Below are 48,727 nucleotides of genomic sequence, written 5' to 3'. Positions count from 1 at the left end.
ATCCAGCGTTTGCCTGGTTATCTTTTAAAGGTCAAAAGATCGCGAGGCAAGCTCGCTCCTACAAGAGATCAACGGGGCTCGCTACGCCCGATACGGCGGGTTTCGATGATGTTCGGCAGTTGCGATATACGCCCCAGCAAACGCCCCAATGCATCCAGCCCCGGGATCTCGATGGTCAGGGACATCAACGCGGTGTTGTCCTCTTTGTTCGAGCGGGTGTTGACCGCCAGTACGTTGATGCGCTCGTTCAACAGCACTTGCGATACATCGCGCAGCAAGCCCGAACGGTCGTAGGCACGGATTTCGATATCGACCGGGTACGTCGACACCGGAATCGGCCCCCAACTGACCTGGATGATCCGCTCCGGCTCACGGCCGCCCAACTGCAGCACCGAGGCGCAGTCCTGACGGTGAATGCTCACGCCACGCCCCTGAGTGATGTAACCGACAATCGCATCGCCCGGCAGCGGCTGGCAGCAGCCGGCCATTTGGGTCAGCAGGTTGCCCACGCCTTCGATCTGGATGTCGCCGCGCTTACCCGGTTTGTAGCCCTGGGCCTTGCGCGGAATCAGCTCGATCTGTTCGCTGCCGCGTTCAGGCTCGACCAGTTGCTGCGCCAGGTTAATGAGCTGAGCCAAACGCAAATCGCCCGCCCCCAGCGCCGCAAACATGTCCTCGGCGGTTTTCATGTTGGCTTTGTCGGCGAGCTTTTCGTAGTCCACCGCAGGCAAGCCCAGGCGGCCCAGCTCACGTTCAAGCAAGGTTTTACCGGCCGCGACGTTTTGATCACGGGCCTGCAATTTAAACCAGTGAACAATCTTCGCCCGCGCCCGCGAGGTGGTCACGTACCCCAGGTTGGAGTTCAGCCAGTCGCGGCTCGGCGTGCCGTGCTTGCTGGTGATGATCTCGACTTGCTCGCCGGTTTGCAGGCTGTAGTTGAGCGGCACAATGCGCCCGTTGATCTTCGCGCCCCGGCAGTTATGGCCAATTTCGGTGTGCACCCGGTAGGCGAAGTCCAATGGCGTCGCGCCCTTGGGAAGGTCGATGGCATGCCCGTCCGGAGTAAAGATGTAGACCCGATCCGGTTCGATATCGACCCGTAACTGATCGGCCAGGCCGCCGATGTCGCCCAGCTCTTCGTGCCACTCCAGTACCTGGCGCAGCCACGAGATTTTCTCTTCGTACTGGTTGGACCCGGCTTTCACGTCGGTGCCCTTGTAGCGCCAGTGCGCGCACACCCCAAGCTCGGCCTCTTCGTGCATGGCATGGGTACGGATCTGTACTTCCAGCACCTTGCCTTCCGGCCCGATCACCGCCGTGTGCAACGAGCGGTAGCCGTTCTCTTTGGGGTTGGCGATGTAGTCGTCAAACTCTTTGGGGATGTGCCGCCACAGCGTGTGGACGATGCCCAACGCGGTGTAGCAATCGCGCATTTCCGGGACCAGCACCCGCACGGCGCGCACGTCATAGATCTGGCTGAAGGCCAGACCCTTGCGCTGCATTTTGCGCCAGATCGAATAGATGTGTTTGGCCCGGCCGCTGATATCGGCGTCAACCACCCCGGTGGCTTCAAGCTCGGTGCGCAACTGGTTCATCACATCGCTGATAAAGCGTTCGCGGTCCAGCCGGCGCTCGTGCAGCAAGGTGGCGATTTGTTTGTACTGCTCAGGCTCCAGATAGCGGAAGGACAAGTCCTCCAGCTCCCACTTGATATGGCCGATGCCTAAACGGTGCGCCAGCGGCGCATAAATATCGAAGACCTCGCGGGCAACGCGGATGCGCTTCTCGTCCGAGGCACTTTTGACTTCGCGGATGGCGCAGGTACGTTCGGCCAGCTTGATGAGTGCTACGCGCACGTCATCAACCATCGCCACAAGCATTTTGCGCAGGTTTTCGACCTGCCCCTGAGAGCCCATCACCATGGATTGGCGGGGGCTGAGGCTGGCGCTGATCGCGGCCATGCGCAGCACGCCATCAATCAGCTTGGCGACCACCGGGCCGAAACGCTGGCTGACCGCAGGCAGTTGAATCTGCCCTTCGCGTACGCCGCGATACAAAATCGCCGCGACCAGCGAGTCTTGATCGAGCTTGAGATCGGCGAGGATTTCAGCAATTTCCAACCCGGTTCGAAAGCTCGACGCGCCTTCAGTCCACAGGTTTTTTGCTGCATTGGCTTGCTGTTCCGCCTCACGTGCGTACTCACACGCTTCTTTCAAGGCTTCACGGTCCAGCGCCACATCGACACTCACCGCATGATCAAGCCATGCCTCGAGGTTGAGACTGCCGTCAGTGTTGATCGGCTGGTGTGCTCTGACCTGTACCATCTTGCTTACCTTCCCTACGGCGCAGGTTTGATGCGCCGATATACCGACCCGAATCCCAACCCCATGCTCCAGGGTCTAGCGGCATGGGGTTGCGGGCCCGTCGAAATAGACAGACCGTCCTAGTCTGCTTCAAATAACGCCATCGCCTCGACATGCGCGGTTTGCGGGAACATATCGAGGATTCCGGCACGTTTTAACCGATACCCCTGTTTCATCAACTCAACCGTGTCGCGAGCCAGCGTAGCCGGGTTGCACGACACATAGACCAAACGTTTGGCCCCCAGCCCCGACAGCTTGCGCACCACCTCAAAGGCCCCGTCACGCGGCGGATCAAGGAGGACAGCGGCAAAGCCCTGCGAGGCCCATGTTGCATCCACCAAGGGCTGCGACAGGTCGGCCTGAAAAAACGCTGCATTATGCAGCTTGTTACTGACCGCGTTTTGCGCGGCGCGTTCGACCATGGTCGTAACACCCTCGACGGCCACCACTTGGTGTACCTGACGCGCCAAGGGTAATGCGAAATTACCCAGCCCACAGAACAAGTCAAGAACCCGTTCGTCAGCCTGCGGCGCCAGCCACTCCAGCGCTTGCGCAACCATGGCTTCGTTAACCCCGGCATTGACCTGAACAAAGTCACCCGGCCGGTAGGCCAGTTCCAGGTCCCACTGCTGTAAACGGTAGCCCAAGGTCTGCGTCAAATCGACCGGTTGCGGCTCGCCATCGCCATGTAGCCACAACTGGGCATGATGGGTGGCGCAAAAATTCTGTAAAACCTGCAAGTCAGCAGCGCTGAGCGGCGCCATATGGCGCAGCAACACGGCATTCGCCGAACCGCTGAACAACTCGACATGCCCCAGGGCCTTCGGATTGCTCAATTGGCGCAGCATGGCCGGCAGCCCGCTCATGATAGGTTGCAAAGCCTGTACCAGCACCAAACAGTGGTCGATGGCGACGATGTCCTGACTGCCGGCAGCCCGAAAGCCGACGTCCAGCCGCTTGGCCCTTGAGTCCCAGCGCACCGCGATGCGGGCCCGGCGGCGATAGCCAAATTCTGGCCCGGTCAACGGCGCTGCCCATTCGTCGGGCTCAACACCGGCCACGCGGGTCAGTTGCTCGGCGAGCATGCGCTGTTTCAGTGCAAGCTGCTCGTCATGAGGCAGATGTTGCACGCTGCACCCACCGCACTTGCCGGCCAACTTACACGGCGCCTCGCGACGGCTGGCGCTGGCGGTGAAGACCCGCTCAGTGCGCGCCTCGACCACTTTGCCGTGTGCCCCCAGCACCCGGGCTTCGACTTCTTCACCAGCCAAAGCCCCCGAGACAAACCAGGTGCGCCCTTCAATAAAGGCAATACCACGGCCGTCGTTGGCCAGGCGTTCGATACTCAAACGCTGTTTTTTACCCGTAGGCACTTGCGGGGCCTTGGTGCCGCCAGCGGGCTGGAAGCGCAGGCCTCTCTCTTGCTTAGCCATCAGTTGGGCGCATCGTAAAGGCCAGTCGACAGGTAGCGGTCGCCACGGTCGCAGATGATGCCGACAATCACGGCGTTTTCGACTTCTTGCGACAGGCGCAGCATGGCGGCTACCGCACCACCCGAGGACACGCCGCAGAAAATGCCTTCTTCGCGGGCCAGACGACGCATCACGTCTTCGGCTTCGCGCTGGGCCATGTCGACAATCCGGTCAACCCGTTCGGCTTGATAGATTTTCGGCAGGTATTCGGTCGGCCAGCGGCGAATGCCCGGAATGGCCGCGCCTTCCATCGGCTGCAAACCGACGATCTGCACGTTAGGGTTTTGCTCTTTGAGGTAGCGCGAAACACCCATGATGGTGCCCGTGGTGCCCATCGAGCTGACGAAATGGGTGATCGTGCCCTGGGTCTGACGCCAGATCTCAGGGCCCGTGCTGGTGTAGTGCGCCTCAGGGTTGTCACCGTTGGCGAACTGGTCGAGGACCTTGCCACGGCCTTCGGCCTGCAGCTTGTCGGCGAGGTCGCGGGCCCCTTCCATGCCCTCTTCCTGGCTGACCAGAATCAGCTCGGCGCCGTAGGCGGTCATCCCGGCCTTACGCTCGGCACTGGAGTTGTCCGGCATGATCAGGATCATCTTGTAACCCTTGATCGCTGCGGCCATGGCCAAGGCAATCCCGGTATTGCCCGAGGTGGCCTCGATCAAGGTATCGCCAGGCTGGATCTGCCCACGCGTTTCGGCGCGGGTGATCATCGACAGCGCAGGACGGTCCTTGACCGAGCCCGCAGGGTTATTCCCTTCGAGCTTGAGCAATAAAGTATTCGTGGTGTTGCCAGGCAGGCGCTGCAAGCGCACCAGCGGCGTGTTACCGATGCAATCGGCGATAGTTGGGTACTGCAAGGTCATGGCGTATTCGCAATCCAGACTGCGGGGTCGCACATCATACCGACAAACACCGAGAGCCCATATCACGCAAAGTGTGAAGCTTATGGCTAAAGGCTATAAGCAGAAGGAATAAAGTTTGTAGGAGCGAGCTTGCCTCGCGATCTTTTGATCGTGAAAAGTTCGCGAGACAAGCTCGCTCCTACAGGTGGGGCGGGTCTGCGATGGGCAGGCGCAGGTGCACGCGCAGCCCGTGTTCGGTGTTTTGCGCCCATAAGCGGCCGCCCTGCAGGCGCAAGGCGTTGCGTGCGATGCTCAGGCCCAGGCCAAAGCCGCCATCACCAGGGCGTGAACCGTCGAGACGGGTAAACGGGGCAAAGATGCGCTCAAGGGCTTCTGGGGCCACACCGCCGCCCTGGTCGTCGAGCCACAGGTGCCACTCATCGCCTTCACGCTGGCCATTGAGGCTAACGGTGCTTTCTGCCGGGGAATGCCGAATGGCGTTGCGCAGGATGTTTTCCAGCGCCTGCGCCAGGCTGTTGAGGTGGCCTTTGACCCAGCAGTTGGCGTCGAGGTTGCACGGCAGCCGCGCCTGGGGCCAGCCGCTTTCAAAACGCGCGTTTTCGGTGAGCATCTCCCACAACGCCTGGATCTGGATGTCTTCGACCGGCAGCGGCCCGCGCTCGGCATCCAGCCAGGCCAGTTGCAAGGTGTCTTCAACCAGCCGTTGCATGCCGTCCACTTCGCGGCTCAAGCGCTCGCGCAGAGCTTCAACACCCTGTTCGCTGTCGCAGGCCACGCGCAATCGGCTCAACGGTGTACGAAGTTCGTGGGACAAGTCGCGCAGCAACTGTTGCTGCTGGTTGACTGTGGTCTGCAAGCGCTCGGACATTTGGTCAAACGCGCGGCCCAATTCGCCCAGTTCGTCCTGACGGCTGGTGGTCTGGCTCGACAGCCGCACGCCCAACTGATCGGCACGCCAGGCATTGGCCTGCTCACGCAGCTGGTTCAGCGGCACAATCAACAGCCGGTACAGGCCCACGCACAGCAGCAGGGTGAACACTCCGGGGATCACGCCATTAATCAAAAACCGCCAGATCAATTGCGAAAGCCCCGGCATGTAGCGCTGCGGCAGTTCAATCACCAGATATCCGGCAGACGGGTCTTTGGGGAACGGCACTTTGATCCACGGGCGCACGCGGTTGATATGGCTGATGGGCCAGTCCAGCCCGCGCAAAAAAGTCATGCGCTGTGCTTCCTGGTCTCTCAACGGGTAACTGCTCAGCGACTGCAAATCCGGGCCGAGCACGCCGACCCAGCCCCGCTCGGTTTTGCCGAAGGCTTGCAGCCATTGATCGACGCCGGTTTGCTGGCCGCAGTTCCAGGCCTGTTCGGCTTCACCGGCATAACCTATCAGCGTGCTCTTGGCCTCATCGGTTAAATAGCCGGTGCGTTTGTCCATGTAGCGGCCCCAGGACCAACTGAGCCAGATCATCAACAAGCAGAAAGCCACCAGCAAACACGCCAGCTTCCAGAATAACGAGTGTTTACCGGGCAACTTAGAGCGCATCGCTGGCGCTCAACACATAGCCTTTGCCCCACACCGTGCGCACTTCCCGCTCGTGATAGCCGATGGCCTTGAGCTTGCGACGGATTTGGCTGATGTGCATGTCCAGGCTGCGGTCATGGGCTGAATAGCCACGCTGCAACACTTGCTGATAAAGGAACGGCTTGCTCAACACCTCGTCAGCGTTGCGTTGCAGGGTGTCGAGCAAGCGGTATTCACTGCGGGTCAACCCGGCCCACTGCTGACCGTAACGGGCGTCGGCCGCGTCTTCATCGAGCACCAGCGCGCTTTCGGCCAACACCGTCGCTTGGTGCGGCATGCGGTCCAGCGCCACCCGGCGCAAGATCGCCTGAATCCGCACACGCAACTCAGCCATGCTGAACGGCTTGGGCAGGTAGTCATCGGCGCCCAGCTGAAACCCGCTGATGCGGTCGGCCTCCGCCCCCAGCGCCGACATCAAAATCACCGGCAGGGCATGGGTCTGGCGCAACTGCGTGAGCACCTGCAGGCCATTCATGCCCGGCAACAAGATGTCCATCAGCACCACATCAAAGTGTTCATCTCTGGCGCGGTTCAAGCCTTCCTGGCCGTTTTGGCACCACACCACCTCAAACCCGCAGCGCACCAATTGCTCATGCAAATAGGTGCCCAGAACGGGGTCGTCTTCAATGGCCAAAAGGCGCGAGGGCTGAACGGCTACGGGATTCATTAACGTCTGCTAGTCATTCTCAATCGCTGATTATTCAAGATTGAGCCTGCACGAGCAACCGGCATGGCCGTTGCATTGCCTTTAAGGGGGCGCTGTTCGCACTGGATGTAAATTTACAAAGATTTGCCACGTATCAAATGGCTACACTGCGAGCTGATCTATAACGAACGTCATAAGGATGCATTGATCAATGCCGGGCTGGAGAGTGGTGTGCTGAAAAACCTCGGGATAAAAGGCCGCGTATTGCTGCTGACCTTGCTGCCCGTCACCTTGATGGCGGTCGTGCTGGGGAGCTACTTCACGTGGCTGCAGCAATCAGAACTGGAATCACAGTTGCTGCAACGCGGTGAAATGATCGCCGAGCAACTCGCACCGCTGGTTGCGCCCGCCATGGGTCGGCATGACACCGCCCTGCTGCAACGTATCGCCAGCGAGTCCCTTGACCAGCAAGACGTGCGCGCCGTGGGGTTTTTGAGCGCCAATCACGAGCCGCTGGCCCACGCCGGGCCGACCATGCTCAATCAGGCGCCGATGGGCAACAGTTCGCAATTGCTGCAACGCACCGACAGCGATGCCACGCGCTATTTGCTCCCGGTATTTGGCCGCCACCGCAACCTGGCGGGCGACGTCATCCCCAATGAAGCCCACCGTTTGCTGGGCTGGGTCGAACTAGAACTGTCGCACCACAACATGCTGTTGCGCGGCTACCGCAGCCTGTTCGCCAGCCTGCTGTTGATCGCCACCGGTCTGGTGCTGACCACCCTGCTGGCCTTGCGCATGAGCCGCACGATCAATTCACCGCTGGACCAAATCAAGCAAGCCGTGTCCCAACTCAAGGACGGCCAGTTGCAAACCCGCCTGCCAGAACTGGGCAGCCAGGAGCTGAACGAGCTGGCCTCGGGCATCAATCGCATGGCCGAAACCTTGCAGAACGCGCAGGAAGAGCTGCAACACAGCGTCGACCAAGCCACCGAAGACGTACGCCAAAACCTCGAAACCATCGAAATCCAGAACCTGGAACTCGACCTGGCGCGCAAGGAAGCCCTTGAGGCCAGCCGCATCAAGTCAGAATTTTTGGCCAACATGAGCCACGAAATCCGTACACCGCTCAATGGCATTCTGGGCTTCACCCACCTGCTGCAAAAAAGCGAACTCACCCCTCGCCAGTTCGATTACCTGCACACCATCGAAAAGTCGGCCGACAACCTGCTCGGCATCATCAACGAGATTCTCGACTTCTCGAAAATCGAAGCCGGCAAGCTGGTGCTCGACAGCACCCCGTTCAACCTGCGCGATTTGCTCCAGGACACCCTGACCATGCTCGCCCCCTCGGCCCACGAGAAAGGCCTGGAGCTGGTCAGCCTGGTGTACCGCGATACGCCGCTGTCGTTGGTGGGCGACCCGCTGCGGCTCAAGCAGATCCTCACCAACCTGGTTAACAACGCGATCAAGTTCACCCGCGAAGGCACGATCGCCGTGCGGGCCATGCTTGAAGATGACGACGACAACAAAACCAGCGGCGGCGTACAACTGCGCATCAGCGTGCAAGACACCGGCATCGGCCTGACCAATCAGGATGTGCGGGCGCTGTTCCAGGCCTTCAGTCAGGCTGACAATTCGTTGTCGCGCCAAACCGGCGGGACCGGTTTGGGCCTGGTCATTTCCAAGCGTCTGGTGGAGCAAATGGGCGGCGAGATTGGCGTCGAAAGCCAGCCGGGTGAAGGCTCTGTGTTCTGGATCAGCGTCAACCTGCCCAAAGCCCATGATGATATTGAAGACCTGCCCGTTGCGCCGTTGCTCGGCCACCGCGTGGCCTTGCTGGAAAAACACGACCTGGCCCGCCAGGCCATGCTCCACCAGCTTGAAGATTGCGGCTTGAGCGTGACCCCGTACCTGACCCTGGACAACCTCACCAACGGCGTGACCACCGCCCACCAAACCGAAAACACGATTGAGCTGGCGGTGCTGGGGGTGACGGCCCATGACATCCCGCCAGAGCGCCTCAACCAGCACATCTGGGACCTTGAGCACCTGGGCTGCAAGGTCATGGTGCTGTGCCCGACCACGGAGCTGGCGCTGTTCAATACCGCCGTGCCCAACCCCCACAACCAGCTCCAGGCCAAGCCGACCTGCACGCGCAAATTGCGTCGCTCGCTGATTGAACTCATCAACCCGCAGCAAACCCGTCACGAGCCCGGCGAGATACTGGCCAGCCGGGCGCCGCGAATTTTGTGCGTGGATGACAACCCCGCCAACCTGCTGCTGGTACAAACCCTGCTCGAAGACATGGGCGCCAAGGTCACGGCCGTTGACAGCGGTTACGCCGCCGTCGATGCGTTCAAGGCCGAAGACTTCGATCTGGTCCTGATGGACGTGCAAATGCCCGGCATGGATGGCCGCGAAACCACCGAGGTGCTGCGCCAGTGGGAGCAACAGCGCCAATCGACGCCGGTGCCGATTGTCGCGCTGACCGCCCATGCGATGGCCAACGAGAAGCGCGCCTTGCTGCAAAGCGGCATGGACGATTACCTGACCAAACCCATCAGCGAACGCCAACTGGCGCAAGTGGTGCTGAAGTGGACCGGCCTGGCCTTGCGCAATCAAGGCAGCGACGGCCCCCAGGAGCCCGTGCGCCAAGCCAACAAACTGGCGGTGCTCGATGCCGAGGAAGGCTTGCGTCTGGCGGCGGGCAAGGCCGATCTGGCCGCCGACATGCTGTCGATGTTGCTGGCATCGTTGGAAACCGACCGCCTGGCCATCCTTCAGGCCCGCGAAGACAACGACGCCGTGGCCTTGATCGAGCGCGTACACCGCTTGCACGGCGCGACCCGTTACTGCGGCGTGCCGCAATTGCGCGGTGCCTGTCAGCGCAGCGAAACCCTGCTCAAACAAGAAAGCCCGGCCGCCGACGCTGCCCTCGAAGAACTCGACCAGGCAATTTTGCGTCTGGCGCAAGAAGCGCGCAGCTCGGCGTAACCCCTGTTTGCGGTATCACCCATTGCCAAGGAAGCACTGATGCGCACGATTCTTTTCAGCAGCCAGACCTACGATCAGGACAGTTTTACCGCCGCCACACAGCCCGGCGACCTTGAACTGCACTTTCAACCGGCGCGCCTGAGCTTCGACACCGCCGCGCTGGCCCATGGCTATGAAGTGGTCTGCCCGTTTATCAATGACGACTTGAGCGCCCCGGTGCTTGAGCAACTGGCAGTTGGAGGCACGCGCCTGATCGCCCTGCGCTCCGCCGGTTACAACCATGTTGACCTGGCGGCGGCCAAACGCCTGGGGCTGAGCGTGGTGCGGGTACCGGCGTACTCGCCACACGCGGTGGCGGAACACGCCGTGGCGTTGATTCTGGCGCTTAACCGTCGCCTGCACCGCGCCTACAACCGCACCCGCGAAGGCGACTTCACCCTGCACGGCCTGACCGGCTTTGATCTGGTGGGCAAAACCGTCGGTATCGTCGGCACCGGACAGATCGGCGCCACCTTCGGCAAAATCATGGCCGGTTTTGGTTGCAAGCTGCAGTGCTTTGACCCCTACCCCAATGCCGAACTGGTGGCACTGGGCGCCGAATACGTGAGCCTCGCGCAGTTGCTCGCCAGTTCGCACATCATCAGCCTGCATTGCCCGCTGACTGCCGATAACAAGCACCTGATCAACCGCGAGTCACTGGCCACCCTGCAACAGGGCGCCATGCTGATCAACACCGGGCGCGGTGCGCTGGTTGATACGCCGGCCCTGATCGAAGCGCTGAAAAGCGGCCAGTTGGGCTATTTGGGCCTGGACGTGTACGAAGAAGAAGCCCAGTTGTTCTTCGAAGACCGCTCCGACCTGCCCTTGCAAGACGACGTGCTGGCGCGCCTGCTGACCTTCCCGAATGTGATCATCACCGCGCACCAGGCCTTTCTGACCCGCGAGGCGCTGAGCGCGATTGCCAGTACCACGCTGGACAATATCGCCGCCTGGCGTGAAGGCACCCCACAAAACCTGGTCGAAGGTTGATAGCATAGCGGCCTATTTGGAGGACCCATGGTCGAACACGATTTCCGCTACAACCTGCTTAGCCCGCAGCACACCTTGATTGAATGCCGCGCATTGATGCCGGGCCGTTATCAAGTCACCGGCAACGGCGGCTCCATTCAGCACGGCGACGTACTGATCGTGACCCTCAAAGGCAGCAAGGACTTGTCCATGCGCCTGAACGTCGAAAAAGTGCGTCACTTGATCAACCCGCGCGGTCAGTGGGTGGCCGTGGCCAAAGGCCCGGTATTCGGTGAGCTGGCGATTCACGAATGGCAAGTCAACTGTGACGGCTGCGCCAAAGAACTGAAATTCGAGTTCGCGGTCGACGCCAAACTGGGCACCAAGGCCCAAAAGCCTGCGGCCAGCGCGCGGATTGCCGAGCTGGGCTGGAGCACTGAAGGCAGCAAACACCTGTGCCCGCAATGCCAAAAGGCTGCGCTATGAAACGCGGGTTCCTGCTGGCCATGCTGGGCGCCAGCCTGGTGGGCTGCGCAGGGCACTCCGCGCAATTGCAGCGCAACCATGCTTACGTGGTCGAATGGATTGGTGAGCGTCCGTTGATGGACTACAGCCACCTGACCGTGACCTTCGACGAAGGCGGCCGCGCCTATGGCAATGGCGGTTGTAACCACTGGTTTGCGCCGTACACCCTGGACGGTGACAAGCTGACCTTTGGCCCGGTCGGCAGCACCCGCAAAGCCTGCGCCCCGGCGTTGATGGAGCAAGAACAACGGTTCTTCAAGGCCTTGCAGACAGTCGAACGCTGGGACATCTCGCCGATTGAGCAAGTACGTTTCTGGCCGGCTGAAGGCCTGCCGTTGCGGCTGTGGCCTGAAGATAGCTGACCCGTAGGCTGCGATCTTCAACATCAAAAGATCGCAGCCTGCGGCAGCTGTAGCAGTTGACGAGCTTTGCGAGGCTACGTCCGGGCGCGCAAAACCCTATCAACAATCAAGATCAAAAGATCGCGAGGCAAGCTCGCTCCTACAGTTTTATTGCGTACGCATGGCCTAGCCCTTCAATTCCTTCAACTTGGCCAGGATCCCCGCTGCGGTTTGTTCGCCCAGCAACTGGGCGCGGACCTTGCCCTTGTCATCGATGATGTAGGTCACCGGCAAGGCTTCACTGCGCGGCAGGTCAAAGGTGTCGGCCGGGTCTTGGGCCAATACGGTAAAGGTGATGCCCAGCGCGGTGCTGGCATCGTTCAGTTCCTTGCCCTGCAAACCGTCAAAGTTAACCCCGAACAAACCCACCGACTGCCCCTGCAACTGGCCTTCCAGCGCATTCAGCTCAGGGATTTCAACGCGGCACGGCCCGCACCACTCGGCCCAGTAGTTGATCACTTTCCATTGCTTGTCCAGACGTTCGGACGCGACCTTCTCTCCATGTTGATCGACCCCGTAATCATTCCCGCACCCGGCGAGCAATAACGTAGCGGCGACGGCAGTGGCCGCCAACAGTCGCTTGAACATGTGCTGTTCCTTCTCATTTAAGCCAACAAAAGACATTAACAGGCGACCAATGACCGCACACGGTTCAGACACGCCTGTGAGGCGAGTAGAATACCCGCCACCTTACGCAAGAAGCGACCCGCTCATGACTGATCTGACGCTTTATCACAATCCGCGCTGCTCTAAATCACGCGCTGCGCTCGAGATTCTCGAAGCCCGCGGCCTGGCACCGACCGTGGTGCGCTACCTTGACACCCCGCTGGAGGCCACGCAACTGCGCAGCCTGCTGGGCAAACTGGGCCTCAGCGCACGCCAATTGCTGCGCTCAGGCGAGGACGAATACAAAGCCTTGAACCTGGTCGACGCCAGCCTCAGCGAAGAGCAACTGATCGCGGCAATGGCAGCCCACCCCAAGCTCATCGAACGGCCGATTCTGGTTGCCGGTGACAAAGCAGTGATTGGCCGACCACCGGAAAAGGTTCTGGAGATCCTGCCATGAGCGCGCCTTATATCCTGGTGCTGTTTTACAGCCGCCACGGTGCCACTGCCGAAATGGCCCGGCACATTGCTCGCGGCATTGAGCAAGGCGGCATTGAAGCGCGCCTGCGCACCGTACCGGCGATCTCTGCCGAGTGCGAAGCCGTGGCCCCGAGCATTCCTGAGGACGGCGCGCTGTACGCCAGCCTCGATGACCTGAAAAACTGCTCAGGCCTGGCGCTGGGCAGCCCGACCCGCTTCGGCAACATGGCCGCGCCACTCAAGTACTTTCTGGACGGCACCAGCAACCTGTGGCTGACCGGCGCACTGGTGGGTAAACCCGCAGGCGTGTTCACCTCCACCGCCAGCCTGCACGGCGGCCAGGAAACCACCCTGCTGTCGATGATCATGCCGTTACTGCACCACGGCATGCTGATCACCGGTCTGCCTTACAGCGAGTCGGCGCTGCTCAACACCACCGGTGGCGGCACGCCGTACGGCCCGAGCCATCACGCCGGGGCTGACGGCAAACGCAAGCTCGATGAGCACGAAATCGCCCTGTGCCGGGCGCTGGGGCTGCGCTTGGCGGCTACCGCCCAGAAGCTGGAGAGCCCGCGTGGCTAAAAAGCCCAAGGTGTTGCCGCCGATTGAGTGGCTCACGCCCCGCGTGCGGTTGATGCGCGGCGTGAGCCTGGCGTGCTTTTTCGGCCTGATCGGCTTGTTGTGCGTGTATTACCTGGTGTTCGCCAACCTGCACGGCGCACGGCCCTGGGTGATCTTGCTGATTGAACTGGTGCCGCTGCTGATCCTCGTGCCCGGCATGCTCAAGGGCAGCCCGCGCGGGCACTCGTTCACCTGCTACGTGGTGAACTTGTACCTGCTCAAGGGCGCGCTGGCGGCATTCGATCCGAACCGTCAACTGTTCGGCCTGCTGGAAATCGCCGCCAGCGTAGCGGTGTTCGTCAGTGCGCTGCTGTTTGTGCGTTGGCGCTACCAATTGGATCGCCGCCTGGCGGGTGAGTAAGCACCAAACCCTCACCAGCCGTTGTGGCGGGGCCATGGGCGGGCCTCGCCGCTTTCATCCAGCGCCTCGAAGCGACTGGGCGTTCGACACCGCGCCGATTTTGCTGCTTATCCCGCCGCGTAAAAACAGGTCGCGCAAAGTCCAGGCGCTGGCCTCGTTCCTGAATGAGTCATTCAAATCCAAAGGCCCGGAGAAAAGCCGCGCCTAGGCTGTTATCGTCCCCTCATTGAAACCGTTTATTGACGCTGGAAATCTTCAACATGAAGCGCACTACCCCCGAGCAACTGGCGCTCATCAGTCAGATGGAGCACATCGCAGAAGGCTTGAGCCAAACGTTCAGCCCCTTTTGCGAGGTGGTTTTGCATGATCTGCGCGACCCCGAGCATGCCATTCTGGCCATTCACAACAATCTGTCCGGCAGGGCCGTCGGGGACCCGGCAACCGAGCTGGGGCTGGCGCGCATTGCCGACCCGGCCTACCCGCAGGTGATTGCCAACTACCCCAATCAGTTCAAGGACGGTCGCCAGGTCAAGAGCACCTCGATCGGCATCAAGGATTCTTCGGGGCGTTACGTGGCCGCGCTGTGCATGAACATCGACCTGACCCTGTTCAAAGGGCTGCAGGGCATGCTCGAGCAGTTCGGCGCCTTTCACGGCGAACGCCCGCACGAAACCCTTGAGCCCAGCGGCGCAGAGACCATCCGGGCGCGGATCGATCAGTTTGCTGCGCGCCTGGCCACCACGCCCCGCACCCTCAAGGCGGCTGACCGCAGAGTGCTGCTACAGGAACTGAAAGACGCGGGCCTGCTGGACATCAGAAAAGCCATGGAGACCGTGGCCTCACACCTCGGCGTGTCCCGCGCCACTGTGTACAGCGACACGCGCTAACGCCTCAATCTCAACCAGGTAACCATGATGCAACTCCGGCACCGGCACCACGGCACGTGCCGGGCGATGGCTGCCCAACCGCTGCGCGTAAACCTGATCAAAGGCCGGCCAGTGCTGCACACCGGCAACGTAAACCGTCACTTTGAGCAAATCACTCGGCTCGCCGCCCGCCGCCTTGAGAATGGCCAGCAGGTTATTCAGCGCAATCTGTGCCTGCTCAGCAAACGACGCGTCGAGGTTGTGAGCGCCAGAGGGGCTAACCGGCAGTTGCCCCGAGATATACAGCGTGCCTTGGTGGCTTATGGCTTGCGAATAATGGCCAGCCGGGGGCGACGCCGCATCCGTGCTTATGATGTTCATGGATCACCTGCGTGAGAGAGCGTTAGGGGTTCAGGACTGCAGAAGTGTGCCGAGTTTCTCGATGTCGATATTGCCGCCCGTAATCATCACGCCGACACGCTGCCCCTGAAGCTCAGCCTTGTATTTTCTGACGGCCGCCAACCCCAGGCAGCCGGTGGGTTCGACCACCATTTTCATGCGTTCAGCAAAGAACTTCATGGCCCAGACCAGCTCTTCATCGGTCACCGTGACGATCCGGTTAACACCGTTGAGGATAATCGGGAATGTGTACTGCCCCAGGTGCTGGGTTTGCGCACCATCGGCAAGGGTGTCGGGAGTATCAATGTGAACAATCACCCCTGAATTGAACGACTGCTGACCGTCATTACCGGCTTGCGGCTCAACCCCGATCAGGGTGCAATCGGGTGACAGCGCGCGGGTCGACAGCGTGGTGCCCGAGAGCATGCCGCCACCGCCCAGGCCGACAAACAGCGCGTCCAGCGGGCCGACACTGTCGAACAGTTCCTTGGCCGCCGTGCCCTGCCCGGCCAATACGTCCGGGTGATCGTAGGACGGGATCAACGTCATGCCGCGCTCAGCGGCCAACGCCTTGCCGATCGCTTCGCGGTCCTGGGTGTAACGGTCGTAGAAAATCACCTCGGCGCCGTAGCCCTTGGTTGCCGCCACCTTGGCGGCGGGGGCATCCGTGGGCATGACAATGATCGCCGGGATCTTCAGCAACGACGCTGCCAGCGCAATGCCTTGGGCGTGATTGCCCGACGAAAACGCAACCACGCCGCCCTGACGCTGGGCGTCAGTGAATTTAGCCAGCGAGTTGTACGCGCCCCTGAACTTGAAAGAACCGGTGCGCTGGTAGTTTTCACATTTGAAAAACACCTGCGCGCCGATGTCGTTATCAAGCGTGCGTGAGGTCAGAACAGGGGTCACGTTGGCGACCCCTTCGAGCCGCTTCGACGCGTCGACGACCGCTTGATAGGTGGGCAGAGTGATTGGCATGGCAACAGGTCCTCGACGAGTGAGCAGACCCAGACATATTATCCAGAATCAGACAAACCGTAAATAACCTGACAAACCGCCTATCACCGCCCCGCTATCTCGTGATTAGTGATTCACGGTAAACGCCAGCATCTGCGACAACTGGCACATCGGCCGACCGCTTTCAGCGTGCCACTGGTTGAACGCGTCTTGCACAATCGCCAGGTCGCGCAGACTGGTCGGTACTTTGTCTACCAGCTTTTGCGCATTGAGCGCCGCCACAACGTCATAGCTCGGCACAAAAGTGTCTTTGCCAACCATGCGCAAGAAGCGTGGCGCCGACAGGCCGCCCAGCTGGTTACCGTGTTTGGCCAGGTACTTCCACAAGCCGACAATGTCGGTCACCGGCCAGTCGGCGATAAACGCGCCGAAGCTGCCGTGTTCGTGGGCAATGTCGAGGATCAACTGGGCATTGCGCGGCACGCTCTTGAGCTTGCCCAAGTGGCGAATGATCCGCGCGTCCTGCATCAGTCGCTCCAGGTGCTCTGCGCCCATCAGCACGACTTTTTCCGGGTCGAAACCGAAGAACACTTCTTCAAACACCGGCCACTTGGCGTCCACCACGCTGTGCTTGAGCCCGGCACGAAACACCCGCAGCGCCAGGGTCGACAGGTAACGGTCGTCCGGGATCTGGCGCAGTTGCGCAGGCGTGCGAGGAACGGGCAACTCGGCTTCCAGCGCGGCGGACGAACCAAAACGGTTCAAACAATATTCGTGCAGCCATTTATAGTCGCGCATGCCCTCTCCTCCGGGTCAGTGGGGTGTCACATGGGGTTCAGAGCCGTGAGCGGGCTTAGAGGTTCAACAGATTAACGAAACGCGGGGTCGCGGTTTCGTCGATCTTCAGGCTGGCAAAATCAAACAGGTTGCGGTCCGCCAGTTGCGACGGGTTCACGTGTTGCAGGCTGCGGAAGATGCTTTCGGTGCGGCCCGGGTTCTTGCGTTCCCACTCTTGCAGCATGTCTTTGACCACCTGGCGTTGCAGGTTTTCCTGCGAGCCGCAGAGGTTGCACGGAATAATCGGGAACTGCTGCAAATCCGAGTAGGCCTGAATGTCCTTCTCGTTGCAGTACGCCAGCGGGCGAATCACCACGTTACGCCCGTCGTCGGAGCGCAACTTGGGCGGCATCGCCTTGAGGGTGCCGTTGAAGAACATGTTGAGGAAGAACGTCTCGACGATGTCATCACGGTGATGACCCAAGGCCATTTTGGTCGCGCCGATTTCGTCGGCGAAGGTGTACAAGGTGCCACGGCGCAGGCGCGAGCACAGCGAACAGGTGGTCTTGCCTTCCGGAACCAGTTCCTTGACCACCGAGTACGTGTCTTTTTCGACGATGTGGTACTCAACGCCCAGCGACTTGAGGTACGCCGGCAGCACATCTTCCGGGAAGCCCGGCTGTTTCTGGTCCATGTTCACGGCCACGATCGAGAACTGGATCGGCGCGACCTTTTGCAGGTGCAGCAGCACATCCAGCAGCGTGTAACTGTCTTTACCGCCCGACAGGCACACCATCACCTTGTCGCCGTCTTCAATCATGTTGAAGTCAGCCACCGCCTCACCGGTCAATCGGCGCAGGCGTTTCTGGAGTTTAAGTTGAGAGACCGAGAGAGTGCCCATAGCGCTTCAATTCCGCGAGTTAAGACCAAAAGCCGGGCATTTTACTTAAAAAAACCGCGCACACGAACCCCCGCCCCCACTTAGACCACATCGCGATAAGCCTAGACCTAACAAAGTGATTAGCTCTAAAGGACTAGGGCGGTCCGGTACAAGGGTTTCTATACTCAATTCAGGCCCTGCACCTGCACACCAGAGGCGTGTGTGCCCGTGCGCGGCCGCGGGAAACCCTACCAAGGACGATGCGTTTGAAACAGGAGTGAGCGCCATGATCCATCACGTTCTAGGTCTCTTTACCCACCCTGATCAAGAGTGGCGCGAGATCCGTGTCGACGCCGAAAAAAGCGTCAGCCGCATCTACCTCACCCACACCTTGATCCTGGCGGCGATCCCGGTGGTTTGCGCGTTTATCGGTACCACCCAGGTGGGCTGGAAGATCGGCGGTAATCCGCCGGTCATGCTCACCCTCGACAGCGCGCTGTGGATGAGCGCCCTGTCTTACCTGGCGATGCTGGTGGGCGTTGGCGTCATGGCGAGTTTTATCCACTGGATGGCCCGCACCTACGATGCCGTGCCGAGCATGGCCCGCTGCGTGGCGTTTGCCACCTATACGGCAACCCCCTTGTTCATAGCCGGGCTCGCAGCGCTGTACCCACAAATGTGGCTGGCGTTGCTGGTGGGCACGGCGGCCATTTGCTACACGGTGTTCCTGTTGTTCGTGGGCGTACCGACCGTGATGAATATCGACCCGGATGAAGGCTTTTTGTTTTCAAGCTCGATCCTGGCCGTGGGTCTGGTGGTGCTGGTGGCGATTATCGCGTTCAGCGTGATCGTTTGGGGGTTGGGGATTGGTCCGACGTATATCTCCTGAGCCTGCTTTAAAGGTGCTCGCGATCTTTTGAAGATCAAAAGATCGCGAGGCAAGCTCGCTCCTACAGTGAGGGGGGCAGACCATTCAGCGCCAAGCGCTTCGGAACCCTTTCCGCTTGCGGCATAATCGCCGCCTCTGGAGACCCGAACCGCATGCCCGAGTTACTCAACACCCGCGTCGAAGACTGTTTCAAACAGGCCGAAGTGTTTTTCAAGCGGCCTTTCAAGCGCCCTATAGTCAGCTTCAAGCTGCGCGGCCAAAAGGCCGGAGTCGCCCACTTGCATGAGAACCTGCTGCGTTTCAACCCGCAGCTGTACCGTGAAAACAGCGAAGACTTTCTCAAGCAAACTGTCCCCCATGAAGTGGCACACCTGATTGCCCACCAATTGTTTGGCGACCGCATCGCGCCCCATGGCGAGGAATGGCAGTTGATCATGCGCGGGGTTTACGAGTTGCCGCCTAACCGCTGCCACACCTACGCGATCAAGCGACGCACCGCAACGCGCTACATCTACCGCTGCCCATGCCCCGACAGCGACTTCCCCTTCAGCGCCCAGCGCCATAACCTGGTCAAGCAAGGCCGGCGCTACCTGTGCCGCCGCTGCCGCCAGACGCTGGTGTTCAGTGGCGAGGCCCGGGTCGAATAACACCCATAAAAAAACCCATCCGAAGATGGGTTTTTCAGGCGCTTAACGTTACTTCATGACTTGCGACGGCATCTGGCCTTCAGCAACCAGTTGATCGTCTTCAGGCAGGGTGTTGTCCAGCGGGCTACCGCCCGACGCCAGCTCGCGCTGCATCACGTCGACGTCCAGCTCTTTAACCCACTTGGCCACAACCAGAGTCGCTACAGCGTTACCGATCAGGTTGGTCAGGGCGCGGGCTTCGGACATGAAGCGGTCGATACCCAGAATCAGCGCCAGGCCAGCTACCGGCAAGTGGCCTACAGCCGACAAGGTCGCCGCCAGTACGATAAAGCCGCTACCGGTGACACCCGCCGCCCCTTTGGACGACAGCAACAGCACCAGCAACAGGGTGATCTGGTGGGTGATGTCCATGTGGGTGTCAGTGGCCTGAGCAATAAACACGGCCGCCATGGTCAGGTAGATCGAGGTACCGTCGAGGTTGAACGAGTAACCGGTCGGGATCACCAGACCCACTACCGACTTCTTCGCACCCAGACGCTCCATTTTCACCAGCATGCGTGGCAGTGCCGATTCCGACGAAGACGTACCCAGTACGATCAGCAGTTCTTCACGGATGTAGCGGATCAGCTTGACGACGCTGAAGCCGTGAGCGCGTGCGATGCTGCCTAGCACCAGCAGTACGAACAGTACGCAGGTCACGTAGAAGCAGATCATCAGTTGACCCAACTGAACCAGCGAACCCACACCGTAAGCACCGATGGTGAACGCCATGGCGCCCAGTGCACCCAGTGGCGCCAGCTTCATGATCATGTTGATGATGTTGAACATGACGTGAGCGAAGCGGTCGATGAAGTCCAGCACCGGCTTGCCGTAGGCACCCAGGCGGTGCAGGGCAAAACCGAACAGTACCGAGAACATCAGCACTTGCAGGATGTCGCCGTTGGCAAACGCACCGACGATGGTCGACGGGATCACGTTGAGGATGAAGCCAACGATGCTTTGATCGGCGCCTGCTGTAACGTAAGCCGCGACTTTAGAGGCGTCCAGCGTGGACACGTCGATGTGCATGCCAACACCTGGCTGCACCACGTTAACCACCACCAGACCAATGATCAGGGCCAGGGTCGAGACAATTTCGAAGTACAGCAACGCATAACCACCGGTCTTGCCAACCGACTTCATGCTCTGCATGCCGGCGATACCGCTCACAACCGTACAGAAAATAATGGGTGCGATAACCATCTTGATCAGTTTGATAAAGCCATCGCCCAACGGTTTAAGCGCAACACCGGTTTCAGGGTAGTAATGGCCCAGCAAGATACCGATAGCAATCGCTGCGATTACTTGCACATACAGAGATTTGTACAGTGGCTGACGAGTCGTCATTGCAAAGTTCCTCAAGTGCATCACACCGTCGTCATTCCATCCGGGACGGCTGATACCTAAAGCGCGAACCCTCCTGTACTTGGAGGGATTTGTTGTTTCAAGCTGCTCTATCGGCAACTCTCGCAACACTCTTTGCAAGCCACGGGCCACTTTGCACAAAACCGCTGCAATGGCTTATTGCACGGGCGCTTGTAGGAAATAGATGATGCGCTTTGTAGGACAATGCTTGGCGGATTTCCGCCCTTTGGCGGGTTTTCGGCAGGCGAAATGGCGGATACCCGCCTGACGAATTCGAAGCCCATCTCTGTAGCTACAGTGTGGGAGCGGGCTTGCTCGCGATGCAGTCAACCCGGTATGCCTGTTACACGTTGTCGATCCAATCGCGAGCAAGCCCGCTCCCACACAGGTCAAGTGCGCTTAAATTCACACTGTCGAGAAGCGAATCCGGAACGCAGCGCCACCCAGCGGTGAGTCGTCCAGGGTCAGTTGGGCGTCGTAGCTTTCGATGATGTCTTTAACCACCGCCAACCCGATGCCCTGCCCCGGATGCTGTCGGTCCAGCCGTTCGCCACGCTGCAAGATACGCGCGCGCTGGTCGGGGGGCACGCCCGGCCCGTCGTCCTCTACGCACACTTCAATGCCCAAGGCATTTCGATGCAGGCTGACCCGCACTTGGCGCAGGCATAGCCGGTAGGCGTTTTCCAGCAAGTTGCCAAGCAACTCCAACAAGGCGTTCTGTTCGATCGGCACATGGCTGAGCGGAGCAATGTCGTAGCTGACCTTGACCTGCTTGTCGCGATAGACCTTGTCCAGCGTGTTACACAGGCTTTCAACCACCGGCAGCAGTTCTACCTGATGGCGCACCAGACCACTTTTACGCAAGCTGGCCCGCTGCAATTGATAGCTGATCTGCTGGTTCATGCGTTCAATCTGGGTTTGCAGCACTTTGGCCTGTTCACGCTCGGTGGGGCGTTGCGCCATGCTTTCACTCACGCCCTGCAACACCGCCAACGGCGTTTTCAGACTGTGGGCCAGGTCATCCAGAGAATCACGGTAGCGCGAGCGCTGTTCACGTTCGCTTTGCAGCAAACGGTTCAGCGAGCCGGTTAAACGCAGCAATTCGCGAGGGTGCTGCTCGCTCAAGCTCTCGCGTTCGCCGGTTTCGATTTCATCCAGTTCCTGACTTAAGCGCCGCAATGCCTGTAACCCCCACGTCAGACCGATCCACAGCAACGCCAGCAGGACAAATAGCGCTGCACCAAACCCCAGGTAGAGGTTTTCGCGCAGCCCGGCGAGTGTCAGGTTGTATTCACGCATGGGTTGCAACGCCACAAAACTGAACGCCGCCGTTCGTCCCCCCAGCGATTTCACCTCAACGTCGTAGACAAAAAATTCCTGACCGCTGTCTTCCCGGATGCTTGCAAACTCATTACCGCGCCCGTCGTAACGGGGCTTGTAATTGATGTTTTCTTCTTGCGTGGCCCGCGAACGCCACACCAGACGACCGTCGCGGTCATAGATGTAGCCCAGCAAGCGGCTGTCCGGCAGGTTGAGTTCCTCATCCGGCAGCAAGGTCGGCATTTTGAGGTGGTTTTTTTCAACCTTCGCCGCCGAAATCAACGTCGTGACATCCGAGGCCAGGCGCTGCTCGATGGCATCTTTAAGGGCAAGGCTAAACGCGCCTTGCATGGCCGGCAGCAGTGCGAGCATAAAAAGGACGGCCAACAAGGTGGCCGCCAGCATCAACCGAACGCGAAGTGAACGAATCAACGACAGCGCTCAGTAAACAGGTACCCCAAGCCGCGTACCGTGTCGATTGGCTTAAAGCCGCTTTCCCCCTCAAGCTTGCGACGCAGGCGCCCGACCAGAACCTCGATCACATTCGGATCACGTTCCTCGTCATCCGGGTACAGCTGTTCCATCAGTCGGTCCTTGGCCACCACTTGCTGATGATGGCGCATCAGGTATTCCAGAATCCGGTATTCGTAGGCGGTCAGTGGCAGAGGCTTCTCATCCAGCACCGCTTGTTTGCGATTGATGTCGAGCACCAGCCCACCCGCGACGATGGTCGACTGGGTGAAACCGCTGGAACGACGCAACAGCGCATTGAGACGCGCTTCCAGCTCTTCGAACTGGAACGGCTTGACCACGTAATCGTCGGCACCGGCCGCCAGCCCTTCGACTTTGTCTTGCCAGTTACCCCGTGCGGTGAGGATCAGGATCGGGAAGGTCTTGCCCCGCGCCCGCAACTGACGAATCAATTCCAGCCCGCCCATACCCGGCAAACCCAAATCAATCATCGCCAGATCGTGATTGAACTGCTCGGTCTGGTACAACGCCTCATCGGCATTGGCCACCGCCTCGACCACATGGCCGCTTTCAGTCAGACGGGTTTGCAAGTGATGGCGCAACAGCGCCTCATCTTCAACCACCAGCAATTTCATCGCGCTCTCCCAAGCCTGTCGCGTCACTAAGGACGTGAGTCCACCACCTATACATTTACCAGCCTAGCCTTTACAGAATAAGGCGTAGGCCCTGAACACACTCTGAACAATTGCACCGCCAGCACAAGGCCAGCAGAATGCACGCCATGAATAGATCTTCAGACTTGCCAGCCTGTTGCACGCCGCTTGGCTGCGACTGGCCCTTGCCCATTGCGCTGCCCGGTAGCGTATGGCGCAGCACCGCCTTCGACCCGGCGCAACTGACCCCGGACGACTTTACCCGCAGCGGTCTGCACCTGCCTGCGAGTATTCAACGATCAGTGGCAAAACGCCAAGCCGAATTTCTGGCCGGCCGCCTGTGTGCCCGCGATGCGGTGCTGCACCTGGACGGCACCCGGGCAACACCGGCCATCGGTGAAGACCGCGCCCCCGTGTGGCCCCGGCACATCAGTGGCGCCATCACCCACAGCCAGGGCCGTGCGGCGGCACTGGTGGCGTTAAAAAGTGACTGGCTGGGGTTGGGCATCGACCTCGAAAACAGGCTCAGCCTTGATCGCGCTCAACGTTTGGCCAAAGAAATCCTCACGCCGGATGAGCTGCAACGCATGGCCGCAGGCACGGTTGAGGACCAGGCGCTGGTCGTCACGCTGACGTTTTCGATCAAAGAAAGCCTGTTCAAGGCCTTGTACCCGCTGGTGCACAAGCGTTTTTACTTTGAGCACGCCGAAGTGCTGAGCTGGTCAAAAGACGGCCAGGTGCGCTTGCGGCTGCTCACCGACTTGTCTGAAGAGTGGCATCAAGGCAAAGAGCTTGAAGGGCAATTTGCCTTGATGGATGAGCAGTTATTGAGCGTCGTCGCGATCAAAGCGAAGGCTGCACGGTAAACAGGGGGATGGCTCCCCCTGTCACCTGATCAGTTCGGTGAGTTGTAGGCCTGTAACGTCAGTTCTTCAATCAACCGGTTGATCTGTTGATCTCTGGCCAGCGTTAGCTCGCTGCCCCTTTGTAACTCAGTCTCTTCGGACAGCCCGGTCTCTTCTGAGAGTGTGGTGTAGTCGCGCTGGTAGTCGGCCTCGATGGCGGCAAAGCGCTGCGCATAGGTGTTCAGCAAAAAGTTTCGCCAGAATTTTTCCTGCATGATGGCGTGCATAAACGCCGGGCCGCCCTCCATTGCCAGGACAGTGTCTCGTGCTGCTGTTAATTGTTGAGGGGTGACGCCAGCAATGGGCGCATACAGCATCGTCCTCGCCTGGGTCGGTAAATCAAGGGGCTGCGCCAGCTCAACACGGTAGAACAGGATCACTTCAGCGGCATCCGGATTGCCCCCCGCCGCCACGCGCCGGGCCACTTCAGCGGCTGACAGCTGATCAACCTGGCGTAACCGGAACAAGCGCCTTGCCAGGCTGAACAGCTCAGCGCCCCGCTGTGCATCCCCCACACGGTTTAGCGCCTCATGCACCAGGACTTCTACTTCCATGTTTTCCAGAAGCACCATGGCCCCATCCCCGCAGCTTCGCTCTTCACGGAAAACCCTGTTCAACAGGGTTTCGCGCAGCGCGGTATTGGTCAGCATTTGATCAATCAGTGTCCAAACCCGGTGTGTCAGGTTTCCCCACTCCTGAGCACTCCTCAGACTGCGATCATTCACAAACAGCGCAAGGGTCTCGAAAAAGTCCCTGACGCTCCCACCTGCGCCTTGCAACAATTGCCATTGCTGCGTTCTGGCCGAGGTTTGAGCCGGGCTGGCGTTACCTGGCAACCACGGCGAAAGATCACTCGCCACCCTCGGTAGTTGAGCGTTAAGGCCAAGCGGATTAAAGCTGTGCGCAATTGTCGGCCCGTAGCCAAAGTCACTGTGGCCTTGGGCCCAGTAAGCAACAAGGCGAGCACGCGTTGGAGCATCTATCGGGTTTCCGGAAATGGTGGTCGACCGGTTGGCACCTGCTGTCCATTGCGGCTCAAACACAGCGTCAGGGATGGTGGTCATCGCATTGTCTCTCAGGTTCGCCCACTCGATATGAGGCAGCGCCCATAGGCCATTGGGCCACTGGCTAATACCTGTATTGCTCAGATCCAGACTGTGCAATTCAAGCATCTGACTGACGTCTGGGCTTATGCCCAAGGGGTTATTACGCAAGCTCAGTGCTCGCAAGTTCGATAGATTGGCCAGTTGCTGTGCCGTTTCTGCCGTGAGGGCAATGCGGTTGTCCATCAGCTCAAGTGACATCAGTTGCGACATGTCAGCAATCGCGGGAGGTAACCGTTCAAGACGATTGCTGGACATATCCAACAGCCGTAAGTGGGTAAAACTGGTGAGAAATTCATTCGAACCACTGCGCAAGTTCATCCCCTCCATCTGCAATGCGCCAACGTGGCTGAAATCACCGCTGATGGCGGGAAGCTCACCGATATCCAGGCCAGACAAATCGAGTTCAAAGCCTACGATGTCACCGCTGTCCTCCATCACAGAGAGTTCGCTTTCGCGGCGCCAGGCACTCTCGATCCTTGCCCTCGCCTGTGCACGGTGCCCAGGCGCCGCTACGCCCACGTGGCTCGTGCCGTAGGGATACAGCCCGATTTGTTCCCAGGCACTCAGTTCGCCTTGCAGCGTTTGAAATTGAGTACGCCTTTGTACAAGTGCCGCTTCACGCTCGACTGGCGTTGCGCCTAACGTGTCGAGGAAGTCGATCACCTCTGCAGGGTCCATGCTCGGGTATAAGTCCCGCGCCTCGCGGATCAGTGAGAAGGGATGGGTGGCGTTATCCAGCGTTATCGTTAACGGGTAAACCGTAAACTCACGATCAACCTTCATCGGAGGTTTACGCGGCGGTGCGGGCGGCTCCAGCCCCAGCAGTTTTTTCAGATTGGCCCGGTGTGCGATAGCCAGGGCCTGAATCTTTTGGTTCAGAGTGCGCGTGTCAGTGACATCCTTGACACCAATCGCTGCCCGCTCAGTGGGCTCCAGCGCATGCAGAATGGACGACAACAAATTATTGCCATTCACAGACTCCGGGTTAACCGGTTGGCCTTCACGTGACCAGGCGCGGTAACGGCCATCGTGCAGGACCAACACTCGCGGAGCCGGGGCATCGTCGGCGCCCATTCGGTCAAGCACTTGGCCGGTGACACTGGCGTCACGCACTTCGATACTCACGTCACCCGGCCACCCCGGTAGCGACTTCAACAGATGCAGCGTGAGCTTTTCGCTGTCCGGCGTCGCCGTAGCGTTCAAATACAAGCCTTCGTAGGCGCGAGCCAGCCGGACTTCTTTGGCCGTCCATTGAAGCTGCTCGGTGACACGCGGCGGCACCAGCCCTTTGTCCAGGTAATGAATGCGCTCATGTCGCGAGGTATGAAGGAGCACGTGTTCAATAACGCTTTTGGGTAATTGCGGGTGATGCTTTTGCACAAGCTGCACGTGCGGATCTGCACTGTGCTCCTGATTCTCGTAGATCGATCTGAACAGATTGGCTTCACGTTTTAACGCGTGGGTGGCGATTTTCTTTGCCAGTGCGAGTATCCGGTTTTCAATGATCGGATCGTACCCCCCCAATAGCGCACGGGTGTCGGCCTCATTCAGGTTCATCAGCAAGGTGCGCAGAAACCGGCCATTGCGCTGGGCATCTATTGAAATCCGGATACGCGGCAAAGTGCTGTCCAGATCGGCACCGTACTCTTTCAAGAGCGCGCCTTGGGCATCAGTAATGTGCAGGACTTTGTCACGGGGCCAGCCCGGCAGACTTTGAATCAGCAGTAGTTGAAAATCGCCACTCGCCTTAGACAGCGTGTGATGGGCCTGCATGTTTTTAACAAAGTCATTGATGTCATCCTCAATATTGAAACGCTTCCAGGTGTCCATCAATAAAGGCGGCGGCGCCAGGTTGTTCATGTGCACACGGCGTAACACCCCTTCATCCGTGTGGCTCACGGTCATGATCTGGCGCCCTACCTCATCGCTGAAACTGAGCCGCTGGGCACGCAAACGGCGCAATAACTTAAGCCCGTCCCACTGTTGCGGCCGCTCGGTTTGCTGACGCCAGGCGCCTTTGTAGTTGTGCTCCAGAATAGGGGTATTCACGCCCGGCATATCGGGATGCACCATGCGCCATTTGTGAATCACGCGGTCAAACTCAACCTGATAGACCGCGCCATGCAAGGCCACGTAGGTCTTGCCCTGAATCTCGTAAAGCCCCAGCTCACTTGGCGGTTGATTACGGGCCAATGACACGCGGCGCTCATACTGGCCGGTGGTAGTGTCCCACAGGTTCACCTCACCATTGGCCTGGCGATTGGCACGCATGGCATCACCCAGGGTTTGGCGCAAGCCGTCGATACCCGCGTCAGTTCCCCCCACTGTTTGACGCTCTTCATGGCTCAAAAACTGCCTGAGGGCCAGGAAAAAACTGTCAGGGGTCTGGGAATACGTGACTGACTCACCGCTGCGCAAGTCAGTGGCTTGATAAACCCCACGCCCCAGATGGGTCAGCAGCACAGTGGTGTCATTTGGCCCACTGGCCACAGGGGCTGGCAAGGAGGGCGTACGGGTTGCATCCACGACCACCAACCGGCGATCCAGCTTGTCGTGCAATAACCCTCGGGCAAATTCACGCGCCCAAAGATCGCCATCGGGGTTGAAAGCACGACGGTGATAAAGCGTATCCAGCGCCAGATCGACCCGCAGCCTGGTCTTCAAGCGCTCGGCGGCATAGTCAAACGCCAGAGGCTGAGCGTTATGCTCCAGCGCCCGCGTAACGGCGTAAGCATTGAACGGATGATCCACCAGCAACGTTTCCAGACTCTCAATGGACAACGAGGGGTTGAGCTCGTGCAACTTGGCCAACAGTGCCGTGGTCGACTCCGACAGCGGGGGGCAGACTAACGGCAAGTACTGTTTGGCCGGGTCTGAACTGGCCACCGGATCACTGCGCTTGTGCCCCTCCAGTGCCGTAAGCGCTTTGAACAGCAAGCCTTTGTCCTCACGTGCCCTGTTGGCTATTTGTTCACGCACCGAGGCAATTCGGCCGGTTTTGCTGATATCGGGGTTGCCGTTACGCCCAAGGGGGGACGTGGCCGGCAGTTGCTCAAGAATCAAACCGAACATCTGCTCCACTTGGCCGCCGCCCAAGGTGGCATCGTGCCTGGCGACATACGTGCCATGATCCAGACGCTTGAGTTCAACATGGCTCTGAAAGGTTCCGGCCAGAGGGTCCTGGCCATACCTTTCGACCCACTGGCCCTGCTGGTTGAACACATCCAGCACGGTATCGGCCGGCCAGTCAGGCAACTGGGTCAACAGGGCCAGCACGGCACCGTCCGCGTTGGCCGGCATTTCTCCGCGCAGCGGCAACTCGTTGATGATCCTGTCGATCAACTGGTCCGCGTGCAAACGGCGAACGCCTTCGGCCAACGGGCCCGATATCAGCTCGCCTTGCCAGACATTGAGCAACTGTTCGCGGGGGGTGCCGGTAATGTCCAGCATCCGCTCAATACGCCCTTGAGCCACGTCAGCCAGGTCACCGGGCAACATGCGCTGCAACAGCTGTGTGTCGCCCAGCGCTTGAACATCGTCCAGCGCCAGATGCCACACCCGGTGCACGGGGTCGTATTTGACGGCAGGCGTGAAGGTTTGTGCGTTATCCGCTTTCAACGCGTAGTGCCGGGCCTTTTGATCAAAGATGACCTCGACCGCCACCGTCTGATCGCCCTCCTGCACCTTGGCGTAAACCTTGCCATCACGCTCGTAGAGCCCATCGCTGTTGGGTGCCAGGTTATCGAGCGCTGCCAGGTGCGGGTAAGCCGTCAGCTGCGGATTCCACAGCTCTGCCGTACCGTCCGCTTTGGTGACTTTGCGCGGCTGGCCCAAGGTGTTCCACAGCTTGCGCATCCGTTGCCGGTGCACCTTGGCGGCCACCCCGATCAACCGCGCATTGATCAGCAGGTCGGCGGTGTCGGCCATCGCACTGGCAAAGGTCGTGGACTCGCCTTTAACGGCCTCTTTCACACCCTGCACAACGCTGTAGGCCAGTGAACCGAACACAGCGACCTGCATAATCGTATTGAGCCCCAACACACCGCCCGGCAAGGGTGTGGTCAGCAAGCCGAGTACCTCATTGCCGAGATCGCTCAGGGCCTCTTTGAACGCTTGCCAATCGCGCACGGATTTAGGGGTGGCCAGTTGGCTAAGGTTTGAGCGATAACGCTCCAGATGGCGTTGAGTAATGGCCTGGACAATGGGTAACGAGTCGCTCTCGTACACTTCAACATACAGTTGCAGGCTGTCCAGGTTGGGCTCGGGAAATACACCTTTAAAACCGTCATACAGAATACCCGCCAACCATGTGAGGCCTTTGGGTCTGGGCTCCTGACTCAACAATTGGCTGAAATAGCCCAAATCTTTCAACCCAAGCTGGCGCATAAACCAGCCTAACTGGCCTTTACCATAGTCACTTTTGAGCTGGTCACGAAACTGTGTAAACGCGCTGGGTACATCCTGGTGCCAGCGCAGAGCGCCCCCCAAACGCTGCGGAAAATAGCTGAAAACGCCCTTTTCATCCTCCACCTTGATGATGAACAGCGGAAGGGGCACCTCACCTGTACCCACGTAATCGAAAATCTCTACGGTAGGGCCAAACAACAAACTGCGGTTTTCGTTTTCACCTGGTTGCCCATATAAAAGTCTGGATCTCTTGGTCGCACTCATTGATACGGGCCAGATGTGCGGGGCTCTGTCGCCCTTTAACATAGCGGCCAACTTGCCATGCTCACGCTGAAATATTTTTGCATACAAACCGTTTCGTAACGCTTCCAGCAACTCGAATTCAAAACTGGCACGCACCGCCACCTGCGTGCGCAGGGTCAACGACCCATGGGTGCCGACGGCCTCATCCAGTGCGGCATGCAACTGAGTACCTAAATCAAGCTGACGCACAATCGCAATAAACGGCCCCGCCGGTTGCCCTTTTAAATCGCTGTTGTAGTCAATATGGCTCGCCTGTTCATAGCTAAACGGCTTGAGCAGCACGGAATCGGTGCGATAGCTGAAGTTCTCACACGCGGCATCCCACAAAGACACAGACTTCACGTGTTCTTTAAATCTGGACTCGTCCACTGCGCGTTTGGTACGGGGTGGAGTAAAGGTGAATTTGGATTCCTGAGCGGCGCTTTGATGCCCACCGATTCGCGCTAAATACTCTACAAAGTCCTCCTTTACATCTTCACGGTAGCGCGTATAAATCCGCGCCTGTTCGGGGTCGATTTCCGCCCCCAGAAGTGTTTTCAGCTCGCGCTTGAGCTGTGCCAGATGAGTGGCCTTGAACGTATCTTTTAGGCGCGCAAGTTCCTGATCCAGGTCCTTTAGCGACTGTTCGCAGCGCTTGAACAGTTCGGGATAGTGCTTTTTCTGTTCGAGCGTCAGTGAAGCGAAGTTCTCTTCATAAATGGCCGACACATGAGCGAGGGCTTCTTTCTGCGCCCACTGCGTATTGGACAGGAGCAACGGCGCACGTTGGCGAACCGCAGGTGATCGACTGGTCATGGACATGACTCCGTTGGAGGAATGCGCCAACGTAGCAACCCCACCTGCGGGACGTGCTGTACATAAGTAACGGCTTGAAAACGCAGCCTGTAAGAGCGATCAATACTTGGGTTCGGGGATCATTGCGCCTGCAAACGGCGCCCCAGTGCGTCCATCAAATCGCAGCCATCGCGCAATAACAGCGCCGCAGCCTCAGTGATGTGTTTAAGGTCGACGCTGTCCGCGTTAAAGCCCTCAAGGCGGCTCACGCTTTCAAGCAAGTGCGTAACGGCCAAAATCCGCGCGGCGGCGTTGGCGTGAATCACATCGGGCGGGGTTTGGGTGTCGATCAACATGCACGGGATCAAGCAGTCGATGGCGGTCATGGGAATAGTAGTGCTCATAGGATGTAGCCTCATTTGTCGGTAAGGAGAGACCACCACCTGATCGTCGCCAAACGATCAGGTGGCAGCTGTACGCAGGTTGGCGAACCGAGACAAATGAACCGGCAGACCCGAAGATCTCCCACGCACAGCTGCCATAACAGCATGATGCGCACACGAATACTCCTGCAATCAGCAAAGAGCTTTCGCACATTGTCTACGAGTCGCCAAACCCGGTCGCCATGTGGGCGACCGGGGGACTATAGGCTTCACGGTTGCGTGAGGCAAGGTATGAGCCCGAACCGCCGCCATGCTATGGTTTGCGCCCCCCATTCATGCCCCTGCCCCTTATGCCCGTGACTGCTCGCCACCTGCGTCTGGCCCTGTACACCCTGCTGATTGTGGTCGGCGCCGCTCTGGCTGGCGGCTGGGCGATGCATCAGGCCGAGCGCCATGCGCTGGAAGAAAGCGCCAGGCGCGGGCCCGAGCAGTTAAACCTGTATGCCAATTCTCTGCATACCTTGATTGAACGCTACCGCGCCCTGCCCGCAGTGCTGGCGCTGGACACCGAATTGATCACGGCCTTGAGTGGCCCGATGACGCCCGAGCTGCAATGCGCACTCAACCGCAAGCTGGAGCGCATCAACGGCGCAGCGAAATCATCAACCCTTGAGCTCATGGACCATACCGGGCTGGCCGTGGCGGCCAGTAACTGGAACACCGCCAACAGTTACGTCGGGCACAATTACGCGTTCCGCCCCTATTTCAAGCAAACCCAGGTCGAAGGTACCGGCAGCTTTTATGCCGTGGGCGTGACCAGCGGCATCCCCGGTTACTTTTTATCCAGCGCCATTCACGATGCCCAAGGGACGTTTTTGGGCGCGATGGTGGTCAAGCTGGAGTTCCCGGAACTTGAGCGCGAATGGAGCCATGGCAACGACATTTTGCTGGTGAGCGATGCCAAGGGCATTGTCTTTATCGCCAACCAGCCGGGCTGGCGCTATCGCCATTTGCGGCCGTTGTCTGATCAGGACCGCAGCGAAATCACCGTCACCCGCCAGTACCACAAACAGCCGCTGACGCCGCTGAACACCCGCACCTTGCGCAGCTTTGACGACAGCAGCTTCCTGACCCGCACCGATGGCCCGGACGGCTCGCAAGACTATTTGTGGGAGTCGCTGCCGCTCAGCGCCGAAGGCTGGACCCTGCATTTACTGCGGCGCCCGGACATCTCGGCCGAAGACCGCCGCAATGCCGCCCTCGCCGGGGTTGGCCTGTGGCTAACCCTGGTGTTTTTGGGGCTGTTTTTGCTGCAACGCTGGCGCCTGTCGCGGTTACGCCAGCGCAACCGGGCCGAGCTTGAGCAACTGGTCGAAGACCGCACCCGCGACTTGCGCACCGCCCAGGACGGCCTGGTGCAATCGGCCAAGCTCGCGGCGCTGGGGCAGATGTCTGCCGCGCTCGCCCATGAAATCAACCAGCCACTCACTGCCCAGCGCATGCAGTTGGCGACCTTGCGCCTGTTGCTCGATCATGGCCGCATCGACGAGGCTTACAAGGCCCTGGCGCCACTGGACAACATGCTCACGCGCATGGCCGCGCTCACCGGGCACCTTAAGACCTACGCCCGGCAAAGCCCCAGCGGCCTGCGTGAAAAGCTTGATCTGGCGACCGTCGTCGACCATGCCTTGCACCTGCTGGAGCCGCGCTTACAGGAGCAAGCCATTGACCTGCACGTGGACCTCACGCGCCCGGCCTGGGTGCGCGGTGACGCGATTCGCCTGGAGCAAGTGCTGATCAACGTGCTGCGCAATGCGCTGGATGTCCTGCGCGATGCACCGAACAAACGTTTAGAAATCCGTATCGAGGCGGATCAACAAGTCTGGCACTTGACCGTCAGCGACAGTGGCGGCGGGATTCGCGAAGAGCATTTGGGTAAAATCTTCGATCCGTTTTTCACCACCAAGCCGGTAGGCGACGGACTGGGGCTCGGGCTGGCGGTGTCTTACGCCATCGTTCACGAACTCGGCGGCCGCCTGACCGCCAGCAACCAGGGCGAGGGCGCGCTGTTTACGCTGACGCTGCCGATCGCACAGGACTCTTGAAGCATGCTCAATTCAGTGATCGTGGTCGATGATGAGGCCAGTATTCGCAGTGCCGTGGAGCAATGGCTAAGCCTGAGCGGGTTTAAGGTGCAGCTGTTCAGTTGCGCCGAAGACTGCCTGGGCCAACTGCCGCCACACTTTGCCGGGGTGGTGGTCAGTGATGTGCGCATGCCCGGCATGGGGGGCCTGGCCCTGCTCAGCCAGTTGCAGCAACGGGACCCGGACCTGCCGGTGATTCTGCTGACCGGGCATGGCGACGTGCCGATGGCCGTCGAGGCCATGCGCGATGGCGCCTACGACTTTCTGGAAAAACCCTTCAGCCCCGAAGCCCTGCTCAGCAGTCTGCGCCGGGCCCTGGAAAAGCGCCAACTGGTCCTGGAAAACCGCCGCCTGCATGAACAGGCCGACCTGCGTGAACAGATTGACGGGCGCTTGCTCGGCGTGTCACGCAGCGTGCAGACCTTGCGCCGACAAATCATTGATTTGGCGCCATTGCCGGTCAACGTGCTGATCCGTGGCGAAACCGGCAGCGGCAAAGAACTGGTCGCCCGCTGCCTGCATGACTTTGGCCCGCGTGCAGACAAACCCTTTGTGGCGCTGAACTGTGCGGCCATCCCTGAGCAACTGTTTGAGGCCGAGCTGTTTGGCCATGAAAACGGTGCCTTCACCGGCGCTCAGGGCAAACGTATCGGCAAACTGGAATACGCCGACGGCGGTACATTGTTTCTTGATGAGATAGAGAGCATGCCCTTGGCCCAGCAAGCCAAATTGCTGCGGGTGTTGCAGGAGCAAAAACTGGAACGTTTGGGCTCCAACCAAAGCATCCATGTGGACTTGCGCGTGGTGGCCGCGACCAAACCGGACTTGCTCGACGAAGCGCGAGCCGGGCGTTTTCGTGAAGACCTGGCGTATCGCCTGACCGTGGCCGAACTGCGCCTGGCACCGTTGCGTGATCGCCGCGAAGACATTGCCCTGTTGTATGAGGCGTTCGCCCGCCAGGCCGCAGAACGGCTGGGGCGCAGCGCTCCGCCCGTGACCGGGCCGCATCTGGCGCACTTGCTCAGCCATAACTGGCCGGGCAATGTGCGCGAACTGGCGAACACCGCCGAGCGGCACGTGCTGGGGCTGGGCGAGCCGCAGTTCGATGACATTGACGCAAACCAATCGCTGGTCGCGCAGCAAGAAGCCTTTGAAGCGCAATGCTTGCGGGCGGCGTTGACGCGCCACAAAGGCGATATCAAGGCCGTGCTCAACGAACTGCAACTGCCCCGCCGCACCCTGAATGAAAAGATGCAGCGCCATGGCTTGGTGCGCGAAGCGTTTTTGAATGCTGAATAAAACAATTCATTTGTAGGAGCGAGCTTGCTCGCGATCTTTTGATCTTTGAAAAGATCGCGAGGCAAGCTCGCTCCTACAGATTTTTGATCTGTAGGCGGATTTCCGCTTACGCATAACCACCAACCAGCGGATTCCCGCTCATTCCTTGTTTGAAACCCTTGTAAACCGGGCATTCAAGCCTTGGCACAAGTTCTGCTATAGCCCCCGCAAGCTCGCGTTTTGCCGCGCTATAACAAAACCAAGAAAACAAGGATCCATTCAATGGATAACTCAAGCACCCTGCCTGCCGGGTCTGCGTCTGCAGCACCCCAAGCCAAAACCACCTCCAGCCGCATCAAGTCCATTTTCAGTGGCTCGGTCGGCAACATGGTCGAATGGTACGACTGGTACGTGTACGCCGCGTTCTCGCTGTACTTCGCCAAGGCCTTTTTCCCCAAAGGCGACACCACCGCTCAATTGCTCAACACCGCCGCGATTTTCGCCGTGGGCTTTTTGATGCGCCCTATCGGTGGCTGGCTGATGGGTCTGTACGCAGACCGTAAAGGCCGTAAAGCCGCCCTCATGGCGTCGGTCTTGCTGATGTGTTTCGGCTCGCTGGTCATCGCCCTGTCCCCTGGCTACGAGACCATTGGCGTCTGGGCCCCGGTACTGCTGGTGTTCGCCCGTTTGCTGCAAGGTTTGTCGGTGGGTGGCGAATACGGCACCTCGGCCACTTACCTCAGTGAAATGGCCACCAAAGAGCGTCGTGGCTTCTTCTCCAGCTTCCAGTACGTGACTCTGATTTCGGGTCAGCTCATCGCGCTGGGCGTGTTGATCATCCTGCAACAAACCCTGACTGAAGAGCAGCTGTACAGCTGGGGCTGGCGTATTCCGTTTGTGATCGGTGCCCTGTGCGCCGTGGTCGCGTTGTGGTTGCGTCGTGGCATGCAAGAGACCGAGTCGTTCAAGAAGGTCAAGGTCGAGAAAAAAGAAAGCGCCATGCGCGCGCTGATGCGCCACCCCAAAGAGCTGCTGACCGTGGTCGGCCTGACCATGGGCGGGACGCTGGCGTTTTACACCTACACCACGTACATGCAGAAATACCTGGTGAACACGGTCGGGATGAGCATCTCGGACTCCACCACGATTTCCGCCGCCACGCTGTTCTTGTTCATGTGCATTCAGCCGCTGGTGGGCGGGCTGTCTGACAAGATCGGCCGTCGCCCGATCCTGATTGCCTTCGGCGTGCTGGGTACCCTGTTCACGGTGCCGATCCTGACCACCCTGCACACCATCACCACCTGGTGGGGCGCGTTCTTCTTGATCATGGCCGCCTTGATCATCGTCAGCGGTTACACCTCGATCAACGCCGTGGTAAAGGCCGAGTTGTTCCCGACTGAAATCCGCGCACTGGGTGTTGGCTTGCCTTACGCACTGACGGTGTCGATCTTCGGCGGTACCGCTGAATACATCGCGCTGTGGTTCAAGAGCGCAGGCATGGAAACCGGCTACTACTGGTACGTGACAGCGTGCATCGCCTGCTCGCTGCTGGTGTACGCGACCATGAAAGACACGCGCACTCACTCGCGCATCACCACTGACTAAGCCTTGCCTTAGCGTGATGTCCTGGCCTGCAGGAGCCCGATGACGGGTTCTTGCAGGGCATGGATTGCCTCCCTTCCCCCTCCCCCGCAACACCGCTGATTCGATTTTCTTGAATTAATAGTCAGTTAATTTTGTTAGCCCACTATCAATCTCAGCGAAACCTCAAAGACCACTGCCCGGCATAACGCCTGAACGGAACGTAGAGCAGCCTTCTACCTTGTTTTCGCGCGGCGCAATACATCGAATTAATTGATTATTTAAGGCAATTTTTTGCGCTTTTTAATCAAATTAATCGGCGTAATCTTAAACCCATAGCGACACCAACCCGATTACTGCAACAAGGAGCAACATCATGAAAACCCAATTTATCCTCGCCGCTGCCCTCTCGGTTCTGGCTTTCAACACCTTCGCCGCGGATGGCTTTGACCGCACCCAGTCGGCAACTTTTGCTGAAGATGGCTACAGCAGCACCCGCTCTGCCACCTTTGCTGCCGACGGTTACGACCGCACCCACTCTTCGAGCTTTGCTGAAGACGGCTACGACCGCACTCACTCGGCCACCCTGGCAGAAGACGGCTTCGACAACACGCGCTCAGCGACCTTTGCCGAAGACGGTTATGACCGCACAAAAGGTGCCCGCTTCAGCTAACACCTGCGGGTGACTCCACAGCCCGGCTTCGGCCGGGCTTAGTCATTTTTGGGGCTTGCGATTGTCTTCGGGGCAAATGGCTAGCAGACTATGGGCCCTCTATCTCAGCTGTTTGCGGATGCCTGCCATGCATGACGATATTCATTTCTACGAACCATCCAAGGGCCATGGATTGCCCCATGATCCGTTCAACGCCATTGTCGGTCCGCGCCCGATTGGCTGGATTTCGTCGCAAGACGCCCAAGGTCAGTTGAACCTGGCGCCGTACAGCTTTTTTAACGCCTTCAATTACATCCCGCCGATCATCGGGTTTTGCAGCGTGGGCCGCAAAGACAGCCTCAATAACATTGAGCAAACCGGTGAGTTCGTCTGGAACCTGGCCACGCGCCCGTTGGCCGAGGCGATGAACCAAAGCTGCGCGCCGGTCGGGCCAGAGGTCGATGAGTTTGCATTGGCAGGGTTGACGACCGTGGCCTCACGCGTGGTGAGCGTGCCGCGGGTGGCTGAAACGCCCGTGTCGTTTGAATGCAAGGTGACGCAGATCATTCAGCTGCAACGGGCCGATAAAGAGCTGGTGCCGAGCTGGTTGATTCTGGGTGAAGTGGTGGCGGTGCACATCGCCAAGCATTTGCTCAAGGACGGCATTTACGACACAGCCGCCGCTGAGCCTATTTTGCGTGGCGGCGGCCCGACGGATTATTTCCAGCTAGGCCCTGAAGCCTTGTTCAGAATGCACCGCCCTAAATAATTACCAGACCAGCTCGCCGTCTTCGGTGACGTCTTTGAGGTGTTCAAGTTGCTGCTCTGCGGCGGCGTCTGCGGCCGTGGCGGTCTTGAATACCTGATCGGTCAACAGCGTGTGAAAGCGCGGTGCTCCACCTTCGTACAAGGCCTTGACGGCAATGGCCACGTGGTAGGCACCCGCAACCCCCAGTTCAACCGGGACAACCGCTGATACCGCTTCAAAATGCTTGAACTCTTTACGCGCCATGTTTCACATTCCGGCCAGTGAAAAAAGCGCCATTCTACCCGTTTAACTGGCGCGCTTGCGCATCTGCGCCGAGGCCTGTTCGTTGAAGGTCTGAAAATCCAGACTGTCGACCACGTTCTGGTTGAGCAACGTGCTGAACACGTCCATCAACGGTGAGTTGAAGTACGCCTGCATTGCACATTGATCTTGCCAATAGCCCGCGACATGCCACAACAACGGGTCACTGTCACAGTGCTGCAAGGCAAAGTGCAGGCAACCCGGTGTTTTCAGCGTCGGTTCGATCAGTTGTTTCAAGCACGCATGAACCTGGGCCGAACACCCTGCGCGCGCGCGGACCAGAGTCATGTGACTGACGGCATAGGACTGGGGCATGGAGGCCTCCACAAAGGAAAGTGGCGTGAGGGGAAGGTTCAAAGCTTAAGGGCCGGTGCTCAAGCGCCGTTAGTCGATTCCTGCCCCAGACTTGCACGATTCTGCAAAACCAACGCTTACTCCGCCCCGCTGTGCACTTGCGCGCGCCGGGCCGCCGATCGGAATTTCGAGCAATAGGGCCGCGCTGTAGCGGGCCAAATCAGCCTCAATTCGTCAGCGCTGGCAGGATCAGGCAAGTCTGCAGCAGAAATTGGCTACCCCTGCGCCTTGCACAAACTTAAGCTGTGGGCCTTCAACTGCTTGATCGAGGATGCCTCCCATGTCTGTGCCAGAAACACCGCGACCTGCGCTCGACAGCGCGCTTGAAAAACAGCGCGTGGAACTGGCCGACCTGATAACCCGGCACACCCAGCAGGACGGCTCGTTTGAGACCCGCATCAAGGCGCTGTTCGTGTCGCGTTACAGCCTGCCCAGCGACTTTTCACCCAGCCTGCCCAAACCTGCACTGTGCGTGATGGCTCAAGGTAATAAGGAGGTGCGTCTGGGGGATGAGTACTTCGCCTATGACCCGCTCAATTACCTGGTGGTGTCGGTGTCGATGCCCATCAGTGGTCGCGTGCTTGAAGTCTCGGCCGAAAAACCCATTTTGGCCTTGCGCCTGGACATTGACCCGGTAGAAATCACCACCTTGCTCAGCGAAGCTGGCCCCATGGGGGTGCCCTCACGCCCCGCCGGGTGCGGGCTGTACGTTGAACCCCTCGACCCGCCGATGCTCGATGCCCTGCTGCGCCTGACGCGCCTGCTCGACACGCCGAAAGACATCGCCATGCTCGCGCCTCTGATTCGCCGTGAGATTTTGTACCGATTGCTGCGCAGCCCGCAGGGCTACCGTTTGTACGAAATTGCCAGCGAGAACAGCCAGACCCACCGCGTCAGCCGTGCGATTTCCTGGCTCAATGATCATTTCGAGCAACCGTTGCGCATCGACAGCCTGGCCCGTGAGGCCAATTTGAGCGTGTCGACGCTGCACCACCGGTTCAAGGCGATGACCGCCATGAGCCCGTTGCAGTATCAAAAGCAGCTGCGCCTCAACGAAGCGCGGCGGCTGATGCTCAGTGAAGGACTGGACGCCTCGGCGGCCGGGTATCGCGTGGGCTATGAGAGCGCCTCGCAATTCAGCCGCGAATACAGCCGCCAGTTCGGCGCGCCTCCCGCGCGGGATCTGGCGCGCCTGCGCAGAAGTTTATAAGGCCAACGCCTGCTGCCAGAGGTGTTCGTCGATTTCAATCACAGTCGGCCCCTGACGTTCAGCGGCGCTGACCAGCGCAGCGCGCAGTTGCGCCTCGCCCTCAACCGCCAAGGCCGTGCAACCCAGCGCTTTGGCGGCGCCGACCAGGTCCGGGGTGTAGATGTCGACGCCCACTGGTTCGATGTCGCGGTTAAGCATGTACTTTTTAATCTCGCCGTAGCCCTGGTTGTTCCACAGCAAGACGATGATCGGCGTGCGCGCTTCAACGGCGCTGGCCAGTTCTGGCAAGGTGAACTGCAAACCGCCATCACCGATCAGGCAGACCACCGAGCCAGGCTGCTGGCCGTTGGCAGTGCGCCCCAGCCAAGCACCGATGGCGGCTGGCAAGGCATAGCCGAGGGTGCCGTAACCGGTGGATGAGTTAAACCAGCGCCGAGGCTGGTCGGGGTTGAACGTGAGGTTGCCGGTGTACACCGGCTGGGTCGAATCACCCACGCACACGGCATTGGGCAGCACATCAAACACTGTCTGCAAAAAATGCGTTTGGGCACGGGTCGGCTCATCCCAGACAGCCGCCAATTCAGTGTTCAAACGTTTAGCACGTGCGGCCCCCCAATCCGCCTTACGCTCGGGCAATGCTTGCGCGCTGATACGCGCCAGCAAAGCTTCGGCAGCCAGTTGCGCATCGGCCACCAAAGCCAGTGCAGGCGGATAATTGCGCACGGTTTGATCGGGGTCGATATCGATGCGCAACAAGGCACCGGGGATCTCAAAGCCTCCGGCAAAGGTCACGTCGTAATCGGTTTCGGCCAGTTCGGTGCCAATCGCCAGCACTACGTCGGCCTCAGCCACCAATGCCCGGGTGGCCACCAGCGTTTGCGTGGAGCCGATCAACAACGGGTGAGAGGCTGGCAGCATGCCCTTGGCGTTAATGGTCAGCGCCACCGGCGCGCCCAGCCGTTCGGCCAATTGCAGCAGCGCGGGCGCGGCGTCGATCGCCCCGCCACCGGCCAGAATCAGCGGGCGTTTGGCTTCGATCAGGCGCTGGCTCATCTGTTCCACTGCCGCCGGGGCCGCCCCAGGGCGCGCGATGCTGACGGGTTGGCTGGACAGCAAGGCGTCGGCATTTTCTACCAGCACGTCGAGCGGGATCTCAATGTGCACCGGGCGGGGACGACCGGCCTGAAACAACGCAAAGGCACGGGCCAGCACGCCCGGCAACTCGGCCGCCGACATCAGGGTGTGGGAAAACGCGGCAACGCCTGCCACCAATGCGCTTTGGTTGGGTAGTTCATGCAACTTGCCGCGCCCGCCACCCAACTGGCTGCGCGATTGCACGCTGGAGATCACCAGCATCGGGATTGAGTCGGCGTAGGCCTGGCCCATCGCCGTGGTGATGTTGGTCATGCCAGGCCCGGTGATGATGAAACACACCCCCGGCTGGCCGCTGGTACGCGCATAGCCGTCGGCCATAAAGCCTGCGCCCTGTTCATGACGCGGGGTCACGTGGTTGATCGGCGAACTGGCCAGCCCGCGATACAATTCGACGGTGTGCACGCCGGGGATGCCAAACACCTGCTCAACCCCATACGCCTCCAGCAACTTGACCAATACTTCGCCGCACGTCGCCATGGATACTGCCCTCTTGTTGTTCTCAAGTAATGAGCCATTGAAGCGGGCGCGTGTGGCGGACACAACGCAAACCTGCTCATACTAGCCATGTCCTGAATTCATGGCTGAGCTCAACATGAAACGTCTCCCGCCTCTGCCTGCCTTGCACACCTTTCTGATCACGGCCCAATGCTGCAATTTCACCCGCGCCGGTGAACAGTTGCACATCACCCAGGGCGCGGTGAGCCGGCAAATCGCCGGGCTTGAGGAACATTTGGGGTATGCGTTGTTTCATCGTCAGGCCCGTGGCCTGAGCCTGACCGAGCAAGGGCAGGCGCTTTACCCGCGCATCGAGCAGGTGTTTGACTTGATCGGCGAAGCGGTCGAGCACGCGAGCATCCGCCGCACGCCGCTGCAAATCAAAGCCCCGACCTGCATGCTGCGCTGGTTGCTGCCCAAATTGATGGCGTGGCAAAAACTGCGCCCTGACGTACCGGTCGAGCTGACCAGCAGCGTGCACCACGGCATCGATTTTCGCCGTGAAACCTTCGATGCGGCGGTGGTCTACAGCCCGCTGCCGGGGCCCAAGCGGGTGGGCCAACACCTGTTCGACGAACTTCTCACACCCGTCTGTGCGCCGCATCTGCTGCAAGGGCCAGACGCCATCAACAGCTTGCGCGACCTTGAGCAGCACACTTTTTTGCACCCCAGCCGAGACCAGCGGGACTGGGCTCAGTGGCTCAGCGTGGCGGGCGTTGAGGCGTCGGCCATCCGCCAGAGCCAATACTTCGACACCCTGGATTTAGCCATGACCGTGGCCACCCAGGGCAACGGCGTCGCGATGGGCGATTGCTCATTGATTGGTGAAGATTTGAAAGAGGGACGGCTGGCGATGCCGTTTGATCTGACCGTGCGCACCGGCGCGGCCTACATGCTGGTGAGCTCCCCCAGACAGGAACCGTCAGCGCCCTTGCGCGAATTGATGGACTGGCTGGTAGCACAAGCCACCACCCCTGCGTAGGAGCTCATGGTCTTTTAAAGATCAAAAGATCGCGAGGCGAGCTCCTATCAAACACAAATAAGTGATTGATTCCTAAGGCCCTGTAGGAGCGAGCTTGCTCGCGATCTTTTGATCTTTATCTAAGAGCCCCCTCACCCTAGCCCTCTCCCGAAGGAGAGGGAACCGATTGGGGGATGCTGAAGATACTCGCTGTCCTGTTTGCTGCGCGACAGCGCGGCGTCGTAGACGGGGCGGCCACTCCTACAAAGATTCGGCGTGGTGTCTCGCGATCTTTTACGTTAGTAACCGACCGTGAAGCGCTGGCGCGAGTGCTTGGGCTGTTCTACTTCGTCCAGCAGGGCGATGGCGTAGTCGGCGAAGGTGATCCAGCTTCTGCCTTCAGCACTGACCAGCAAGTGGTCTTTGCCAACGCGGTAGTGGCCAGTGCGCTCGCCTTCTACAAACTCGGCCGACGGGGACAGGAAGGTCCAGTCCAGGTCGTGTTCGTTGCGCAAGGTGTCCAAGTACACGCCGCCCGCCGAGGCTTCTGCCTTGTATTCTTCCGGAAAGCCCTTGCTGTCGATGACTTTAGTGTCGTCCGGCAGCAACAGCGAACCCGCGCCACCCACCACCAGCAGGCGTTTAACCCCGGCCTTTTTCACCGGCTCGATGATGGCTTGTGGTGTGAGCGTCGAGAAGTGTGCAGCGCTCAGCACCACGTCATGCCCGGCCACAGCCGCTTGCAGCGCCTGGGCATCGTTGACGTCGACGTCCTTGGCCACAACGCCAGCGCGCTGCCCAATTTTTGCCGAGGCGTGACGGGCAATGGCGGTTACCTGGTGCCCACGACGCAAGGCTTCTTCCTGCAGTTGGCTGCCAGCGCGACCGGTTGCGCCGATAATTGCGATCTTGCTCATGATGTTCTCCAGTTGGATGGGGTGCATAAGGTCAAACGTTGATTCACCACTTCATTTCGCCTTTCGCCACTTTGGCGCTCAGTTCCAGCGAAGACGTTTCGCCCAGATCCGGGTAGCGCTTTTTCATAGCTGCGATCAGCTCGTCCGAGTTCTTGGCCTTGAGGGTTTCTTCGTCAAAGGCCTTGATGTAATCGCGGGTGAAGTTGACCGATTTCAAAGAGTGGTCGTTATCCCCCAGGTAGTGCCCCGGCACCACGATGTCCGGTTGCAGGCTGGCTATACGTTTGAGGGTCGACAACCATTGGCGGTGCGACTGCGGGGTCTGGGTGTCGGCCATCCATACGTGCAGGTTGTCAGCCACGACCACCCCACCGACCACGGCTTTGAGCGACGGGATCCAGACAAACGTGCGCTCGGGCTGGCGCCCGGTGAGGCCGACGATGTCCAGTTCGTGCCCTTCCAGCGCCAGGGTGTTGCCCTTGATCACCTGGGGCACGATCAGCTTGCTTGGCACATCAGCGCCCATTTGTGGGCCCCAGAACGCCAGCTTGGCGTCTTTGGTTTGTTCGATGTGGGCCACCGTCGGGGCCGAGGCCAGCACCTTGGCGTCGGGGAATGCCTGGGTCAGGGTTTCAAGGCCAAAGTAATAATCGGGGTCGCCGTGGCTGATATAGATGGTGGTCAGGTGCTTGCCGCTGGCGCGAATTTTATCGACCACCTGATGGGCCTGCGCTTTGGAAAACTGCGCATCCACCAAAATCGCGTCTTTCTGGCCACTGACGAGCACTGAAGACACCGGAAAAATCGCCGCAGCCCCGGGGTTGTACACCTCCAGGGTCAGGGGCGCAGGCGCGGCGGCGGCATGGGCAGCGAAGCCAAGGACAACGGCACTCAGGCAAACACGGCGCACAGTCGACAATAGGGTCATGGAGCTTCCTGCATTAAGGGTCAGCGATGGACAGAGCTTAGACGCACAATTGACGACAAAAAATGCGATGCTGCGACATAGTTTGTTTCACTAATCGGGCAGATCATGGACCGTCTTATCGCAATGCGGGTATTTGTCACGGTGGTCGACCTGGGCAGCCAGTCGGCGGCGGCCGACCATCTGGACCTGTCACGCCCGGTGGTGTCACGGTATTTGGCCGAGCTTGAAGAGTGGGTCGGGGCGCGCTTGATGCACCGCACCACGCGCAAGCTGAGCCTGACCGCCGCCGGCAACGAAACCCTGCCCCGCTGCCGGCAATTGCTGGAGCTGGCGGATGACCTGCAAGCCGCAGTCAGCGTGCCCGATGCGGCGCCCCGCGGGTTGTTGCGCATCAGCGTCAGCACCTCGTTCGGCCAGGCGCAATTGGCCTGCGCCATGACCGAGTTCGTGCGCCGCTACCCCGAGGTCAACATTGACCTGCAAATGCTCGACCGCACGGTGAACCTGGTGGATGAGCGCATTGATCTGGCGATTCGCACCAGCACCGAGCTGGACCCCAGTTTGATCGCCCGCAAGCTGACCGTGTGCCGCTCCGTGTTATGCGCCTCGCCCGCCTATTTGCACGAGCATCCGGCGCCGCAGCAGGTCGATGATCTGAGCCTGCACAACTGCCTGAGCCATGCGTATTACGGCAAGAGCCTGTGGCATTTCACGGTGCAGGGAGAGCCGGTGTCGGTGCCGGTGCAAGGCAATATCAGCGCCAACGAAGCCAGCACGCTGCTGCGCGTCACCCTGGCGGGCGGTGGGGTTTCGCTGTTGCCCAGCTATTTGGCGGGGTGCCATATCCGCAGCGGTGAACTGGTGCGCTTGCTGCCAGACGCTGAGCCCTTGCAGATGAACATTTATGCCGTGTACGCCTCGCGCAAGCACATGCCCGCCACGCTGCGCAGCATGCTCGACTTCCTCAGCGAGCGCTTTACCGAAGAACCCGCGTGGGACAAAGGTCTGTGACGAAAGACCCAGTTAATTAATCGGTGAACGCGGCAGTGTCCGCTCGATAGGCGCTGGGCGATGTCCCGGTGAGGCGGCGGAAAAACCGGGCAAAATACGCCGGGTCAGCAAAACCCAACTGATCAGCCACCTCGCTGATGGTCATGGGTGTGTAGATCAAATGACGCTTGGCCTCCAATAGCAGGCGCTGATGAATGATCTGCAAAGCCGACTGCCCCGCCAGTTCACGGCAAATGCTGTTCAGGTGCGCCACTGAAATCCCGACCCGATGCGCCAGGTCCTCAACGCTGGGTTGCTGCTGATACAGGGCTTCGACCTGTTGCGTGAACAGGTTGAGGTACTCGCGCCCGCGCTGCGGCACTTGCCGGGCTTCACGCCGCTGGATGACCTGGCGCGTCACCCACACCAGCAACACGCTGATCAATGATTGCAGCAACATGTCGCGGGCCGGGCGGGCGCTGACATATTCGCTGTGCAGCGCACCGAACAGGCTGTTCAGGTAATGCCGGTCCTTGCCTGCGGGGTAACTGGCAACGCGCTGCAAGGCGCTCATCGACCCGCCCAACTGGGCCTGCAACTGCGTCACCAGCGGCGCGGCCAGCGTCAGCACAAAGCCTTCAACGTCCGGTGAAAATTGAAAGCCGTGCACGCATAACGGCGGGATCACCTGCACCGACGACTCGGTCAGCTCATGGTACTGGCCTTCGACTTCAACCCGCGCCCGGCCCTTGTGCACATAGAGCAATTGGCACAAATCGGCATGCCGATGGGTGCGGATCTCCCAATCATGGATACGGCTGCGCAACGAAATGGTTTCGCAGTGCAGCAAGTCCGGGCTGAGCCAATCTTGCTGCTCGCCGTAGAGTTTGAACACCGGGATGGCGGGGGATGTCATGGGCTGAACCTGATGATTGAGCACAGGGGCGATAATCGCACCGATTAGCGAAAAGTACCGGCAATGACGTCGTTATCACCTTCATTTGCCACGCTCGCAAGCGAAAAATACAGGCACAACATCAATAAAAACACCCCTGCACTGACCGCAGGGCTTGCGAGAGAGAACAACAATGAGAACTCAAGTCGCTATTATCGGTGCCGGGCCATCCGGGTTGCTGCTCGGCCAACTGCTGCACAATGCCGGGATTGATAACGTTATTCTCGAACGCCAGAGCGGCGACTACGTGCTCGGGCGGATCCGTGCCGGTGTGCTGGAACAAGGCATGGTCGACCTGCTGCGCCAGGCCGGGGTCAGCCAGCGCATGGACGCTGAAGGTCTGGTGCATGACGGCTTCGAGCTGGCGCTGGAAGGCCGCCAGGTGCACATTGACCTCAAGGGCCTGACCGGCGGCAAGAGCGTGATGGTCTACGGCCAGACCGAAGTCACCCGTGACCTGATGGCCGCCCGCGAAGCCGCTGGCGCACAAACCCTGTACAACGCCAGCAACGTGCAGCCCCATGGCATGAAAACCGATGCGCCCTATGTCACCTTCGAAAAAGACGGCGAAACGTGGCGCCTGGACTGCGATTACATCGCCGGCTGCGATGGTTTTCACGGCGTTGCCCGTCAGTCAATTCCCGCTGATGTGCTGAGCATCTTTGAACGCGTGTACCCGTTCGGCTGGCTGGGGGTGCTGGCCGATACGCCGCCGGCCAACGATGAACTGGTGTACGCCAAGCATGAACGCGGGTTTGCCTTGTGCAGCCAGCGCTCAGCCACCCGCAGCCGCTATTACTTGCAAGTGCCCGCCGAGGAAAAGGTTGAGGACTGGTCGGACCAACGCTTTTGGGACGAATTGAAAACCCGCCTGCCCGCGCCGTTGGCCGAACGTTTGGTGACCGGGCCGTCCATCGAAAAAAGCATCGCGCCGCTGCGCAGTTTTGTGGTCGAGCCCATGCAGTTCGGGCGCCTGTTTTTAGTCGGTGACGCCGCGCACATCGTGCCGCCCACCGGCGCCAAGGGCTTGAACCTCGCGGCCAGCGATGTCAGCACGCTGTTCAACATTCTGCTCAAGGTCTATGCCGAGGGCCGCACCGACTTGCTGGAGCGCTATTCCGAGGTGTGTTTGCGGCGCATCTGGAAGGCCGAACGCTTTTCGTGGTGGATGACCTCGATGCTCCATCGCTTTGCTGACAGTGATGATTTCAGCCAGCGCATCACCGACAGCGAGCTGGCGTATTTTGTCGATTCCGAGGCCGGGCGCACCACTATTGCAGAAAATTACGTCGGTCTTCCTTATGAAGCTATCGAATAGCAACCTATCGAGTACAATCGCGGGCATCCCGCCACACGTTTGATGCCCGCAGGTGTACATCGTGACCAGTCTCAACCAGCCTCCACACGCTAAACCCGCCATTCGCAGCATTCTCGTAGCGCTGATGCTGGCGATTTTCCTGGGGGCGCTGGATCAAACCATCGTCGCCGTGTCGATCCCCGCCATTTCCGCGCAGTTTAAAGATGTCAGCCAGCTGGCCTGGGTGATTTCCGGCTACATGGTGGCCATGACCGTGGCCGTGCCGATTTACGGGAAGCTCGGTGACTTGTACGGGCGCAGGCGCCTGATGTTGTTTGGCATGGGCCTGTTCACCGTGGCCTCGCTGTTTTGCGGGCTCGCGCAGAATATGGAGCAGTTGGTGCTGGCGCGGATCATCCAGGGGATTGGCGCCGGCGGCATGATTTCGGTGAGCCAGGCGATCATTGGCGACATCATCCCGCCCCGTGAGCGCGGACGCTATCAAGGCTATTTCAGCAGCATGTACGCCGTGGCCAGCGTCGCCGGGCCGGTGCTGGGTGGCTACATGACCGAGTACCTGTCGTGGCGCTGGGTGTTTCTGATCAATTTGCCGCTGGGGCTGGTGTCGTGGCTGATCGCCTATCGCACGCTGGTCGGGCTGCCGGTACCGCAGCGCAAGCCGATTATTGATTACCTCGGCACGGTGCTGATGATTGTCGGCCTCACGTCACTGCTGTTGGGCATTACCTTTATCGGCCAGGGCCACAGCTGGCGTGACGATCAAGTGTTGGGCCTGCTGGTGGCGGCGGTAGTCGCGTTGGTGCTGTTTATGTGGCACGAGCGACGCACCCCGGAGCCGTTGCTGCCCATGCACTTGTTCGCCAATCGCAGCGCGGTGTTGTGCTGGTGCACCGTGTTCTTCACCAGCTTCCAGGCCATTTCGCTGATCGTACTGCTGCCGCTGCGCTATCAGAGCATCACCGGCGCGGGCGCAGACAGTGCCGCCCTGCACTTGCTGCCGCTGGCCATGGGCCTGCCGATGGGCGCCTACTTTGCCGGGCGCATGACCTCGGTGACCGGCTATTACAAACCGATGATCCTCAGCGGCGCGATTTTGATGCCACTCTCCATTGCCGGCATGGCCTTCAGCGCCCCGAGCGCCGAACTGTTGAGCGGCGTGTTTATGCTGCTGAGCGGGATCGCGGCGGGGTTGCAGTTCCCGACCTCGCTGGTGGGCGCACAAAACTCGGTGCAGCAACATGACATTGGTGTCGCCACCAGTACCACCAACCTGTTTCGCTCACTGGGCGGCGCGGTGGGTGTGGCGCTGATGTCGGCCTTGTTGCTGGCCCTGCTGCACGATTCGCTATTGGCGCCCGCTGGCGGCCAGCCGCTGCTGGGTGAAGGCAGTTCGGGGAATGTGCTGCTGGACGGCCTTAACGCTGTGCAAGGCCCGGCACTGGCCAGCTTGCGCAGTGAATTGCTGATGACCTTCCGCCACTTGCTGCTGGTCAGCGCCGCCATCTCGCTGCTGGGCTTATGTGCGGCGATCGTGATGCCGAATCAGGTATTGCGCGGGCGCGGGGATAAGGCGCAGTAACGGCACACATCCCCGTGTAGGAGCGAGCTTGCCTCGCGATCTTTTGATCTTTAAAAGATCGCGAGGCAAGCT

General features: G+C 59.7%; 43 protein-coding genes. 22 read left to right on the top strand and 21 right to left on the bottom strand.

The window, feature by feature from the left end; genetic code table 11:
* Positions 1 to 68: 68 nt before the first annotated feature.
* The 5 genes from relA to AAEZ03_RS17960 all read right to left on the bottom strand — a co-directional run bounded on the left by relA (position 69) and on the right by AAEZ03_RS17960 (position 6,950).
* Positions 69 to 2,324, bottom strand: a complete 2,256-nt coding sequence (relA, locus tag AAEZ03_RS17980; protein WP_048369728.1) for a GTP diphosphokinase — start codon at positions 2,322 to 2,324, stop codon at positions 69 to 71.
* 119 nt (positions 2,325 to 2,443) lie between these two features.
* On the bottom strand, positions 2,444 to 3,796 hold the full coding sequence (gene rlmD / locus AAEZ03_RS17975; RefSeq protein WP_278940850.1) for a 23S rRNA (uracil(1939)-C(5))-methyltransferase RlmD: 1,353 nt from the start codon (positions 3,794 to 3,796) through the stop codon (positions 2,444 to 2,446).
* Positions 3,796 to 4,698: a cysteine synthase CysM gene (gene cysM / locus AAEZ03_RS17970; protein ID WP_153333871.1), complete on the bottom strand. Its 903-nt coding sequence runs from the start codon at positions 4,696 to 4,698 to the stop codon at positions 3,796 to 3,798. Before cysM ends, rlmD begins: the two co-directional genes overlap by 1 nt.
* A gap of 178 nt (positions 4,699 to 4,876) precedes the next feature.
* Entirely contained in the window at positions 4,877 to 6,244 is a 1,368-nt protein-coding gene (locus AAEZ03_RS17965; RefSeq protein WP_350580398.1) for a sensor histidine kinase, read from the bottom strand.
* Positions 6,234 to 6,950 carry a response regulator transcription factor gene (locus AAEZ03_RS17960; protein ID WP_350580396.1) on the bottom strand — a complete coding sequence of 239 codons (717 nt, stop codon included), beginning with the start codon at positions 6,948 to 6,950 and terminating at the stop codon, positions 6,234 to 6,236. The genes AAEZ03_RS17965 and AAEZ03_RS17960 overlap by 11 nt, the downstream gene beginning before the upstream one ends.
* A 210-nt stretch (positions 6,951 to 7,160) precedes the next feature.
* On the opposite strand from AAEZ03_RS17960, the gene AAEZ03_RS17955 reads away from it, so the two are divergent.
* From AAEZ03_RS17955 to AAEZ03_RS17940, 4 genes are read left to right on the top strand one after another with little or no spacing between them, the layout of a single operon-like run.
* Positions 7,161 to 9,926, top strand: a complete 2,766-nt coding sequence (locus AAEZ03_RS17955) for a response regulator (protein ID WP_350580394.1) — start codon at positions 7,161 to 7,163, stop codon at positions 9,924 to 9,926.
* Between the two features lie 39 nt (positions 9,927 to 9,965).
* Positions 9,966 to 10,955, top strand: coding sequence for a 2-hydroxyacid dehydrogenase (locus AAEZ03_RS17950; RefSeq protein ID WP_350580393.1), 990 nt, complete (start codon positions 9,966 to 9,968; stop codon positions 10,953 to 10,955).
* 27 nt (positions 10,956 to 10,982) lie between these two features.
* The gene (locus AAEZ03_RS17945) at positions 10,983 to 11,420 is read left to right on the top strand and encodes a hypothetical protein (protein WP_350580390.1); all 438 of its coding nucleotides are present in this window, start codon (positions 10,983 to 10,985) and stop codon (positions 11,418 to 11,420) included.
* Positions 11,417 to 11,821, top strand: a complete 405-nt coding sequence (locus AAEZ03_RS17940; RefSeq protein ID WP_123751859.1) for an META domain-containing protein — start codon at positions 11,417 to 11,419, stop codon at positions 11,819 to 11,821. The genes AAEZ03_RS17945 and AAEZ03_RS17940 overlap by 4 nt, the downstream gene beginning before the upstream one ends.
* A 165-nt stretch (positions 11,822 to 11,986) precedes the next feature.
* Here the strand turns inward: AAEZ03_RS17940 and AAEZ03_RS17935 are convergent, their stop codons facing one another.
* Positions 11,987 to 12,448 carry a TlpA family protein disulfide reductase gene (locus tag AAEZ03_RS17935; RefSeq protein ID WP_048369713.1) on the bottom strand — a complete coding sequence of 154 codons (462 nt, stop codon included), beginning with the start codon at positions 12,446 to 12,448 and terminating at the stop codon, positions 11,987 to 11,989.
* Positions 12,449 to 12,572: 124 nt separating this feature from the next.
* On the opposite strand from AAEZ03_RS17935, the gene arsC reads away from it, so the two are divergent.
* Genes arsC through AAEZ03_RS17910 form a run of 5 tightly spaced genes read left to right on the top strand, consistent with a single transcriptional unit; the run spans position 12,573 to position 14,815 of the window.
* Complete coding sequence (gene arsC, locus AAEZ03_RS17930) at positions 12,573 to 12,926, top strand: arsenate reductase (glutaredoxin) (RefSeq protein ID WP_278940852.1); 354 nt, start codon at positions 12,573 to 12,575, stop codon at positions 12,924 to 12,926.
* The gene (wrbA, locus tag AAEZ03_RS17925) at positions 12,923 to 13,528 is read left to right on the top strand and encodes an NAD(P)H:quinone oxidoreductase (RefSeq protein WP_048369709.1); all 606 of its coding nucleotides are present in this window, start codon (positions 12,923 to 12,925) and stop codon (positions 13,526 to 13,528) included. The genes arsC and wrbA overlap by 4 nt, the downstream gene beginning before the upstream one ends.
* The gene (locus tag AAEZ03_RS17920; RefSeq protein WP_048369707.1) at positions 13,521 to 13,928 is read left to right on the top strand and encodes a DUF2069 domain-containing protein; all 408 of its coding nucleotides are present in this window, start codon (positions 13,521 to 13,523) and stop codon (positions 13,926 to 13,928) included. The genes wrbA and AAEZ03_RS17920 overlap by 8 nt, the downstream gene beginning before the upstream one ends.
* Positions 13,921 to 14,136: a hypothetical protein gene (locus AAEZ03_RS17915; RefSeq protein ID WP_350580386.1), complete on the top strand. Its 216-nt coding sequence runs from the start codon at positions 13,921 to 13,923 to the stop codon at positions 14,134 to 14,136. The genes AAEZ03_RS17920 and AAEZ03_RS17915 overlap by 8 nt, the downstream gene beginning before the upstream one ends.
* Positions 14,137 to 14,188: 52 nt before the next feature.
* On the top strand, positions 14,189 to 14,815 hold the full coding sequence (locus tag AAEZ03_RS17910; RefSeq protein WP_048386851.1) for a helix-turn-helix transcriptional regulator: 627 nt from the start codon (positions 14,189 to 14,191) through the stop codon (positions 14,813 to 14,815).
* Here the strand turns inward: AAEZ03_RS17910 and AAEZ03_RS17905 are convergent.
* The 4 genes from AAEZ03_RS17905 to ttcA all read right to left on the bottom strand — a co-directional run bounded on the left by AAEZ03_RS17905 (position 14,768) and on the right by ttcA (position 17,828).
* Complete coding sequence (locus AAEZ03_RS17905; protein WP_350580384.1) at positions 14,768 to 15,175, bottom strand: RidA family protein; 408 nt, start codon at positions 15,173 to 15,175, stop codon at positions 14,768 to 14,770. The genes AAEZ03_RS17910 and AAEZ03_RS17905 overlap by 48 nt on opposite strands.
* Positions 15,176 to 15,205: 30 nt before the next feature.
* Positions 15,206 to 16,171 (bottom strand): threo-3-hydroxy-L-aspartate ammonia-lyase, encoded by a 966-nt coding sequence (locus AAEZ03_RS17900; RefSeq protein ID WP_350580382.1) that lies wholly within the window; start codon positions 16,169 to 16,171, stop codon positions 15,206 to 15,208.
* 105 nt (positions 16,172 to 16,276) lie between these two features.
* On the bottom strand, positions 16,277 to 16,948 hold the full coding sequence (locus tag AAEZ03_RS17895; protein ID WP_350580379.1) for a DNA-3-methyladenine glycosylase I: 672 nt from the start codon (positions 16,946 to 16,948) through the stop codon (positions 16,277 to 16,279).
* A 55-nt stretch (positions 16,949 to 17,003) separates the two neighbouring features.
* On the bottom strand, positions 17,004 to 17,828 hold the full coding sequence (gene ttcA, locus AAEZ03_RS17890) for a tRNA 2-thiocytidine(32) synthetase TtcA (RefSeq protein ID WP_350580376.1): 825 nt from the start codon (positions 17,826 to 17,828) through the stop codon (positions 17,004 to 17,006).
* A gap of 265 nt (positions 17,829 to 18,093) precedes the next feature.
* Between ttcA and AAEZ03_RS17885 the strand changes: the two genes are divergently transcribed.
* Entirely contained in the window at positions 18,094 to 18,696 is a 603-nt protein-coding gene (locus AAEZ03_RS17885) for a Yip1 family protein (RefSeq protein WP_048369698.1), read from the top strand.
* A gap of 152 nt (positions 18,697 to 18,848) precedes the next feature.
* A complete protein-coding gene (locus AAEZ03_RS17880; RefSeq protein ID WP_350580374.1) occupies positions 18,849 to 19,343 on the top strand; it encodes a SprT family zinc-dependent metalloprotease in 495 nt (164 codons plus the stop codon).
* Between the two features lie 48 nt (positions 19,344 to 19,391).
* On the opposite strand, the gene AAEZ03_RS17875 is transcribed toward AAEZ03_RS17880, so the two are convergent.
* The 3 genes from AAEZ03_RS17875 to AAEZ03_RS17865 all read right to left on the bottom strand — a co-directional run bounded on the left by AAEZ03_RS17875 (position 19,392) and on the right by AAEZ03_RS17865 (position 23,173).
* Positions 19,392 to 20,729, bottom strand: a complete 1,338-nt coding sequence (locus AAEZ03_RS17875; RefSeq protein ID WP_048386849.1) for a dicarboxylate/amino acid:cation symporter — start codon at positions 20,727 to 20,729, stop codon at positions 19,392 to 19,394.
* A 423-nt stretch (positions 20,730 to 21,152) separates the two neighbouring features.
* On the bottom strand, positions 21,153 to 22,499 hold the full coding sequence (locus AAEZ03_RS17870; RefSeq protein WP_048386747.1) for an ATP-binding protein: 1,347 nt from the start codon (positions 22,497 to 22,499) through the stop codon (positions 21,153 to 21,155).
* A complete protein-coding gene (locus tag AAEZ03_RS17865; RefSeq protein WP_048386745.1) occupies positions 22,496 to 23,173 on the bottom strand; it encodes a response regulator in 678 nt (225 codons plus the stop codon). Before AAEZ03_RS17865 ends, AAEZ03_RS17870 begins: the two co-directional genes overlap by 4 nt.
* Before the next feature lie 146 nt (positions 23,174 to 23,319).
* On the opposite strand from AAEZ03_RS17865, the gene AAEZ03_RS17860 reads away from it, so the two are divergent.
* Complete coding sequence (locus tag AAEZ03_RS17860; protein WP_350580370.1) at positions 23,320 to 24,057, top strand: 4'-phosphopantetheinyl transferase family protein; 738 nt, start codon at positions 23,320 to 23,322, stop codon at positions 24,055 to 24,057.
* Positions 24,058 to 24,086: 29 nt separating this feature from the next.
* On the opposite strand, the gene AAEZ03_RS17855 is transcribed toward AAEZ03_RS17860, so the two are convergent.
* Both AAEZ03_RS17855 and AAEZ03_RS17850 read right to left on the bottom strand, forming a co-directional pair.
* Positions 24,087 to 30,707 carry an NEL-type E3 ubiquitin ligase domain-containing protein gene (locus AAEZ03_RS17855; RefSeq protein ID WP_350580367.1) on the bottom strand — a complete coding sequence of 2,207 codons (6,621 nt, stop codon included), beginning with the start codon at positions 30,705 to 30,707 and terminating at the stop codon, positions 24,087 to 24,089.
* 119 nt (positions 30,708 to 30,826) lie between these two features.
* Positions 30,827 to 31,090 carry a hypothetical protein gene (locus AAEZ03_RS17850; RefSeq protein WP_048369687.1) on the bottom strand — a complete coding sequence of 88 codons (264 nt, stop codon included), beginning with the start codon at positions 31,088 to 31,090 and terminating at the stop codon, positions 30,827 to 30,829.
* Positions 31,091 to 31,419: 329 nt separating this feature from the next.
* Here AAEZ03_RS17850 and AAEZ03_RS17845 point away from each other — a divergent pair, with 329 nt between their 5' ends.
* The 5 genes from AAEZ03_RS17845 to AAEZ03_RS17825 all read left to right on the top strand — a co-directional run bounded on the left by AAEZ03_RS17845 (position 31,420) and on the right by AAEZ03_RS17825 (position 37,493).
* On the top strand, positions 31,420 to 33,174 hold the full coding sequence (locus AAEZ03_RS17845; RefSeq protein WP_350580406.1) for a sensor histidine kinase: 1,755 nt from the start codon (positions 31,420 to 31,422) through the stop codon (positions 33,172 to 33,174).
* Positions 33,175 to 33,177: 3 nt separating this feature from the next.
* Complete coding sequence (gene mifR / locus AAEZ03_RS17840; protein ID WP_350580364.1) at positions 33,178 to 34,512, top strand: two-component system response regulator MifR; 1,335 nt, start codon at positions 33,178 to 33,180, stop codon at positions 34,510 to 34,512.
* A gap of 261 nt (positions 34,513 to 34,773) precedes the next feature.
* Complete coding sequence (locus AAEZ03_RS17835) at positions 34,774 to 36,096, top strand: MFS transporter (RefSeq protein ID WP_350580361.1); 1,323 nt, start codon at positions 34,774 to 34,776, stop codon at positions 36,094 to 36,096.
* A gap of 352 nt (positions 36,097 to 36,448) precedes the next feature.
* Complete coding sequence (locus AAEZ03_RS17830; protein WP_350580358.1) at positions 36,449 to 36,745, top strand: hypothetical protein; 297 nt, start codon at positions 36,449 to 36,451, stop codon at positions 36,743 to 36,745.
* Between the two features lie 127 nt (positions 36,746 to 36,872).
* Positions 36,873 to 37,493 (top strand): flavin reductase family protein, encoded by a 621-nt coding sequence (locus AAEZ03_RS17825; protein WP_350580355.1) that lies wholly within the window; start codon positions 36,873 to 36,875, stop codon positions 37,491 to 37,493.
* Here AAEZ03_RS17825 and AAEZ03_RS17820 read toward each other — a convergent pair whose 3' ends face one another.
* Both AAEZ03_RS17820 and AAEZ03_RS17815 read right to left on the bottom strand, forming a co-directional pair.
* A complete protein-coding gene (locus tag AAEZ03_RS17820) occupies positions 37,494 to 37,736 on the bottom strand; it encodes a hypothetical protein (RefSeq protein WP_048369677.1) in 243 nt (80 codons plus the stop codon). It abuts the gene before it with no gap.
* 42 nt (positions 37,737 to 37,778) lie between these two features.
* Positions 37,779 to 38,108, bottom strand: a complete 330-nt coding sequence (locus AAEZ03_RS17815; protein WP_048369675.1) for a putative quinol monooxygenase — start codon at positions 38,106 to 38,108, stop codon at positions 37,779 to 37,781.
* A 319-nt stretch (positions 38,109 to 38,427) separates the two neighbouring features.
* Here AAEZ03_RS17815 and AAEZ03_RS17810 point away from each other — a divergent pair, with 319 nt between their 5' ends.
* Positions 38,428 to 39,357, top strand: a complete 930-nt coding sequence (locus AAEZ03_RS17810; protein ID WP_048369673.1) for an AraC family transcriptional regulator — start codon at positions 38,428 to 38,430, stop codon at positions 39,355 to 39,357.
* Here the strand turns inward: AAEZ03_RS17810 and AAEZ03_RS17805 are convergent.
* Entirely contained in the window at positions 39,352 to 40,989 is a 1,638-nt protein-coding gene (locus AAEZ03_RS17805; RefSeq protein WP_350580403.1) for a 5-guanidino-2-oxopentanoate decarboxylase, read from the bottom strand. The two genes, AAEZ03_RS17810 and AAEZ03_RS17805, sit on opposite strands and share 6 nt — an antisense overlap.
* 115 nt (positions 40,990 to 41,104) lie before the next feature.
* On the opposite strand from AAEZ03_RS17805, the gene AAEZ03_RS17800 reads away from it, so the two are divergent.
* Entirely contained in the window at positions 41,105 to 41,989 is an 885-nt protein-coding gene (locus AAEZ03_RS17800) for a LysR substrate-binding domain-containing protein (RefSeq protein ID WP_350580351.1), read from the top strand.
* Between the two features lie 278 nt (positions 41,990 to 42,267).
* Here the strand turns inward: AAEZ03_RS17800 and AAEZ03_RS17795 are convergent, their stop codons facing one another.
* Both AAEZ03_RS17795 and AAEZ03_RS17790 read right to left on the bottom strand, forming a co-directional pair.
* Positions 42,268 to 42,885 carry an NAD(P)-dependent oxidoreductase gene (locus tag AAEZ03_RS17795; RefSeq protein WP_350580348.1) on the bottom strand — a complete coding sequence of 206 codons (618 nt, stop codon included), beginning with the start codon at positions 42,883 to 42,885 and terminating at the stop codon, positions 42,268 to 42,270.
* A 43-nt stretch (positions 42,886 to 42,928) separates the two neighbouring features.
* Positions 42,929 to 43,813, bottom strand: a complete 885-nt coding sequence (locus AAEZ03_RS17790; RefSeq protein ID WP_350580345.1) for an MBL fold metallo-hydrolase — start codon at positions 43,811 to 43,813, stop codon at positions 42,929 to 42,931.
* Positions 43,814 to 43,918: 105 nt separating this feature from the next.
* Here AAEZ03_RS17790 and AAEZ03_RS17785 point away from each other — a divergent pair, with 105 nt between their 5' ends.
* Positions 43,919 to 44,824 carry a LysR family transcriptional regulator gene (locus tag AAEZ03_RS17785; RefSeq protein WP_350580341.1) on the top strand — a complete coding sequence of 302 codons (906 nt, stop codon included), beginning with the start codon at positions 43,919 to 43,921 and terminating at the stop codon, positions 44,822 to 44,824.
* 16 nt (positions 44,825 to 44,840) lie between these two features.
* Here the strand turns inward: AAEZ03_RS17785 and AAEZ03_RS17780 are convergent, their stop codons facing one another.
* The gene (locus tag AAEZ03_RS17780) at positions 44,841 to 45,719 is read right to left on the bottom strand and encodes a helix-turn-helix domain-containing protein (RefSeq protein WP_350580339.1); all 879 of its coding nucleotides are present in this window, start codon (positions 45,717 to 45,719) and stop codon (positions 44,841 to 44,843) included.
* A gap of 172 nt (positions 45,720 to 45,891) precedes the next feature.
* Between AAEZ03_RS17780 and pobA the strand changes: the two genes are divergently transcribed.
* Both pobA and AAEZ03_RS17770 read left to right on the top strand, forming a co-directional pair.
* Positions 45,892 to 47,076 (top strand): 4-hydroxybenzoate 3-monooxygenase, encoded by a 1,185-nt coding sequence (pobA, locus tag AAEZ03_RS17775; RefSeq protein WP_350580336.1) that lies wholly within the window; start codon positions 45,892 to 45,894, stop codon positions 47,074 to 47,076.
* 61 nt (positions 47,077 to 47,137) lie between these two features.
* Positions 47,138 to 48,655, top strand: coding sequence for an MDR family MFS transporter (locus tag AAEZ03_RS17770; protein ID WP_278939718.1), 1,518 nt, complete (start codon positions 47,138 to 47,140; stop codon positions 48,653 to 48,655).
* Positions 48,656 to 48,727: the final 72 nt, after the last annotated feature.

The organism is Pseudomonas sp. HY2-MNA-CIBAN-0224, from assembly GCF_040310285.1.
Lineage (GTDB): Bacteria > Pseudomonadota > Gammaproteobacteria > Pseudomonadales > Pseudomonadaceae > Aquipseudomonas > Aquipseudomonas helleri.
The sequence above is the reverse complement of the archived record's forward strand: the minus strand, read 5'-3'. Positions and strand labels throughout refer to the sequence as shown.

What these genes read in the sequence shown, in the direction of transcription:
- AAEZ03_RS17910 (WP_048386851.1), top strand. Translation starts at nt 14,189, where the DNA reads ATGAAGCGCACTACCCCCGAGCAACTGGCGCTCATCAGTCAGATGGAG.
- AAEZ03_RS17850 (WP_048369687.1), bottom strand. Translation starts at nt 31,090, where the DNA reads ATGAGCACTACTATTCCCATGACCGCCATCGACTGCTTGATCCCGTGC.
- pobA (WP_350580336.1), top strand. Translation starts at nt 45,892, where the DNA reads ATGAGAACTCAAGTCGCTATTATCGGTGCCGGGCCATCCGGGTTGCTG.
- AAEZ03_RS17845 (WP_350580406.1), top strand. Translation starts at nt 31,420, where the DNA reads ATGCCCGTGACTGCTCGCCACCTGCGTCTGGCCCTGTACACCCTGCTG.
- AAEZ03_RS17785 (WP_350580341.1), top strand. Translation starts at nt 43,919, where the DNA reads ATGGACCGTCTTATCGCAATGCGGGTATTTGTCACGGTGGTCGACCTG.
- AAEZ03_RS17960 (WP_350580396.1), bottom strand. Translation starts at nt 6,950, where the DNA reads ATGAATCCCGTAGCCGTTCAGCCCTCGCGCCTTTTGGCCATTGAAGAC.
- AAEZ03_RS17800 (WP_350580351.1), top strand. Translation starts at nt 41,105, where the DNA reads ATGAAACGTCTCCCGCCTCTGCCTGCCTTGCACACCTTTCTGATCACG.
- AAEZ03_RS17965 (WP_350580398.1), bottom strand. Translation starts at nt 6,244, where the DNA reads ATGCGCTCTAAGTTGCCCGGTAAACACTCGTTATTCTGGAAGCTGGCG.
- AAEZ03_RS17780 (WP_350580339.1), bottom strand. Translation starts at nt 45,719, where the DNA reads ATGACATCCCCCGCCATCCCGGTGTTCAAACTCTACGGCGAGCAGCAA.
- arsC (WP_278940852.1), top strand. Translation starts at nt 12,573, where the DNA reads ATGACTGATCTGACGCTTTATCACAATCCGCGCTGCTCTAAATCACGC.
- AAEZ03_RS17830 (WP_350580358.1), top strand. Translation starts at nt 36,449, where the DNA reads ATGAAAACCCAATTTATCCTCGCCGCTGCCCTCTCGGTTCTGGCTTTC.
- rlmD (WP_278940850.1), bottom strand. Translation starts at nt 3,796, where the DNA reads ATGGCTAAGCAAGAGAGAGGCCTGCGCTTCCAGCCCGCTGGCGGCACC.
- AAEZ03_RS17810 (WP_048369673.1), top strand. Translation starts at nt 38,428, where the DNA reads ATGTCTGTGCCAGAAACACCGCGACCTGCGCTCGACAGCGCGCTTGAA.
- AAEZ03_RS17875 (WP_048386849.1), bottom strand. Translation starts at nt 20,729, where the DNA reads ATGACGACTCGTCAGCCACTGTACAAATCTCTGTATGTGCAAGTAATC.
- AAEZ03_RS17905 (WP_350580384.1), bottom strand. Translation starts at nt 15,175, where the DNA reads ATGAACATCATAAGCACGGATGCGGCGTCGCCCCCGGCTGGCCATTAT.
- AAEZ03_RS17865 (WP_048386745.1), bottom strand. Translation starts at nt 23,173, where the DNA reads ATGAAATTGCTGGTGGTTGAAGATGAGGCGCTGTTGCGCCATCACTTG.
- AAEZ03_RS17885 (WP_048369698.1), top strand. Translation starts at nt 18,094, where the DNA reads ATGATCCATCACGTTCTAGGTCTCTTTACCCACCCTGATCAAGAGTGG.
- AAEZ03_RS17940 (WP_123751859.1), top strand. Translation starts at nt 11,417, where the DNA reads ATGAAACGCGGGTTCCTGCTGGCCATGCTGGGCGCCAGCCTGGTGGGC.
- cysM (WP_153333871.1), bottom strand. Translation starts at nt 4,698, where the DNA reads ATGACCTTGCAGTACCCAACTATCGCCGATTGCATCGGTAACACGCCG.
- AAEZ03_RS17945 (WP_350580390.1), top strand. Translation starts at nt 10,983, where the DNA reads ATGGTCGAACACGATTTCCGCTACAACCTGCTTAGCCCGCAGCACACC.
- AAEZ03_RS17835 (WP_350580361.1), top strand. Translation starts at nt 34,774, where the DNA reads ATGGATAACTCAAGCACCCTGCCTGCCGGGTCTGCGTCTGCAGCACCC.
- AAEZ03_RS17895 (WP_350580379.1), bottom strand. Translation starts at nt 16,948, where the DNA reads ATGCGCGACTATAAATGGCTGCACGAATATTGTTTGAACCGTTTTGGT.
- AAEZ03_RS17900 (WP_350580382.1), bottom strand. Translation starts at nt 16,171, where the DNA reads ATGCCAATCACTCTGCCCACCTATCAAGCGGTCGTCGACGCGTCGAAG.
- AAEZ03_RS17935 (WP_048369713.1), bottom strand. Translation starts at nt 12,448, where the DNA reads ATGTTCAAGCGACTGTTGGCGGCCACTGCCGTCGCCGCTACGTTATTG.
- AAEZ03_RS17795 (WP_350580348.1), bottom strand. Translation starts at nt 42,885, where the DNA reads ATGAGCAAGATCGCAATTATCGGCGCAACCGGTCGCGCTGGCAGCCAA.
- AAEZ03_RS17820 (WP_048369677.1), bottom strand. Translation starts at nt 37,736, where the DNA reads ATGGCGCGTAAAGAGTTCAAGCATTTTGAAGCGGTATCAGCGGTTGTC.
- AAEZ03_RS17950 (WP_350580393.1), top strand. Translation starts at nt 9,966, where the DNA reads ATGCGCACGATTCTTTTCAGCAGCCAGACCTACGATCAGGACAGTTTT.
- ttcA (WP_350580376.1), bottom strand. Translation starts at nt 17,828, where the DNA reads ATGGGCACTCTCTCGGTCTCTCAACTTAAACTCCAGAAACGCCTGCGC.
- AAEZ03_RS17805 (WP_350580403.1), bottom strand. Translation starts at nt 40,989, where the DNA reads ATGGCGACGTGCGGCGAAGTATTGGTCAAGTTGCTGGAGGCGTATGGG.
- mifR (WP_350580364.1), top strand. Translation starts at nt 33,178, where the DNA reads ATGCTCAATTCAGTGATCGTGGTCGATGATGAGGCCAGTATTCGCAGT.
- AAEZ03_RS17855 (WP_350580367.1), bottom strand. Translation starts at nt 30,707, where the DNA reads ATGACCAGTCGATCACCTGCGGTTCGCCAACGTGCGCCGTTGCTCCTG.
- wrbA (WP_048369709.1), top strand. Translation starts at nt 12,923, where the DNA reads ATGAGCGCGCCTTATATCCTGGTGCTGTTTTACAGCCGCCACGGTGCC.
- AAEZ03_RS17815 (WP_048369675.1), bottom strand. Translation starts at nt 38,108, where the DNA reads ATGCCCCAGTCCTATGCCGTCAGTCACATGACTCTGGTCCGCGCGCGC.
- AAEZ03_RS17790 (WP_350580345.1), bottom strand. Translation starts at nt 43,813, where the DNA reads ATGACCCTATTGTCGACTGTGCGCCGTGTTTGCCTGAGTGCCGTTGTC.
- AAEZ03_RS17880 (WP_350580374.1), top strand. Translation starts at nt 18,849, where the DNA reads ATGCCCGAGTTACTCAACACCCGCGTCGAAGACTGTTTCAAACAGGCC.
- AAEZ03_RS17860 (WP_350580370.1), top strand. Translation starts at nt 23,320, where the DNA reads ATGAATAGATCTTCAGACTTGCCAGCCTGTTGCACGCCGCTTGGCTGC.
- AAEZ03_RS17825 (WP_350580355.1), top strand. Translation starts at nt 36,873, where the DNA reads ATGCATGACGATATTCATTTCTACGAACCATCCAAGGGCCATGGATTG.
- relA (WP_048369728.1), bottom strand. Translation starts at nt 2,324, where the DNA reads ATGGTACAGGTCAGAGCACACCAGCCGATCAACACTGACGGCAGTCTC.